The sequence below is a fragment of the Olleya sp. AS48 genome (assembly GCF_038900355.1).
Classification (GTDB): Bacteria; Bacteroidota; Bacteroidia; order Flavobacteriales; family Flavobacteriaceae; genus Olleya.
Map to the genome: position 1 here is coordinate 1 of NZ_JBBMRD010000011.1, position 57,671 is coordinate 57,671.

A 57,671-nucleotide genomic window follows, 5' to 3' on the forward strand; every position below is an offset into this window, starting at 1 on the left:
AAAACAATTTAAAGCCCACTTTACTTTAAAAAGGTAATTAAGCAAGATTAAATAACACCAATAAAAAAGCCTGAACAAATGTTCAGGCTTTTTTTATAATACTATATTTAAAAAAGATGTTAGTTAACCTCAAATGTAATTTTAAGATTAACTCTAAAGTCTACAACTTCGCCATCTTTAACGCTAGCACTTTGATCTTGTACATAAACAGATCTAATGTTTTTAACGCTTTTAGACGCATGCTTTACTGCTTTTTTAGTTGCATCTTCCCAACTTTTATCAGAGTTTGATAATACTTCGATTACTTTTAATACTGCCATAATATTTAAATTTTAATTATTGTTTGTTTCTTAAAATTACAACTTTTAATACAATAATTGATGATTTAAATCTTCTAACAATATAGTAGTCGGGTTAAACAGTGTGTTTTATAGGTTGAAATTAACCATTTAGTGCTACAACAGATTCTACTTTTCCTGCTAACATCTCTTTAAGCATATTTTCAATTCCGTTTTTTAATGTAAATGTTGAAGATGGACAACCACTACATGCACCTTGTAAAATTACTTTTACGGTTTTAGTAGTTTCATCATAGGATTCAAATTGGATGTTCCCTCCATCACTTGCAACAGCAGGCTTAATATATTCTTCTAGAATGTTTACAATTTGCTTAGAGGTGTCATCTAATGTTTCAAAGTGTGCTTCTACTTTTTCTACAGATTTTTCAACAACTTCTGGTGCATTAGGTGATACTATTTCTTTAGCATCCTGTATGTAATTTTTTATAAACTCTCTTAATTCAAAAGAAATGTCATTCCATTCTGCGATATCATATTTTGTGATTGACACATAGTTTTCGTCAAAAAAGACGCTTTTAACAAATGGAAAATGAAATAATGCTGTAGCCATAGGTGATGGCTTAGCTGTTTCGATTGAGGTAAACTCGTAAGAAGAGGTAACTAATTTTTTGTTTGAAACAAATTTTAGTACTGATGGGTTTGGCGTGCTTTCCGTGTAAACGGTTACAGCAACCTTTTTTGTTACAGCAGTTTCTGACACAGCTATTCCACCATCGTTTAGGTAGGATTCAATCTGTTCTGCTACTTCAGTCTTAACATCGTTCCATTCTACAATATTATATCTTTCAATAGCAATAAAATTGCTAGATATGTAAACTTTTTTTACAAAAGGAAGATAAAATAATTGTTGTGCTAAAGGTGAGTCTTTAGCCTCGTCAATGTTGTTAAATTCAAAGCTTTGGTGCTTGGTTATAAATTGGTTTAATTCGAATTTAATTATGGTAGGGTTAGAGGTTTCTTGTATTGAAACTTTAAAATCACTCATTGTTACTTTTTTTTTGCAAAAATACTAAAGAAAAGTATAGATATCTATTATATTTGATTTTTATAAAATTTAACGATTTTTGAGGTTTATTTGATAAAACATTTTTATCTTGAACCTTTAACTTTTACGATTGAAATTATACGTTGTAAATTTATATATTTGAGACTCACTTTTAATTTTAAGTTAAAAGTTAGTTATAAACCCAATAGCGTAGCTATTTTATAGACCTGTCTACCTCGAAATAAGAGATTATGAGATTAAAAAACATATTTTTAATAGCAATTGTTGCTTTATTTGGCACTCAATTTTCAAAAGCCCAAGAGGGATTACCAATCTACTCAGATTATTTAACGGATAACTACTACTTGATTCACCCATCTATGGCTGGTGCAGCAAATTGTGCTAAGCTTAGGGTTACAGGAAGACAGCAGTGGTTTGGAGATGATGATGCTCCAAAGTTAATTACTGCTAGTGTAAATGGTAGAATTGGAGACTCGCAATCTGGTATTGGAGCTATTGTGTATAGTGATAAAAATGGATACCACTCTCAAACTGGTGCTTATTTTACTTACGCACACCATTTAATGTTTTCAAGAAGTACTACTGACCTAAACCAATTATCTTTTGGTTTAAGTGTTGGAGCGATACAATATAAGTTAGATGAAACTAGCTTTTTAGCTGATGGATTTGATCCTATTATTGCTGGAATAGAGCAGTCTGCTACTAATTTTAATGTAGACTTTGGTTTTTCTTACTTCTTATATGATTTTTATGCACACGCAACAGTAAAAAACTTACTGAAAAATGATGGTATTAATTTTAATGAGCAAGGTATAAGCTATGACAATTTAAGAACTTACTTAGTATCTGTAGGAAATACCTTTGGAAGCTATGGTAGCGAATGGAGTTTTGAGCCTTCTGCTATGTTTATGTATAGAGATGCTACAGAGGAAGCATCTTTTGACCTTAACATTAAAGCATACAAATCCGTAGACTTTGGTAAGGTTTGGGGAGGATTATCTTACAGACGATCTTTAGATGGTGCAGAATTTAGAGATGGATCTGGAGTAAGCAGCCAAAAACTACAATATATTACACCAATATTAGGTGTGGAAGTAAACAACTTTGTGTTTGCTTACAACTATAGCTACCAAGCAAACTCTGTAGTATTTAATAATGGTGGATTCCACCAATTAACATTAGGGTTTAACTTTAACTGTGGTAAAGAAAGATACAGTTGTAATTGTCCTGCAATTAACTAATTGTCAATATATAATTTATAAAAAAAGCCTCATTATAATGAGGCTTTTTTTTTATGGCTTTAATTAATGGTTAGTATTTAACTCTTTAACGTCAATGGTTCCGTCAGGTGATATAACAAAGTATTTATGTTTGATTTCTGTTTTAACAATAGGGTCTTGTTTTTGCTCAGCTGGTTTTGGTGTAAAATGTAGTTTTATTTCCATACCAATTTGTACAACAGGCTCTAATATTGAAGGATTAATTACAATATCATAGTTCTCGTAAGACAAAGGTTGGTAGTAATATGAGGTTTGTTTTTTTACTTCAGTAACACCTTTATCCTGTTTTAAAGCTTGGAAAGATATGCTGTTAAATGCCTGATAATTTTGATAAAAATCTTTTGGGAAGTAACAATATTTTTGATCAGCCATGACAGCATTATAGTTTTCTAATTTAAAACCTAGTAGATTGTAATATTCTTTTTTTTCGGTAATTAAATTTAAAAGTTTAGTTTGTAGATTCTTATACACATCAGCAATGTTTTCAATATAATAATCCACTTTTACCAAGTTATAAATTTCATTTTTAGCACAAGCAGTAAGAATTTTTTCAAATTGTTGTGTCTTAGTAAATTGGATGTGTATGTTTTGTTGCAGCTCAAATCCTTTAGGGACTTCAGTATACGTTTTGCTAAATAGCTTTTTAGTGACCTCTACCTCATAAACAGGAACAAACGAAATCACGTCAATAGCAATATCCTTTTCTAAAATTCCAATTGACGTTAACTCTGTTTTGATATTTGCAATACGATCATTTAAAAGGGTATTAGTGATTTCAGCAGTTTCGCCAATTTGAGTAACATTAAAAATAGCAGTGTAGGTAGTTGCTTTTACATTTTGCAACGCTCTAACGTCAATTATAATAGTACTGTTAGGATTTAAATTAGGTGTAACTTGTCTAAGTGAGTTACCATAAGCAATAGCATTTCCGCTAGTTATATTTTGTCTGGAAATGCCTTGATTAAGATTTCCCATGTGTTGTGCTTGGATGTTAATAGATAGTAAAGTGAATAGGGCAAATAATTTTGAATATTTCATAATTGCTTTAAGTTTTAATTTTGGTAAACCTATAAGCAACATATTTAAAACAAAAGCTAGATTGAGTAAACTAACAACATAAATGAGTCAGTTTGGTATATAAATGAGTTAAGACTATAATTTTGGTTATTTTACTTATCAAATTGAAAAAAGTACATTTTATTTAATGGGCTAAAGTGCGTAAGTTTATATTCTATAATTTAATAAATGAAAAACCTACGCATACTACTAACTATTTTGTTGTGTCTAACAGCACAGCAAATCATGCAAGCGCAACATCAGTTAAATAAATCTGAAGAGGCTACTTTTACTGTAAAAGGGTTAGTTAGAGAGGTGGATACTTATAATCCAATAGTTGATGTTAACATCCAAGTTAATGGAGGATCTTACACTAGTACCAGTTTAAGTGGCGAATTTAGAATTAATGTAAAAATAGGAGATGAGATTATGATTAGTCACAAGGATTTTGAGACTATTTATTACACGGTAAAATCCGATGACGATATAACCGTAGAAGTCCATGCCTTAATCGAGGATGCCTATGTTAAAAAGATAAAAACCAAATCTAATACTTTTAAAAGTACCATTGATTCAGCTGTTTTTTACAAGAAAATTTCAGCAGAAAAAAGTATACAGTTTATAACTGAAAGTATTCCAAAAAGTACATCTGTTAAGCAAAATGCCGAAGCTTTTGAGGTCTTAGCAGACATCTATATGTATTGGAAACAATACGATTTAGCGGTAACAAACTATCGTATAAGTTTAAATAATGTAAACTCAACAGACGTTAATTTAAAATTAGCTAAAGCCTATTTTAAAAACAAAAATCACCAGGAGAGTTTAGCCATTTATAATAATTTAAAAAATAGCGATTTGTCTAATTGGCAAAACGTAATACGTTACGAAGGATTAGGTGATGTGTATGCTCAAATCAATCAAAACAGTAAAGCAACGCAAGCTTATACAGAAGGATTAAAAGTAGCAACTACTAATCAAATTTTGCCTAAAGTTACAGACTTAAATTCTAAACTAGGAGAGGTTTACAATTCAGAAGGTAAAAAGGCTAAAGCCGAAGTTTTACTAGAAAACTCTGTAGCGCTTGCTGCTCAAGAAAATAAAACAAGAGAGGTTGAACAAAAAATTAAGTTTGCAGATTTTCAAAATGTCAATCAATCTTACGATCAAGAAATTAAAACCAGAAAAGAGATCATTAAAGATATAGCTGTTATTGAAAAAGACTCCATAATAGCTAACGAGAGTAACATAACTAAGCAAAAACAAAACTATAAAATTGGTAATGCGTATTTCCTTCAAAAGGAATATAAAGAAGCCATTCCATACCTAGAAAAAAGTATTGAAGAAGCAGATAAAAAAGAAGATTTAATAGTAAAAAAAGATGCGACTAAAAAACTAACAGATGTGTATGTCGAGTCTGGTAATTTTAGCGAAGCTAAATTAATGTTTGACGAGTATGTGAAAACCGTTGATCAACTATACATTAAAAAAGAGCAAGAAATATCGCAAGCAGCACGATTTAATAAAAGTATAGCCGAAAAGCAAAACCGAATCACAACTCTAGAAACAGACCGAAAGTTAACGCTAAGTCAAGTTGAATTATCTGAAGAAAAAAATAAAAGTCAACAGCTAATAATATACTCATTAATAGGTGGTTTATTCCTGTTGGCAGTAGCAGCTTATTTAATGTTTAAATATATAAAACAACAAAAATTGGCAAACAATTTATTGGCATTAAAGTCTTTACGTAGTCAAATGAATCCACATTTTATTTTCAATGCACTAAACTCGGTAAACAGTTTTATTGCGACTAATGACGAGAGGACTGCAAACAAATACCTATCCGATTTTTCTAAATTAATGCGTGCAGTTTTAGAGAATTCTGAAGAAGATTTTATTCCGCTTCAAAAAGAAATTGAACTTATAGAATTATACACAAAGTTGGAGCATTTCAGGTTTAAGGATAAGTTTGAATACACCATTAATATAGACAAAACTATAGATATCGAAGCCTATCAGATTCCGCCTATGTTACTACAACCCTACATAGAAAATGCAGTATGGCATGGACTACGTTATAAAAATGATATGGGATTGTTAGAAATTTCAATAACCAAAAAACAAAAAGGAGTGATAGCAATAACAATTGCAGATAATGGTATTGGACGTACTAAATCTAAAAGTTTAAAGACCCAAAATCAACAAAAACATAACTCTAAAGGATTAGGAAATATTAAAAAGCGAGTCTCTATTTTAAACCAAATGTATAAAGACAAAGTTGATGTGTTTATAGACGATAATGGAACAGAAGGAGATGTAGGGACAAAAGTAGTAGTGACAATCAAAAAAGATTAAAAATGAAATCCATTTTAGCTAGCTTAGTATTTTTAGTATTGATTTTAAGTTGTAAATCTTCTAAAATTGAAGAGCCATGTAAAAATATAATTAATAAATCACCTCTAAATATTAATTCTTTCACAGAGTTAGTTACTGCTGAAAACGATAAACGCGAAATAAGTATAATTGTGTTAGATGGGAAAGTAGCAAGTCAGGACCTTGTGGAAAAATTAATATTTAATAATAGTAAAAATAAAATAGTAAGTGCACAATCTGTAACAGATCCAAACGCTCCAGAGATAAATGGAAAGCGTAAAAGAGTATTAATTATTTATTCTACCATTTGTGGTCAATGGAAATTAAAAAAAGGTCGATTAACTTTAAAGGAAGACTAAAAATATAATAGTATATGAAACTAAACGCAATATTAGTAGAAGACGAAGCACAAAGTAGAGCCATATTAAAAAACTACTTAACTAAATACTGTCCAAAAGTTAATATAATTGGCGAGGCAGAAAACATAAACGAAGCCTTAGAGTTAATACGCACCTTAGATTTAGACCTAGTGTTTTTAGATGTAGAGATGCCATATGGTAACGCATTTGATTTATTAGACAAAGTTGGTGATCGTGATTTCGAAACCATTTTTGTAACCGCATATAACAATTACGCAATGGATGCCCTAAATGCACACGCATCTTATTATTTAATGAAACCAATAGATATTGACGAGCTCATTAAAGCAGTTGACTATGTATCCGAAATTAAGTTAAAAGAAGACGCATTACAAGACCAAGTATTAATACCTAAAACCAATAATGTAGCAGGTAAAATAACCATACCACAGCAAGACGGTTTTGAGGTGTTAAATACTAAAGATATTTTGTATTGTAAAGCAGATGATAATTATACTGAGATCTATTTAAACAACAATAAAAAGAAAGTAGTCAGTAAGACACTAAAATATTTTGAAGACGCGTTAACACCATCAGGATTTGCTCGTGTACACAAAAGCTACCTAATTAATGTAAGCGAAGTCGTTAAATACGTTAAAGGAAAAGGAGGAAGTGTTATACTTAGTAACGGACAAGAAATTATGGTGTCTGCTTCAAAAAAATCAGATTTATTATCTTACTTTAAATAACCCAATACCTCTATTCGGAAGTTTTAGAGAAACTAGCAAAAAATTTAAAAATAAACAACACATGCCAATAATAAAACCAGTAAATGGTAAAGCACCACAAATTACAGCAGACTGTTACATAGCAGAAAACGCTACCATAGTAGGAGATGTTCAAATAGGCAAACAATGCAGCATTTGGTTTAATGCAGTGCTACGTGGTGACGTAAATTATATAAAATTAGGAGACAAAGTCAATGTCCAAGATGGAGCAGTCGTACATTGTACCTATCAAAAATACCCAACCATAATAGGTAATAATGTATCCATTGGTCACAATGCTATAGTCCATGGATGCACAATCCACGACAACGTGTTAATTGGTATGGGAAGCATCGTAATGGATAATTGCGTAGTAGAAAGTAACAGCATTGTAGCAGCAGGAGCTGTCGTAACCCAAAATACAATAGTCCAATCAGGAAGCATTTACGCAGGTGTGCCAGCAAAAAAAGTGAAAGACATTAGCGAAGAGTTAATACATGGCGAAATAAATCGTATTGCCGATAATTACGTCAAATACTCAGGCTGGTTTAAAGAGTAATTTTTGGGCGTTACCACAAGGGTCGCGTCATCCATTATATCTTTTTTTGCCATATATGGCAGCAAAAAAAGGATGTCATTACTACCGCTAACGCAACCTATCGCAAGACTTAGACTCAATAGTAAGAATTAGTTCTTCCACAGATGTTAAGGACGCAATAGCTTTGCTTGACAAAAAGGGTTGTAACGTGTTATTGGTTTTGGATAATATAATTGGATAACTAAAATTTTTAGCTTTAAATTTTGCTTCAAACGCATCACTATGTAAAAATTCAATATCTAAAGGAGTTCTGTTTCTAAAATCTTTCCAAATTGTGTTTTCTGTAAAGGTATTAAACGTTAAAGCGCATAAATTACAAGCGTAAGTTTTAGGGCTAAATAATTTATGCGCAATATCTAGTGCTAGGTTTTTAAAACCTGATTTGGCATTATAAACAAATACTAGTGTAGTCATATACACTAAGTCGTAAAACAATTAAAATAATTACTTTCTGTAATTAAAAGGTTTGTCTTCGTAAAAATGTTCAAATGTTTTATCCGTAAAGTAATGGTCTTTTAATACCTTATAAACCATAATAGCAACAAATACTTGACCAATAACAGTTAGGTAAAAGACCCAACTAAAAGACATATTCATTGCTACCATAATGGTAACAGTAATTAATAACAAGGTGGTAATAGCCACCCAAAACATTGCAGGCGTTTTCATAGTTTTTTATTTACAATTTACTAAAAACTAGAGAGATATGTTTTATGCGACTCGTTAATTTATTTATAAAATTAAGTAATACTAATGTTTACAACCAAACCTTCATTACTTCTAATATTACAAACGGTATTATCTTCAAAAATTAAATATTGTCCTTTGATACCTTTTAAAACACCTGTGTAATGTGGTGTCTTTGTAAAATTTAAAGACTTTGGTTTTGTTGGATATTGTAATACCGGAAATTCAATATTAGTTTCCTGATTGTCTTCAATAAAATATTGTTTTGCTTCATCAGGAATATACTGTTTTAGCTTATCACGCCATTCAATTAAATTTTCATCCTTAATATCATTTTTAAGCATGGTACGCCAATTAGTTTTATCACCAACATAATCCTTCAAAGCAACCTCTGTAATTCCAGCTAGATACCTGTTAGGGACTTCAACAATCTCAATAGCTTCATGTGCACCTTGATCAATCCAACGCGTTGGGACTTGACCTTTTCTAGTAACACCAACTTTTACATTGCTAGAATTGGCCAAATAGACAATGTGTGGTTGTAGTTGTACTTGCTTTTCATAGGCTAAATCGCGCTCTTCAATATCCAAATGGGCTTGACTTAACTCGGGTTTCATGATCCAATCTGCTGCTTGCGGAATCTCAAAAAAGCAACTTTTGCAAAAACCTTGACGGTAAATAGGCTTATCTAAATGGCAATTTAGACACTCGTATTTTACAAAACTAAACGTTAAGGTTTTGTCTAATAATTGGTTAATATTAATAAAGTCATTTTTAAAAACCATATAGTAATTTATAGGTTTAGAAAACTCGGTTTGCATTTTTGTCAACACACCTTGGTAGGTCATAAAAAAAAGTATTATTTTTAAAACTTAAAGATACAAATAACTATGCCAATTCCTCTTGTTAATTCTATTGCTTCATGGTTTTTGAAGAAGCGTTTTCATCAAATAGAGTTGTTTTTAAAGTATCCAAATGAGGTGCAGCAAGAGCTATTATTTAGTTTACTAGATATTGCTAAAGACACTGAGGTTGGTAAAACACACGAATTTGCTTCAATAAAAAACTATGCAACCTTTGCGGATCGCGTACCAATATCTACTTACGAGGATTTACAGGATAGTATTGAACGCTCAAGACAAGGTGTAAATAATATTTTTTGGCCAAAACCAATCAAGTGGTTTGCAAAATCTAGCGGAACAACTAGTGCTAAAAGTAAGTTTATTCCTGTTAGTTTTGACAGTCTAGAGGATTGTCATTATGCAGCAAGTAAAGACCTATTATGCATGTACCTTAATAATAATGAAGATTCGCAATTATTTACGGGTAAAAGCTTAAGGTTGGGAGGTAGTAAAGAACTGTACAAAGAAAACGGAACAGCATTTGGAGATTTAAGCGCTATTTTAATAGATAATATGCCTTTCTGGGCAGAGTTTAGTAGTACACCAAGTAGTAAGGTTAGTTTAATGAGTGATTGGGAAACTAAAATGGCTGCTATAGTTAATGAGACTATAAACGAGAATGTTACCAGTCTTGCAGGTGTACCAAGTTGGATGTTAGTTTTACTTAATAACGTATTAGATAAAACCGATAAAACAAGTTTATTTGACGTTTGGCCTAATCTAGAAGTGTATTTTCATGGAGGTGTAAGCTTTAATCCGTATATCGAGCAATACCGAAATATACTACCAAAAAAAGATTTTAAATATTACGAAATTTATAATGCATCGGAAGGGTTTTTTGCAATCCAAGATAAAAATTACTCTGGCGATTTATTGTTAATGTTAGACTATGGTATTTTTTACGAGTTTATCCCAATGGATACATTTGGGACTAAAGACCAAAAAGTAATACCATTAAGTGAGGTACAACTTAATAAAAACTATGCAGTTGTAATTACAACTAATGCTGGACTTTGGCGTTATATGATAGGTGATACCGTAAGGTTTGTCTCTATCAGTCCCTATCGTATAAAAGTGTCAGGACGCACAAAACACCATATTAATGTTTTTGGTGAAGAGTTGATTATTGAAAACGCTGAAGATGCTTTAAAAAAAGTATGTAAAAAGACGAAGTCAGAAATTGTAGATTACACAGCAGCTCCAATATTTATGGATGGTAAAGAAAAAGGTGCGCATGAGTGGTTAATCGAGTTTAAAACGCCTCCCAAGGATATTAATTATTTTAATGAGCTGTTTGATAATGCACTTAAAAGTCTAAACTCAGACTATGAAGCTAAACGTTATAATAATATGACATTAAATAAACCAAAAATACACATAGCTAGAGAGCAGTTGTTTTATGATTGGTTAAAGCAAAATAATAAGCTTGGAGGCCAACACAAAGTCCCAAGACTATCTAATACGCGTCAATATATGGACGAGCTAATACTTTTAAATACATAGGTAACAGTTGGCGTTATGTATTGTTCTTTTTAGCTAATGTCTATTTTGTAATTATCATAGTTTAAATAAATCAGTCTATTTGTTTGGTTATCAAACAAATAAAACATATATTAGTCTTGCTATTAATCTGGCTTTAAGGGAAGTCATATTGAATTTAATCAAGAAAAACCACTTTAAACGATTTGTCTAAAGTGGTTTTTATTTATTACAAAGTTGGATTATTAAAATAAATGTATAAAAAATTTGTATAATTTTAATTTAGAGTAATTAATTAAAAATCAAAACATTATGACTCTGCTAAAAAAGTTACTTATCTATTATTAGCAATGTTGTTTATTGCTTGTTCCTCAGAACACGAAACAAAGACAGCACCAACCGATATCATTGATAGTAATGAAATACAAACTAAATTTTTATTTAGAGAAGCTCTTAAAGATTTAGATATTAAAATTAAAAATTTTAAGAACGAAAAAAAATTAGAATTAAGTAATGACTTAATAATAGGTCAAGACAATAATGGTTTTGTTTTTAAAGAGGAAAACATTAAAGAACTAATTTCTCTTCAAACTAAACGTGTAGGACTACTCACAGGTTATGATATTGTGATTTCTGAATTTGATTTACTAAAAGCTAACGATAATGATGGTTATCCAATGTTAATAGTTAAAGGCTATTGTAATCAATCAAAAGAGGTCTTAAGCGTTGGACTTGATCTTTTAAAACTTGAAAAGGGTTATAGTTATAGAGTAGAAGATCCTATATCTAGTGTAGTATGTGCAGGATGTCGACGAGGTTGTAATCCAAAACGCGATATTAGTGGAGACGGTTATTGTACAGAGTGTAAAATATCAAATAGTAATTGCACTAAAACAGAGACGCTATAATTAAATATTAATTTTATAAGAAAAAACCACTTTAAACAGCTGTCTAAAGTGGATTTTTTTAATTGCGTAAACTATAATTTATGAGACTGCTTTTAATTTTTTAATAGTAGTCTTGCTTAATTTTTGTTCAGCGTAAGCTTTTGTTACATTTAGTTTTTTAGTATCGCTACCAGGAAGTTCAAACATGGCGTCCGTAAGGATTTCTTCGCATAAGCTTCTTAATCCACGAGCACCAAGTTTATACTCTATAGCTTTGTCAACAATAAAGTCTAAAGCACCATCAGTCATACTCAGCTCTATTTCGTCCATTTCAAACAGCTTTTTATATTGTTTGATAATGGCGTTTTTAGGCTCTGTTAAAATAGCTCTTAACGTTTTACCGTCAAGAGGATCCATGTAAGTTAAAACAGGTAGACGTCCAATAATTTCTGGTATTAAACCAAAGTCTTTTAAGTCTTTTGGGATAATGTATTGTAATAAATTATTATGGTCTACAACATCTTCTTTTATAGAAGCGCTATATCCTACAGCTTGCATATTTAATCGTTTAGATATGACACGCTCAATACCATCAAAAGCACCACCAGCAATAAATAAAATATTTTCGGTATCGACTTCAATAAACTTTTGGTCAGGATGTTTACGACCACCTTTTGGCGGAACGTTAACTACAGTACCTTCTAAAAGTTTTAGTAAAGCTTGTTGTACACCTTCTCCTGAGACATCTCTTGTAATTGATGGATTATCGCTTTTACGTGCTATTTTATCAATTTCGTCTATAAACACAATTCCTTTTTGTGCTTTATCTAAATTGTAATCTGCAGCTTGTAATAATCGTGTTAAAATACTTTCTACATCTTCACCAACGTAACCAGCTTCTGTTAATACAGTTGCATCTACGATAGCTAAAGGTACGTTTAACATTTTTGCAATGGTTTTAGCCATTAATGTTTTACCTGTACCTGTTTGCCCAACCATTATAATGTTTGATTTTTGAATTTCAATATCATCATTAGTTGGCGGTTGTAATAAACGTTTGTAGTGGTTGTAAACTGCTACAGACATTACTTTTTTTGTATATTCTTGACCTATAATATACTGATCTAAAAAGCTGTTTATTTTTTGCGGTTTCTTCAGCATTAATTCTGCTGAAAGATCTTTAGTGTCTTCTTCTTTAGATTCTTCAACAACAATACCATGTGCTTGCTCAATACATCTATCACAGATGTGTGCATCTAAACCAGCAATTAATAAATTGGTTTCTGGCTTTTTCCTACCACAAAACGAACATTCTAATTCTTCCTTTGCCATTTTTTTTGTTTAAAAGCCAAAGGTTAATTATAAGTTATAAATTGATTTAAAACTTATAATTAACATGACCCTTTAATTTAAATATTTAGTTACGAGCTAAAATCTCGTCAATCATTCCGTATTCCTTAGCTTTATCAGCTTTCATCCAGTAATCTCTATCACTGTCTTCGTACACTTTATCATAATCTTGTCCAGAATGCTTACTAATAATCTTATAAAGCTCTTCTTTTAGGATTAAAATTTCACGCGCAGTAATTTCTATATCACTAGCTTGACCTTGTGCACCACCTAAAGGTTGGTGGATCATTACGCGAGAGTGCGTTAAACCACTACGTTTACCTTTTTCTCCTGCACATAATAATACTGCTCCCATTGAGGCTGCCATACCTGTACAAATTGTAGCAACATCTGGTTTAATAAATTGCATGGTGTCGTAGATACCTAATCCTGCATAAACACTTCCTCCTGGAGAGTTAATGTATATTTGGATGTCTTTATTAGCATCTGTACTTTCTAAAAATAATAATTGCGCTTGAATAATATTAGCAACTTGATCATTGATACCTGTTCCTAAAAATATAATTCTATCCATCATTAAACGCGAAAACACATCAAATATAGCAATGTTCATTTGACGCTCTTCAATAATATTAGGCGTTAAGTTAGTAGGATACATACTACTTATAATTTTGTTGTAATACGTACTACTTATACCTTGATCTTTTATAGCGAATTTTTCGAATTCTTTTCCGTAATCCATAGTCTGCTTAAATGTTATTTTAATTGAAAAAATTAGGCGCTGTTTAGTCTTGCTAAACAACGCCTAAAGATAATGATTATTTTGTTAAACCGTTCCTAATACATTCTTATCAAATTGATAAAAATATTTGGGAAGATTTATTATTTATCACCATACACTTCTTTAACAAAAGCATCATAAGACATTTCTTTAGTCTTGATGTTTGCTTTTTCTTTGTAAAGGTCCAGTAATTTTTGACTTACTACTTGCTCAGAAATACGTCTCACTTCATCTTGGTTTCCTAATACACGTGCTGCGATGTCATCTAATTCTTTTTCAGAAGGATTTAATTGTCCAAACTGTGCCATTTGCATTTTAATCATGTTTTTGGCATTTGTTTTAACGTCTTCAAAGTCTACTTTAAGGTCGTTGTCCGACATTAATTTACCTTCGATAAGTTGGTAACGTAAGCTTTTTTCTGACTTTTCGTATTCTTCTTTAGCTGTTGCTTCATCCATTTCTTTTTCACCTGCAGATTGCATCCATTTTGTTAGGAATGCTGCTGGTAAATCAAATTTAGTGTTGTCAACTAAGTATTCTGTTACGTCGTTTAATAACTTTTGATCAGATTGTTGTACAAATTGCTTTTCTGCATCTTCTTTGATTTTAGCTTTAAGTTCTGATGCTGATTTAACTGCGTCTTTTCCAAAAAGTTTATCAAATAAATCTTGATCTAAATCTGCTAATTCACGTCTGTTTATTTCTGTTATAGTAAAAGTAACTTCTATATCTAATCCGTGAGCATCATCGTGTTGGATTTTTAAAGCGTTCATTAATTCATGATCGTCTTCGTATAATCCTTTAGTTTTTAATGTAATTACATCACCAACTTTAGCACCAATAAATTTCTTTTCTGTTGCTTTTCCTTTAAACTTATCTAAAGTAATAGTAACTGTGTTATCTATTTCTTTTTCTTCGTTTTTAAAAGTACCAGTGATTTCGCTATCCTTTGTAACTTCCGTTTCAGGTGTGATTTTACCGTATTGTTTTTGGATACGTTCCACTTGCTCATCAATCATTTTGTCATCTGCAACGATGTTGTAATGTGTAATGGCTGTTTTGCTTTTTAAATCAACATTAAATTCTGGAGCTAGACCTAATTCAAATTCAAATGAAAAAGAATCAGATTCCCAGTTTATTTCTTCTTGCTGCTTAGGTAATGGTTGCCCTAATACATCTAATTTTTCTTCAGTTAAATATTTGTTTAATGCATCTTGAAGTAATTTGTTTACTTCATCAACTAATACTGCTTTACCGTATTGTTTTTTTACCATTCCCATTGGTACTTGACCTTTTCTAAATCCTGGGATGTTAGCTGTTTTTCTGTAGTCTACTAAGATTTTTTCAACCTTATCGTTATAATCTTCTTTAACGATTTCTACTTTTACTACAGCATTTAATGCATCAATGTTTTCTCTTGTAATATTCATTTATAAATGATATAAAGCCCTAAAAGGGCATTTAACACTAGTTTTTTTTAATTAAAAAGGTGTGCAAAAGTACTACTTTTTTATAGTATTGCAAAGTTTTTAACATGTTGTGTTACAGACTATTTTTAAGTTTTACTTAGTTTTAGTATCTGATTTTAAAAAGGATTGTAATAGGGATTGTAAAATTGATAGTAGAATACTAAATAATATGGCTGTCCAAATACTTGATACAGCAAAGCCATCAATAAATTTGTCTGCTAATAGTATTATTAAACCATTAATAACAAATAAAAATAACCCTAAGGTTAAGATGGTTATAGGAAAGGTTAGTATTACAAGTATAGGTTTGATTAATAGGTTTAAAATAGATAATACTATGGCAACAATTACTGCAGTTAGATAGCTGTCTACCACAACTCCGTTTAATATATGTGCTAAAACAAATACTGCTATAGCGTTAAGTAGTAATCTTATAATTAAATTCATAATTTATGTTTTAGTTATTAGACCTTAATTTACAAAATTTGTTACAGCATTATAAAAATCTTCTGGGTTTTCTGCATGTAACCAATGTCCAGCATTACTGATGGTAATAATATTGGCTTCTGGAAAGTGATTTTTAATAATTGCTTGGTCTTGATTGCCTATATATTCGCTTTTATCACCTCTTAAAAACAGTGTGTCTCCTTCAAATTTAGCGTGTATTGGTAATGCCTCTCCAACTTCGGATACGTTTTCGGTTAAAACATCTAAATTCATCCTTAGTGCTAATTTTCCTTTTTCAATCCAATATAGATTTTTTAATAAAAACTGTCTTGTCCCAGAATCTGACACATAGTTTGCTAGTTGTTTGTCGGCTTGACCTCTGCTTTTTATGACATTTAAGTCTAGGCTATTCAAACCTTCTAGTATAGCGTCATGATGTATTGGGTAAAAACGTGGTGATATGTCTGCTATTATAAGTTTGCTTACAAGTTTTGGATATTGCGTTGCAAAAAGCATAGCTGTTTTTCCACCCATGGAATGTCCTAATAATATGGCATCCTTTATATTATTAGTGTCAAAATAATGTTTTAAATCTTCAGCTAAAGCTTCATAATAAAAATTGTCGTCATGAAAACTTCTACCATGATTACGTTGGTCTACAAGATGGACTTGAAAATGCTCAGCAAATTGATTACCTAAAGTTTTCCAATTATCACTCATGCCTAAAAAGCCATGTAGTATTACAAATGGTTTTCCTTCTCCAATAATATTTGAGTGTAAGAGCATATGGATTTATTTTAGTTTATTTTTATACATGTTAACCACGTTTTCTATTCCTAAATATAAACTTTCAGAAACTAAAGCATGACCTATGGATACTTCTAGTAATCCAGGCATATTTTGTTTAAAGTATTGTATGTTATCTAAGGATAAATCATGTCCTGCATTAACACCAAGTCCTAATTTATTGGCTAGTTCGGCACATTTTGTATAAGGTAATATGGCTTCTTTGTTACCTAAACTATATTGATGTGCAAAAGCTTCGGTATATAACTCAATTCTATCTGTTCCTGTTGCTTTGGCACCTTCTATTTGTGCTAAATCAGGATCGACAAAAATAGATGTTCTGATGCCCTTTTTCTTAAATTCAGTTATTACTTCAACTAAAAAAGCTTTGTTTTTAATGGTGTCCCAACCTGCATTACTTGTTAATGTGTCAATACTATCAGGTACTAAGGTTACTTGTGTTGGTTGTAACTCTAAAACCATATCCATAAATTTTGGGATTGGATTACCTTCAATATTATACTCGGTATAAACTACAGATTTTAAATCGTAAGCATCTTGGTATCTTATATGACGTTCGTCTGGTCTTGGATGTATAGTGACGCCTTCGGCACCAAAACGTTGTACATCTTTAGCAAATTGAACCACATTTGGTGTGTCGCCACCACGAGAATTTCTTAAAGTAGCAATCTTGTTGATATTTACGCTTAATTTTGTCATACTATTCTATAATTTAAAACACAAAAATACAAAGTATAAGAGGCTTTTTGTGCTAATTTTTAATTAATTTGCAAAACTAAAGTTTTAATAAAATGAACCTTTCAGATTACATAATAAACGATATAAAACCATTACTTAATTCTGGGTTAGTAAGCGATTTGCAATTGCTTTTTAATCAGTTGACTTATTCTCATATTCCTATAAAAAATGACGAAGGTGTGTATATGGGATGTATATCAGAGAATGATGCACATTGTTTTCAAAAAGTTGAGGTTATTTCGGATTTTGCTTATGCTACCGAAGGTTTTTTTGTTAGAGAGGATACTAATTGGTTGGATGTTTTGGAGGCGTTTGCACAAAACTCTTCCAATATAATGCCTGTTTTAAATAACAGTAATAAATATTTAGGGTATTATGAGCTTAATGATATTATTGGATTATTTAATGAAACCCCTTTTTTCTCAGAAAATGGAGCGGTTTTAATCATAGAAAAAGGATTGCCAGATTATTCCTTTAGCGAAATTAGTCAGATTGTAGAAAGTAATGATGGTAAATTATATGGTGCGTTTATTTCTAAAATAGAAAATGATATTGCACAAATAACTCTAAAAATTGGTAATGTAGGATTAAGTGAGATCATGCAAACTTTTAGACGTTACAGTTATAATATTGTATCTGGTCACGAGGAAGATAGTTACTTGGATGGCTTAAAAGAGCGCTCTGATTATCTTAATAAATACCTAAACATGTAATAATGAAAGTTGCCATATTTAGCCAATTTCAGAAAAAAAAGCCACTAGCATCTCTAGAGGTATTGTTAGATGTTTTAAATAATAAAAATATTGAAGTTAATATTGAGGATGCCTTTTATAAAGGTGTATCGTCAAAATTAAATACCGCTTATCAAACTTTTACTGCACTAGACTCTAGTTATGACTTTTTAGTAAGCATTGGTGGAGATGGTACCATATTAAGAGCCATAACATTAGTGCGAGATTTAAATATACCAATAGTGGGTGTTAATACAGGAAGATTAGGATTTTTAGCAACTATCCAATATGACCAGATTGAAGACGCTATACACGCTATTTTGAATAAAAAATATGCTATTTCAGAGCGTAGTTTGTTAACTATTGAAAGTTCTGAGGATAACGCCGAAATTAATTCTTGCAATTTTGCTTTAAATGAAATTGCTGTAAGCAGAAAAAATACCACCTCTATGATTACGGTTGAAACCGAATTAAATGGAGAATATCTTACGTCATATTGGAGTGATGGCTTAATAATTTCTACACCAACAGGATCTACAGGCTACTCATTAAGTTGTGGTGGTCCAGTAATTACACCTAATGCTGCAAGTTTAGTGTTAACACCAATTGCACCTCATAATTTAAGTGCAAGACCATTAGTTATAGACGACACTACAGTTATAACTTTAAAAGTTAATGGACGCGAAAAAAAACATTTAGTATCCTTAGATTCTAGAATAGCAACATTGTCCAATAAAACAACTATCACAATCAAAAAAGCACCATTTACTATTAAAATGATAGTTTTAAATAACGAAACTTTTCTAGATACACTCCGTAAAAAGCTACTTTGGGGTGAGGATAATAGAAACTAAACAATAATTTGTTGTTAAATCTGTTTAAAAGTGTAACTATTTCGATCAAATTGTTATAGGCTAATCTTATTTATTATATTTGCAAACTTTGAAGATTTATGAAGCAGTTAACAGTAGTAGTTTTAACATTTTTATGCATACAATTAAGTAGTGCACAAATCAACGAGTTTGGGTTGTATTTGGGTGGTTCTAATTTTATTGGAGATGTTGGTGCTACAGACTATATTGCACCTAGCCAATTAGCAATTGGTGCTATTTATAAATGGAATAGAAGTCCTAGACACTCTTATAGGATATCTTTGACCTTTACAGAATTAGAGGGAATAGATAACGACTCTGACGATCCAAGCAGACAAATTAGAGGATTTGAATTTAATAATCAGATTATAGAATTATCTGCTGGTTTAGAATTTACTTTTTTCGATTTTGATTTACATCAAGGTAACTTTGTAGCAACACCATACTTATATACAGGGTTTAGTGTGGCACAACACGATAACTTTTATTACAATAATTTAGGAGAAACGCAGTCTGAGGACACACAAAGCTATGCTTGGGGAATACCAATGGTAATTGGTTTTAAAGCAGCTGTGACACCAGAGTTTGTCTTAGCTTTTGAAGTTGGAGCACGTTACACCTTCTCAGACGAGTTAGATGGAAGCGTTCCAGACGCAGGAGAACTGTCAAGCAGAAGTTTTGGGAATTTAAATAATAATGATTGGTATACTTTTACAGGCGTAACGTTAACTTACACCTTTGGAAAAAACCCATGTTACTGCGGATTTTAAAGTGAATATGCAAGACCAAATAAATAAAAAACAGTTACCAAAGCACATTGCCATAATTATGGATGGTAATGGTCGTTGGGCAAAACAAAAAGGTATGTTGCGTGCTTTTGGTCATGAAAATGGAACAAAATCTGTACGTCAAACTGTAGAGTCTTGTGCAGAATTAGGTATAAAACATTTAACATTGTACGCTTTCTCTACAGAGAATTGGAATCGTCCAAAGTTAGAAGTTGATACATTAATGAAGCTCTTAGTATCTTCATTAAAAAAAGAAATTAAAACACTTTTAGATAATAATATTAAACTAAAAGCTATTGGTAATTTAAAATCTTTACCAAAAAAAGTATATAAGGAGTTGCACGAAGTTATGGATTTAACTAAGGACAATACACACATGGATTTAACTTTAGCATTAAGCTATGGCTCTAGAGAAGAGCTGCTAAATGCTGTTAAAGAAATAAGTACTAAAGTTAAAAATAATATAATTTCTACAGAAAATATTGACGAATCGGTATTTAATGCACATCTTTACACGCAGACGTTACCAGATGTAGATTTACTTATTAGAACAAGTGGAGAGCAACGCATTAGTAACTTTTTGTTATGGCAAATAGCTTATGCAGAATTGTACTTTACACCAGTACTTTGGCCAGACTTTACAAAGCAACACTTATGTGAAGCTATTATAGAATATCAAAAAAGAGAACGACGATTTGGGAAAACCAGTGAACAAATTAGCTAAACAATTACCATTGAAAACAATTTTAAATTACACCTTGTTAGCACTGACGCTTATTAGTGCTTTATCTGTTAAAGCACAAGATTTAAGCTACGAAGACGGTAAAAAATTAATTCTAGCCGAAATTACCGTAAAAGGGAACACTAGTTTTAGTGAACAAACCATTATAACCTATTCCGGATTAAGAAAAGGTAGTGAGGTAATGATTCCTGGAGAAGAAATTAGTGACGCGATCAAAAAACTATGGAAATCTAACCTATTTAATGATATCGAAGTTTACTTGCTTAAAGTAGAAGGCGATAGTGCTTTTGTCGAAATTAGATTAACAGACCTTCCAGAACTTAATGAAGTTAAAATTACTGGTGTTAAAAAAGGTAAACACGAAACAATTCTTAAAGAAAATAAGCTTCAAAAAGGTACTAAAGTCACTGAAAACTTAGTAACTACTACAAAAAATTATTTAGAGAATAAATATAAAAAAGACGGTTTTTTAAATGCCAATGTGCAAGTAAAAACTACCGAAATTAAAAACGACTCAATAGCCAAGTCTCTTGTAAACATGGTGGTTGCTATTGATAGAGGTCAAAAAGTTAAAGTGAAAAGTATTGATTTTGAAGGTAATAGTGTTTTAAGCGATAAGAAGCTTAGAAAAGCTATGAAAAACACTAAAAAAATTAATCCTATTAGAATTTTAAAACGTTCTAAATTTATTGAAGCAGACTATAAAGAAGACTTATCTAGCTTAATCGATAGATATAAAGAGGTTGGATACAGAGATGCTAGGATAATTTCTGACTCGTTAATTATTAATGATAATAAAACAGTATCATTAAATATTAAATTAGAAGAAGGAGAAAAGTACACTTTTGGAGAGGTAACATTTATTGGTAATACAGTATACTCTGATGAGGTTTTAAAAAGAAAGCTACGTATTGAAAAAGGAGATACATATAATGGTGTACAACTTCAAAAACGAATTGCAGATAATACAAAGCCTGATGGTGATGATTTAACAAATTTATATCAAAACAATGGGTATTTGTTTTCAACAATTAATCCAGTTGAGGTTAATGCAGATGGTAATGTAATTGATATGGAAATTAGAATATCAGAGGGTAAACCTGTATATTTTGATAAGGTATCTGTAGTTGGTAACAAAAAGACTAACGATCACGTTATTTATAGAGAGATTAGAACAAGACCAGGCGAATTATATAGTAAAGAAAACGTAGTACGTACTATTAGAGAGCTAAGTCAATTAGGATTTTTTGATGCAGAACAGTTAACGCCTAACTTTAAAAATCCAAACCCAGAAGAAGGATCGATTGATATGGAATATTCTTTAGTAGAATCAGGTTCTAGTCAAATCGAACTTCAAGGAGGTTACGGTGGAGGAGGTTTTATAGGGACTTTAGGATTATCTTTTAATAACTTTTCTATTAAAGACCTTTTCAAAAAAGATGCTTATAAACCAATCCCAATGGGAGACGGTCAAAAATTAGCATTAAGACTACAAGCTAGTAGATTTTTCCAAACCTATAGTTTTTCATTCTCTGAGCCTTGGTTAGGAGGTAAAAAACCTGTACAGTTTTCAACATCATTATCGCACACAAAGCAATTTTTATATGATGCAACTACTGGAAATGCAGATAAAGACAAACGTTTTAATATTACAGGTATAACTTTTGGATTAGCAAAACGTTTATCAACACCAGATGATTTTTTCACATTATCACAAGCTGTAAGTTTTCAACATTACAATTTAAAAAACTATAATACTGGATTATTTACGTTTGGAGACGGTTACTCTAATAACTTATCTTATACATTAGGACTAAGCAGAAATAATACATTTAATGATCCTATTTTCCCAATGGGAGGATCAAGTTTTACTGCAACAGCAAAACTATCTATACCTTACTCTATGTTTAGTAGTGTAGATTATACTGCTTTAAGTGTAGAAAGAGCAGAGAATCAAGCAATTGTTAATGATGGAAATGCAAACGTTATTCTTAGAAATGAAGCTGCAGCTAGAATTAGCGAAATTGACCAAGAACGTTTTAAATGGTTAGAGTTTTATAAAATTAAATTTAAAGGAGATTGGTATACTAGATTAGTTGATAAACTAGTACTTAGACCAAGTGTTGAATTTGGATTTTTAGGAGCTTATAATCAAGACAGAGGTGTGATTCCTTTTGAGCGTTTCTTTGTTGGAGGAGATGGACTAGGTAGTTATAGTTTAGATGGTAGGGAAGCAGTTGCATTACGTGGATATCCTAACCAAGCATTATCTTCTCAAGATGGTGGTACAATTTATAACAAATTCTCATTAGAATTAAGATACCCAATTACATTAAAGCAATCTGCTAAAATATATGCCTTAGGGTTTTTAGAAGCAGGTTCATCTTATGATAATTTTAAAGACTACAATCCGTTTACACTTAAAAGATCTGCAGGATTTGGAGTCCGAATCTTTATGCCAGCGTTTGGATTATTAGGTATAGACTTAGGTCATGGATTTGATCCTTTACCTGGTGGATCCGTTAAACATGGATGGGAAACTCACTTTATAATTGGTCAACAATTTTAATTAATAGCTTATAATCCTAATTAAATCAGTAAATAACAATCATAGTTTTTTTGTTTTTTATATTTTTGGCACGATATTTTCTAATAACCTAACAAGGATTTGATAAAAGAATTAAAATTTTTAAAATTAAAATTCGTTATTTTGAAAATACTTACTCAAAAAAACTATTCACTTAACAATGAATCAAGTTATTTTGAGTTTATAATCAAGAAATAATAAAACAAATTCCAAAATGAAAATAAAAGTTCTTATTGTATTGGTAATGCTAGCTGCAGGTTTTTCTGCTAGTGCACAGCGTGGCGTCAGGATTGGTTACATAGATACAGAATATATTTTAGAAAACATTCCAGAATATACAGATGCTACAAGTCAATTAGAAAGCAAAGTCCAAAAATGGAAAACAGAAATAGAAGGTAAGCTTAATGATGTTAAACAAAAGCGTGAAGCGCTTAATAACGAAAAAGCCTTACTAACTAAAGAACTGATTGACGAGCGTGAAGAAGATCTATTGTTTGAAGAAAAAGAGATTTTAGATTATCAACAAAAACGTTTTGGTCCAAATGGAGATTTAATTATCCAGAAAAGACAATTAATGCAGCCTGTTCAAGATCAAATTTTTCAAGCAGTGCAAGATATTGCTAAAGCTAAAAAGTATGATTTTGTTTTTGATAAATCAGCAGACGTAGTCATGTTATATTCGGCTGAGCGATTTGATATGAGTGAGCAAATTATCAGAACTATTTCTAGAGCATCAAAGCGTACACAAGCAAAAAATAAGGCAGAAAGAAAAGAAGCTAAAGACGAAGATGTTATAGTAGAAATAAATGATGCCCAAGAAGAACGTCAAAAGATATTAGATGATAAAAAAGCAGCAAGAGAAGCTGCGACAGAAGCAAGAAAAAAAGAAATATTAGAAGCTAGAGAAGCTAAAAAGCAAGAAGCAGCAGACAGAAGAGCTAAAATATTAGAAGATCGTGCAAAAGCAAGAGAGGATAAGCTTAATGAAAGAAATGGTAATACTGAAAGTGATACCAATGACGCTCCTGAAAATGTAAATGAAGACGAAAGCGCTAAGCAAGATCAAACTCCTAAAACAAGAGAAGAGATTTTAGAAGAAAGAAGACAACAAAAACTTGCAGATAGAGCAGCAAGAAAATTAGAGCTAGAAGCTAAAAAGAAGAAAATCTTAGAAGACCGTAATAAAGCTAAAGACGAAAAGCAGAGCGAAGACAACGAGGATAACTAAGACAACTATTAATAATTATAACACACAAATACTTTTTAAAAAATGAAACAAATTAAAACACTTTTATTTGCAGCAGCATTATTTATTGGTGCAACAAGTTTTACAAATGCTCAAACCAAAGTAGCTCATATTGATACAGGAGTCCTTGTAGAGTCTATGCCAGAAATGACTTCAGCTAGAGCTGAAATGGAAAAAATGGGTAAAACATATGAAGCAGATATCCAAGAAATGGTACAAGAATACCAAACTAAAGCTAAGCAATATGAAGCTGAAGCACCTACAAAAACTAACGAAGTAAACCAACAACGTGGTGAAGAGTTAGCACAAATGCAACAAAGTATCCGTCAGTTTCAAGCAGACTCTCAACGACAAATAGAAAAAAAGGAATTAGATTTATTAAAGCCAATTACAGAAAAAGCTAAAGCAGCTATCTTAAAAGTTGGTAAAGCACAAGGTTTTAATTACGTATTAGATTCTTCTCAAGGATCTGGAGTAATTATGGCTGCAGGTAAAGACCTTTTAAAAGACGTTCAAAAAGAATTAGGATTTTAATTAAAATCCCTTTCAAATTAAAAAAAGCTGTCTAACTTTAGACAGCTTTTTTTATTTATAATTATGAGTAAACAACCCATTGGTATTTTTGATTCTGGAGTAGGTGGAACATCCATCTGGAAAGCCATTCATGGATTACTTCCTAACGAGAATACAATTTATCTTGCAGATAGTATTAATGCACCATATGGTCCAAAAGGAAAAGAGGCCATTATAGCGCTTTCTGAGAAAAATACAGAGTATCTGCTTAATCAAAACAGTAAGTTAATTGTAGTGGCTTGTAATACAGCCACGACTAATGCTATTAAACACCTTAGACAAAAATATAAGACGCCTATTATTGGTATAGAACCTGCTATAAAACCAGCAGCTTTAAATACAAAAACTAAAACCATAGGTATTTTGGCTACTAGAGGTACCTTAAGTAGTGAGTTGTTTCACAACACCTCTTTGTTGTATAGTGATGGTATTACAATTATTGAGCAAGAAGGCGAAGGTATTGTACAATTAATAGAAAGCGGTAATATCGTATCTAGTCAAATGACAGATTTGCTTAAAACGTATCTTAAACCTATGATACAAGCAAATATTGATTATCTAGTTTTAGGGTGTACACATTACCCATATTTAGTTCCTCAGCTTTTAAAACTTTTACCAAGTCATGTTAAGATTATAGATTCTGGTGCTGCAGTTGCTAGACAAACTAAAACGGTGTTGGAACAACACGGTTTACTAAATCAAGTAGTTAGTAAACCTGCTTTAAAATTTTATTCTAACGGTAATCCTATTATTATGAAAGGTTTGTTAGATGGTGAATTTGAAGTTGAATTTTTAAGCTTTTGACCCAAAAAGACCCAAGTGTGGTTTTAACCACAGCAATATTTTTAAAAAAATGGCTTTTTCGATTAAATGCATTGTTTTTTGAAAAATAAATTAGTTTAGAAGTTTTTTTTTTTTTTTGATTTGAGCAACCTAATATAAATCAATATGAAAAAATCAAAAAACCAGTTGTCAATTTTACTTTTTTTAAGTCTCTTTTGTGTCTTTACTAATTGCGAAAAGGAAGATGATTTTTTAAGTAAAGAATTAAATGAACTTAAAAATTCAAATAAGAAGCTAAACGCAGAGTTAGATTCTCTTAAAAAATTATATATAAATCCATTTAAGCAATACGAAAACATCGTTCTTGATGAAAGCAAAAATAATCCTGATTCCATAATTAATGAATATGAAAAATTAATTAAAAATCATCCTAATTCATTTTGGAAACATGAATCAGAACGAAGAATTAAAAATATTGAAAAAAGAAAAAAATATTGGACTAAAAAAAATGGTTGGAAATTAAATGACATTCCCAAAAAGCCTCTAAATGATGAACAAAGTATAAGTTGTCCTGGATGTTAAAATATCTAATCTGTCGAGACCTAACCTTAATAGGAATAATCAAGGTCGTTTTACTTGTTTATGTGGATTTGTAATCCGCGACTACAAATAATTATAACAAATAGCTTAGACGCTTACAGGTATGAGTCCGATCTCAGATTAACGATAGTAAGGGTTTTAAGTGTTTTTAAGGTTGTATTTTAAGTTTATATAACAACTGTTAGGTTGATATAAACACGTTAAAATAAGCACTACACTTCTCTAATAATATAAGATTATTACCAAATAAAAGTCAACAAAAAAACCACGACATTTAAAAATGCGTGGTTTTTTTATATAAATAAAGTAGTTAATTATATATTCTCTGCGTCTCTAAGACCTTGAATATAACTAGCTTTTTGTATCTGTCTTCTGTTTTTTACAGATGGCTTAGTAAAGTATTGCTTCTCTCTTAAGTTTTGCATAACTTTTACGTTTCTGTGCTTACGTTTGTAACGTTTTAGAGCACGTTCTATATTTTCGCCTTCTTTTATTTCAATTCTTAACATATCTAAATTTTAAATCTGGTGCAAATATCTATTAAATTAAAATATAATTCAAATTAATATTGCATTTTTTTACTATTTAATATCTAAAAAAGTCTATTTAGTTTATCCTAAATAGGTTTTTAATATCTTACTCTTAGAAGTTTGACGTAAACGTCTGATTCCTTTTTCTCTAATTTGTCTTACACGCTCACGTGTTAAATCAAATGTACGACCTATTTCGTCTAGTGTCATTGCTGGTTGATCACTTAAACCAAAGTTAAGTCTAATAACATCACTTTCTCTAGGTGTTAAAGTTTCTAAAGCTCTGTCAATCTCAGTATTTAATGACTCACGCATTAACTGCGTATCTGGATTTGGAGAGTCGTTAGAGCTAACTAAGTCATATAAGCTATAATCTTCACCTTCTTTTAAAGGTGCATCCATAGAGACATGTCTACTAGAAATCTTCATGGATTGCTTTACATCACTTATAGTCAAATCAAGCTCTTTTGCGATTTCTGAAGCGCTAGGAGGTCTTTGATTAACTTGCTCTAGGTGAGAGGTTACTTTTCTAATTTTATTTATAGATCCAATTTTATTTAATGGTAATCTTACAATTCTAGATTGTTCTGCTAAAGCAGAAAGAATTGCTTGTCTGATCCACCAAACAGCATAAGATATAAATTTAAATCCTCTAGTTTCATCAAAACGCTTGGCAGCTTTTACAAGTCCAGCATTACCTTCATTAATTAAATCTGGTAATGTTAATCCTTGGTTTTGATATTGTTTTGCAACAGAAACTACAAAACGTAAGTTAGCAGTGGTAAGTAAATCTAAAGATTTTTGACAGCCTTCTCTAATTTTTTGAGCTAACTCGACCTCTTCCTCTGCTGTAATCATGGGAAGTTTGCTAATGTCTTGTAAGTATTTGTCTAGTGATTTAGATTCGCGGTTGGTAACTTGCTTGGTAATTTTTAATTGCCTCATTCAGTCCAAATTGTTTTAAAGTTATACCTACAATCTAACATTATTTTTGACATTTCCTAATTATTAACAATTTCTTTTTAGGAAAAAGCCCAAACGACTAAAATTCATTAAAAAAACATATAAAAACGACTATTAAATGTTAAAGTTTTAAAATACTACTACTTATCCTTTTTGCCAAACAAGCCTTTTATTGCATCTTTTACTTGGTCTTTAGGCTTGTCATTTGTAGTTTTGGTTGTGTCTTTTGGCGTGTTATTTCCATTTAGTATGTTTCCTAAAACATCCTTAACACCACCATTACTTTGTGTTGATGTACTGTCTTTTGGTTTGTTTCCGCCTAATATGTTACCAACAACATCGGTAAGTTTGTCTTTACCTTTATTAATAAGTTTTTGTTTTTCTATTTCAATTAATTGCGAGGTTAGGTTTTTTACACCACTTGTTAAGTCTGTAGTTACTTGTGGTTTTAAAGTGTTTCCAGAAATTGTTGCGGTCACAGGTATTTTAATATCATTTACAGCTGCATCATTTATTTTGTTTATTAAGTTGTTGACTTCTGTACCTAGATATTTTGCTGGTACATCTAATACAACTTGATAATTCATCGTGTTACTAAACGTGTGTGATCCACCAACAGTCATTTTAATATCTTTATATTTTATATCAAAAGGATTAACGCTAACCTGACCATCATTAAAGGAGAGTTTTGTTTTTAAATCTTTTAAATCTAATTTACTGAAATCTAAAAAGTTTAATTTACTTTCTAATAACGAAAACAATTGTTTGTTTTTAGGTTCTATTTTGGTTGTTAACAACTCTGCTAACGCGTTTCCTGATATCGAGTTTAAAAGTGGTGTGAAGTCTTCGCCTAATGTACCAGACAGGTTAATTGAGCTATTTAGTTTTCCTTGTAAAGCTTTAGTTATTGGAGCTAGTGCTTGTAATAAATTTAAGTCATTAAATGATTGTGCGATGTCAAAGTTTTTTGCACCAACATTCATATTAAAAGTAGGTTTTGCTGTTTTGGTGTCTATTAATCCTTCTAGACTTAAATTACCATTAAATATACTAGAGGTTACATTGTTTAATTGTGCAGTCTCATCTGCGATTTTAAGACTTCCTTTAACATCTTTTAATATTAAGTTATCATAATACACAGTTTTTGCATCTGCTATAATGGTACAATTTAAAAATGCTGGAATTTTTAAAGCAGTAGCAGGTTCTGTACTTTGATTGATAGGTGCTTTGCTGCCTCCTTCAACCATAAAATCGCTAATTTTAAAGACATTAGACTTAACATTAAAGTTTCCTTCTAGTTTTTTATCACTTAATAAAAAGCCAAGTAAATTATTAATACTTCCAGTTGCATTTAGGTCTGATTGACCTGTTGTAGCTATAAAATTATCTAAAGTGATAGTGCCTGGATTAAAATTTATGGAAGCTTTAGAGATGTTAATTGGATTTACAATATCTGCAGATGAAAACACAAAATCCGATAGACTAACGCTTCCGTTATTTTTAATGCGTTCATAGGCATTAGTTTCAATAGCATTCATGTCAAAACTAGTATTTAGTTTTGCTTTTAAAATTCCTTTTAATTCATTTTCTAACTCAATTGGGTAGGCTTTTGTTAAGTTTGCTAAGTTTAAAACACCATCTAAATTAGCATTAACTAACATGTTTTTGGTTAAATTTTTAATAGTGGCCGAACTCTTAAATTGATCTTGGTCTATTTTAAAATTTAATGTGTTAATGTTAACATAAGTATCATCTACGATTCCGTTATCATTTTTAATTTCTACGTTTATATTAATGTTTTCTACACGTTTAGGTAGTTCGGCAAATTTAAAAGAGGCATTGTCTGATAGTATATTAATATCTAATGTCGGAATGGTAGTCTCAGTAGACTGACCTTTAATTATTCCATTTATTTTAAAGTTACCACTAGTATCAACATTGTCTAAGTTTTTAGCATAAGTTTTTGGTATAACAGCTAAAAAATCTTTAAACGTAGATCCTGGATTTTCAAATGAAATATCAATATCCTGACCAGCTTCTATTAATTGTACATAGCCTTTAAACTCTAATGGTAAATCATTAATTAAAGCTTTGTTTTCTTTAAAAGTATATTTACTGTTTGTTAAATCTAAATCTATTAAGGCGTCTAGTTTTAAACTGTTGTTGCTTAAAAATTCCGTGCCATCCATACTAAAGGTTACGTTGGCTTCTGTTTTAGTGTCTAATTCAGATACATCACCAGAGAAGGTTCCGTTTCCGGAATGATTTAAATTGGTAATTTTAAATATAGTATTGTTAGTTTCATCTAAATAATTAAACGCACTGTTGGATATGCTGTAGTTTTCTATATCAAAAACAAACCCATCACTACTTGAATTGTTATCTGTTGTTGGTGTGTCAGATGCTTTTGCAATATCCCAATTTACAGCACCATCTTTATTAGTCTTTAAATTTACAAATGCATTATCAATTGCTATTGAGTTGATAATTATAGGCTCTTCGCTAGCATTTTTAAAAAGCTCTTTAATAGACATGTCTAACGATAAGATTTGGACTTTAGCTAAAGTATCGTTTTCAAAAGGAGCCACATTGGATATTGTTAAATTGTCTAGAGTAACGTTAGCCTGCGGAAAGCTTCGTATAAAACTTAAGTCTACATCATCAAAAGTGACTTTGGCATTTACGCTTTCATTAATATAATTTCTAACCATATCCTTTATTTGACTTTGGAAAATAAAAGGACTTGCAATTAATAAGGCTACAAGAATTAGTAATGATATACCTGCGATTTTTAGCTTCTTTTTCATTAAATGGTGTTGTTTAATCTTTTTTCTATCTACGTATAGATTAAGTAAATAGTTGTTTAAACAAAAGTATTTAATAAAAGTTTAGCATTTGTTAAAGTAGTTGTAATTCTTCGTTTTGCTTAAGTTTAAAGCGTTTTTTAAATAAGTAAACACCCAAGTATAAAAAAGGCGTATCAAACACTGCAATTATAACTTTAAATATAAAACCGCTAATTAGTAAACCTGCAAATCGGTCCCAACTAATCTCACCAAAAGCACATAATAAAAACAGTACAGAAAAGGTGTCAACAAACTGCGATAAAAAAGTCGAAAAGTTATTACGTAGCCATAAATGCTTGCCTTTAGTAATGCGTTTCCAAAAATGATAAATCTGGATGTCTACTAATTGTGCTAATAAATAAGCCATCATGCTAGCAAAAACAGCAATCATGGTATTACCAAATACAGTAGTAAATAGGCTATCATTAACAGGCGACCAGCTTGTTGCAGAAACAGCATTAGCGGTAAAGACTATTAATAATGAAAAAAACGAAGCAAATATTCCGCCAATAACTACTTGATTAGCACGTTTTTTACCGTAAATCTCACTTATTAAATCCGTGATTAAAAAGGTGACTGGATAAGGTAAAATGCCTACGGAAACTTCAAATAATTTTGAACCAAAAATTTCAATATCAAAAGGATACCAATAAAAAAATTTTTGAAAAATAAGATTAGATACCACTAAGGAGGTTATAAAAAGCGCACCTAGAAGTAGATAGATTTTTTGAGCAAGCAATTTGTCTTTTAAGGTCATAAAAACTTATTAACAGATTTGATAAAGATAAGCACTAAGTGAATTTCTTTTAGTTATTTTGCTGAAGAAATTATGCAGGAGATTAAAACAGTATACATAGCATTAGGAAGTAATAAAGGCGATAAGTTTAAAAACTTACAAAACGCTGTAGACGCTGTGTTTGCAGAAGTTGGGACTATTATAAGTATAGCAAAAGTGTATCAAAGTAAAGCCTTTGGGTTTGAAGGTGATGATTTTTTAAATACATGTATTGCTGTAAAAACAACGCTTAAACCTAAAAAGGTTTTAAGTGTGTTGATGCAAATTGAAAAAAAATTAGGACGTACTCCAAAGCAAACAGAAGGGTATGAGTCCAGAATAATAGATTTAGATATTATATTTTTTGAAGATGAAATTATTGAAGATAAAAATTTAATAATTCCGCATCCCGAAGCTCATAAACGTCGTTTTGTATTGGAGCCTTTACAGCTAATTGCAGGCAGTTTTATCCATCCAAAACTAAAACAATCTGTTGATGATTTGTTAGCTATTTGTGAGGATACTAATGAATTAGAACAAATTAAAATTTGGTTGAAAAACCCAAATAAACAATTTGACTTTTCTAAACATAATTATATTGCTATTGAAGGTAATATTGGAGCAGGTAAAACCAGTTTGTCCACACAAATAGCTTCCGATTTTAATGCTAAGTTAGTGTTAGAGCGTTTTGCAGATAACCCTTTTTTACCAAAATTTTATAAAGAACCGCAACGTTACGCCTTTACTTTAGAAATGTCTTTTCTTGCAGATCGTTACCAGCAAATAACAGACGACTTAGGACAATTAGATTTGTTTAAAGATTTTATTGTAAGCGATTATGATGTTTTTAAATCTTTAATTTTTTCTAAAATCACACTGCAACCAGACGAGTTTAAGCTGTATCGTAAACTATTTTACTTGATGTACAAAGATATTGCAAAACCAGATTTGTATGTCTATTTATACCAAAATACAGAGCGTCTTCAGGCTAATATAAAAAAACGTGGTCGTAAGTATGAAAGCGAAATTGAAGATGATTACCTGGAAAAAATTAATGCAGGTTATTTGGAGTTTTTGAAAAGTCAAACCGAATTTAATGTCAAAATTATTGACATCTCAGATAAAGATTTTGTTAAACATAGGTCAGATTATTTATGGTTATTAAAACAAATATGTAATGATGACGCCTAAAATTATAACATCCAATGCAATTTTGGTAATTGGTTTAAAAGATAGCTTGACCTTTATAACCAATGCGCAAGGAACTGGTGATTTAGCACGTCAGTTTATGCCAAGACTTAATCAAATCAAAAATCGTGTTAGTACTCAAAAATTATCTATTCAGATTTATCACGATTTTGATTATGCTAAAATGACTCCAAATACAACTTTTGAAAAATGGGTTGGAGTAGAGGTGTCTAATTTTGATACTGTGCCTCAAAATATGGCAACGTTAATAATAAAAAAAGGACTGTATGCTGTGTTTAATTATAAGGGTAAACCAGATGGTTTTTTTAAAGCGTGGCAATATATACATACGACTTGGTTGCCTGAGTCTGGTTACAGCTTAGACGATAGACCGCATTTTGAAAAACTTCCAGAAGATTATCATCCTTCAAATCCTGAAGTTGAAGAGCAAATCTGGGTTCCTATTATTTAATCCTTACTTGGTTAAAGTAACGCTTCTTCTGTTTAGTTGCATTTTTATTTTCTAAGCTTTAGTATTTATTTCGCTGATTTTGTGTAATTTGATTGGCAATCAATCAATCAATCAATCAATCAATTAAAATGAAATATAATCTAAGGTTTGTTTTTATTTTTATTACGCAACTTGCATTCGCGCAAAGTAATACTTTCGATTCTGTTATTAACGCCTTACAAAAAGACCAATTACTTTTTGAAAAAGTGTATGTGCATACTAATAAAACAAGCTATTCTGCTGAAGATGTTATTTGGTTTAAAGCCTATGTTTCCGACGCTTATAATAAGCCTTCTGTACAAACATCTGTATTATATGTAAGTTTATTTACGGATAATGGTATTCTTATAGACACTAAAAATATCTTAATCACAAATGGTGTTGGTGTTGGACAATTTCAGTTTTATCAAGATTTACCAGAAGGGTTTTACTTCATCCAAGCTAATACTAATTACATGAAAAACTTTGGAGAGACTTATACCTTTGTTTCTAAGGTTTTTATAAAAGGAAATATCCCAAAACCTAAAACAAACACATTAAAGCATACAGTGTATGACGCTCAGGTGTTTCCGGAAGGCGGTTATCTTTTAGAGGATGTTAACAATACATTAGGGTTAAAGGTATTGGTCAATGGTAAAAGCAGTGCATTTAGTGGACGCGTTTTAGATTCAAATCAAAAAGAAATTACCACAATTAATGAGGATCATTTAGGGATGGGTCTTGTAAGGTTTAATTATAAACCTTCAGAATCTTATGTAGCCGAGTTTTTTATAAAAGACACTATTATAAAAGTTATGATTCCTGAGGCAAATAAAAAAGGAGTTTCAATAAAGGTTAATTCTTCAAATAAAGATATTGTTAGTGTAAAACTTGAGTCTAATCGTGCAACATTAAAAACTATTAATCCTAAGTACACGTTATTGTTTCATCAAAAAAATAAAATATTTGATTTTGTTCAGTTAACAATTCAAGATAGTCTGCCTGTAGTCTTAGAGTTAAATAAAAAGTCCTTATTTAATGGCGTAAATACCGTTACTGTTTTTGAAAATAATAGTCCAATTTTGGAACGACAGTTTTTTGTGTGTAAACCGGAAAAATATTCAGCAATTGAAATTGAAAAATTAAATGTTCTTCAAGATTCTATTATATATCAACTTAAATTAAACGGTTTAAATGTAAAAAGTAACTTAAGCATTTCAGTGCTTAAAGCAGATACAGATTATAAACCATATACAACAATACAAAGTGCTTATTTGTTATCGCCTTATGTTAAAGGCTACGTGGAAAATCCAGAGACATATTTTAATCAAAACACTAAAGATAAAACTAAAAAGATTGATTTGTTACTTTTAACTCAAGGTTGGTCGCAGTATACGACTAAAGCTTTTGTGGATTATAACAATCCTAAATATAGTTATGATTTTGAATCTGGTTTTAGTCTAACAGGTACAGTAAGTCCGTTAAAGTCAAATAATTTAGTGTTACTTTCTGATGATAATCAAATTGTGGCTAAAACGTATTTAAATAATAAACTTAATTTTCAATTTAAAAATTTAATAGCGTACAAAGGGGATTCAATAAAAATAAGTTTTATTCGTAATGGACAACAATTAGTCAAGCCTCTTAACATGTATTTTGATAGTGTTCCAAAGCTAACAAATAGTTTAAATAGTTTTTATTACAATAAAAATAATGGAGCGCCTTTAGTGGTAGATGATTTTTATAAAACAAAGCACGAAAATAATGTTTTGGATTATGTATATACTAACTCAACTTACTTGGATACAGTGAAGCTTAAATCTAGTAAAGCGCATAAGATGAGGTTAGATAGTAGAGCTTTTATGAAAAAATATAGAGAAAACGAAGACAGTATAATGTTTTATGACCCAATGGAGATTCCAGAACAATATTATAATAAAAATCTAACTTTATTTGAATATTTAAAAGCAGCGGAAGGTGCTAGTTTGGTTAGTTGGAGAGGTGTGGAAACTTATCTTGTAGCCAGAGGTATGGAGGCGTTTTTAAAAGTGGATGGTAAAGGGATGGATACTTATAGCTTGCCTAGTGCCTTGCAAATGAGGATGGAAGATATTAGTGATATAGCTTTTAGAAGAGAATCAAAAATCACCATTTTTCATGTGTTTACTACAGAAAATTATAAAAATAATATAACGGAATTATTCAGAAAACATTTTTTTGAATCAGGATTTGACAAAGCAAAAACTTATTATACTCCCAAATATATTAATACTTCAGATAATTTAGAGCAAGAGGTGGATTGGAAGCCAATAGTTGTTACCGATAGCAAAGGGCAATCGGTTTTTAAAATAATCAAAGGTACAAAAACAAATTATTTGCTTTCCATACAAGGGTTTTCCGATAATGGTGATTTAATTAGCGAAATAAAGTTTTTAAACGATATGCTAGTTGAATAATTTTTATTTAAACTTATAAGGCTTTTAGTTTGGAGAATATATCCCAAGTCACAACACCACAACTTACACTAATATTAAGCGAGTGTTTGGTCCCAAACTGAGGGATTTCAATAACAACATCGCTTGCGTTGACTACATCTTGAGCAACACCTTTGACTTCGTTACCAAAAACCAAAGCATATTTTTTATTAGTTTCGACTTTAAAGTCGTCTAACATAGTGGCATTTTCAGCTTGCTCAATAGCACAAATAGTGATATTTTCTGATTTAAGTTTTTCAACTAAATCTAAAGTGTTTTCAATATGTTCCCAAGCTACAGTATCTGTGCTGCCTAAAGCTGTTTTGTGGATGTCCTTATGTGGTGGTGTTGCAGTGATTCCGCATAAGTATATTTTTTCAACTAAAAAGGCATCACTAGTTCTAAACACACTACCTATATTATTTAAACTTCTAATGTTGTCTAAAACAATAATTATTGGTGTTTTTTCTGCAGATTTAAAGTCGTTTACACTCAATCGGTCTAATTCGCTGTTTTTTAGTTTTCTCATCAAAATAATTGTGAATAATTATCAATAACTAAACTTAAATAGACTTCTTAAAAAATCAATATTTAGTTACATTGCAAACTTAATAAAAACGTATATCCTTTGGCAACAAAAAGCAAAAAAGTCACTCCGTTAATGAAGCAATACAATGCAATCAAGGCTAAGTATCCTGATGCAATGTTATTATTTAGAGTTGGGGATTTTTACGAAACCTTTGGCGAAGATGCTATAAAGGCAGCAGGTATTTTAGGTATTACTTTAACTAAACGAGGCGCAGGAAGTGATAGCGAGACAGAGCTGGCAGGTTTTCCGCATCACTCTATAAATACCTATTTGCCTAAATTAGTAAAATCAGGAGAGCGTGTTGCTATTTGTGACCAATTAGAGGACCCTAAGCAAACCAAAAATATCGTTAAGCGTGGTGTTACAGAATTAGTAACGCCAGGAGTTGCACTAAATGATGAGGTGTTGCAATCCAAAACAAATAACTTTTTATGTTCGGTTTACTTTGGTAAGGTTAATATTGGGATTTCGTTTTTGGATATATCTACAGGAGAGTTTTTAACCTCACAAGGAAATCAAGAATATATAGATAAGCTACTTCAAAATTTTAGTCCAAGTGAAGTTTTAGTTGCAAAACCAAAGCGTAATACATTTACAGATCATTTCGGAGCAGATTTTCACACGTTTAATCTTGAAGATTGGGTCTATCAATCAGATTATGCAAATGAGACATTGTTAAAACATTTTGATACTAAGTCCTTAAAAGGATTTGGAGTTGAAAATTTAAATGAAGGTATTATAGCTTCAGGTTCTATACTTCATTATTTAGCCGAAACACAGCATAACAAACTAGAGCATATCTCTTCAATTTCGCGTATAGCAGAGGATGACTATGTATGGATGGACCGTTTTACCATCCGAAACCTCGAGCTTTACAACTCTACAAACAATAATGCAGTTACCTTACTAAATATTATTGATAAAACCATTTCTCCAATGGGAGGACGATTGCTTAAACGTTGGCTAGCATTGCCTTTAAAGCAAATAGATCAAATCAAGCAACGTCACGAAGTGGTGTATTATTTAAAAACAGATGGTGTTGTATTGGACAAGATTCAGCATCATATAAAGTTAATAGGCGATTTAGAGCGATTAATATCTAAAATAGCAACACAAAAGGTTAGTCCTAGAGAGGTTATTCAACTTAAAAATTCTTTAGAAGCTATAATCCCTATTAAGGAGTTGTCATCTAATTGCGACAATGAGTCCCTTAAAGTTATAGGAGATAATTTGCAAAGTTGTAATGTGCTTCGCGAAAAAATTAAAGAAACTTTAAACGAGGAAGCACCAGTTAATATCTTAAAAGGAAGCACGATTGCTGCTGGATTTTCATCCGAATTAGATGAGCTTAGAGCATTGTCTACTTCAGGAAAAGATTATTTAGATAAAATGTTACAACGCGAAAGCGAGCGTACAGGGATTACATCTCTTAAAATAGCATCTAATAATGTTTTTGGATATTATATAGAAGTAAGAAACACACATAAAGATAAAGTTCCGGAAGAGTGGATCCGTAAACAAACGTTGGTAAACGCAGAGCGTTATATTACTGAAGAACTTAAAGAATACGAATCTAAAATTCTAGGAGCAGAAGAACGCATCATGGCAATCGAGCAAAAATTATTTGCAGATTTGGTACAATGGATGAATCAATATATAAAACCAGTACAGCAAAATGCGTATTTAATAGCCAAAATAGATTGTTTATGTGGTTTTGCACAATTAGCATCAGATAATAACTATGTATATCCAGCATTAGATGACTCGCATGATTTAGATATTATTGATGGTCGTCACCCAGTTATTGAAAAACAACTACCAATTGATCAGCCTTATATTGCTAATAATGTGTTTTTAGATAGAGATGCACAACAAATAATAATGATTACAGGACCAAACATGTCAGGTAAATCAGCAATCTTACGTCAAACAGCATTAATAGTGTTATTAGCTCAAATAGGTAGTTTTGTGCCTGCAAAGGAGGCTAGAATAGGTGTTGTTGATAAAATATTTACACGTGTAGGTGCAAGTGATAACATATCAATGGGAGAATCTACGTTTATGGTAGAGATGAATGAAACAGCATCTATCTTAAATAATATCTCAGATCGTAGTTTAGTCTTGTTAGATGAAATTGGAAGAGGAACAAGTACCTATGACGGAATCTCTATTGCTTGGGCTATTAGTGAGTATTTACACGAGCATCCAGCAAAACCTAAAACGTTATTTGCAACCCACTATCATGAGTTAAATGAAATGACAGAGACCTTTGAGCGTATTAAAAACTTTAATGTCTCTGTAAAGGAGTTAAAAGACAATGTGCTATTTCTGCGTAAGCTTGTTCAAGGTGGTAGCGAACATAGTTTTGGTATACATGTAGCAAAAATGGCTGGAATGCCACAACAAGTGCTAAGACGCGCTAATCAGATCTTGAAAAAACTGGAAAAAAGTCATTCAAGCGAAGAATTGACAGATAAAGTAAAATCGATGCAAGATGAAATGCAATTAAGCTTCTTTAATTTGGACGATCCATTGCTTGAAAATATAAAAGAAGAGATTTTACATATCGATATTGACACCTTAACACCTGTTGAAGCTTTAATGAAGCTAAATGAGATCAAACGTATGTTGGTGAAAAAGAAGCAAGTATAAATTTTTTTAATTTTTTTTCAAAAAAAGCTTTGTACTTTGTATAAAAGTACTAAATTTGCAACCGCAATACGATATTGCACGTTCATTTAAAGACTGCGAAAGTAGCTCAGGGGTAGAGCATCACCTTGCCAAGGTGGGGGTCGCGGGTTCAAATCCCGTCTTTCGCTCTGAGAATTTTCCTTAAAATATTCCTTCGCTCGGGTGGTGGAATTGGTAGACACGTTGGACTTAAAATCCAATGTCCATTAGGACGTACGGGTTCAAGTCCCGTCCCGAGTACTAGACCTCTTGTTAATCTTATGATTTTCAAGAGGTTTTTTCATTTATAAAAGTTGAAACCAAGTCCGTTTAAAACAAAAAAACCTTATCAATTGATAAGGTTTTTTAAATTTAGTAAGTATAACAAAAAAGAATTAATCTTTTTTCAAGTCATCAGATACCTCATTGACTGCATCTTTAACAGATTCTCCTGCTTCCTTAGTTTCATTTACAGCATTATCTATTGCTTTTCCTGTAGCTTCAAATCCATCTTCAACAGCTTCACCAGTCTCTTCAGCAGCATTCTCAATAGCGTCTCCTGCTTGTTCTGCGTTATTTTTATCCTCTTCTCTACAAGATGTAAAAGTAATTGCTGATACAAGAGCAGCACTTAATAGTAATTTTTTCATTAGTTATTGTTTTTAGTGTTTAATATGTTATCAAACATAATACTTAAATTAGTAAATAAAGAATTATGCGTTTGGTACATAGTGCTTTATTTACGCAAGTACTGCATGATTTGGATTACAGCTCCTTTGTTTTTTTTAATAAAATCTTCGTTTTGTTTACCGGTAGTTAATCTTAAATCTGTATCGCTTATTAAACTATTTAATACAATGCTTAATTTTTCAAAATTAGAAATTGATTTGACACCTTTATTTTTAATCATATCAAACGCTTCTGGAAATTTTTGATAGTTTTTTCCAATAATTATAGGGATTCCAAATACAGCAGGTTCTAGTATATTATGTAATCCAGTGTTGCCCATTGCACCACCTATATAAGCTATATCAGCATAACTATATGTTTTGCTTAGTAAACCAATGGTGTCTAAAACAAAAACGTCATATTGTTTTAAATCCTGTTTTTCTTTTTTGGAAAATAAAATAGTAGGCTTAATTAAGCCTGACTGGATATTCTCTATTTGTTTAGGCTTAATATTATGCGGAGCAATTATAAATTTAACAGGTGTACCACTATAATTATTAATAAATTTAATTATTAACGACTCGTCTTCTGGCCATGAGCTTCCAATAACGATACATAGTTTATTGTTTTTAAATGCTTTAATAAACTCTAAATTATTATCTATGTTTAATTGGTTTGATACACGATCAAATCGTGTGTCACCAGAGATGGTTACATTTTTATAATTTATAGATTCTAAAAGTTTCTTAGAGGTTTCATTTTGAGTAAATATGTGTTCAAAAGCAAATAAAGCCTCTCTCGTTTGACTGCCATACCATTTAAAAAAAGATTGATCTTTTCTAAATACAGCGGAAATTAATATGGCTTTAAGATTTTTATTTTTTAATTCATTTAAATAATTAGGCCATATTTCATACTTAACAAATACGGTTAATTCAGGATTAACAAGACTAATAAAACGCTTGGCATTCTGTTTTGTGTCTAACGGTAAGTAAACAACAAGGTCCGCAAAGGGAGCGCTTTTTCTTATTTCGTAACCTGATGGTGAAAAAAAAGAGAGTATAATTATATGATTTGGATAATCCTTTCTTAATTCTGTAAAGATGGGTAAGCCTTGCTCATATTCGCCTAAAGACGCACAATGAAACCATAATGTTTTTGACTTCTTATGTAATAATTGATTTAGTTTAGTAAAAGTTGTCGCACGACCATTAACCCCTAATTTAAGTTTAGTATTAAACAAACTTAAAAGTTTTAAAACAACAGAAGTAAGTTGTATTGCTATATTATAAAGTAAATTCACGTATCTATTTTTGCTAAAATAAACAATTCATTGCTTAGCGTTTGGTATTTTTGTAAATTCGATAATTATAAATTAAAAGTAAAGCTAAGCTTCTTAAGCTAGTTTACCATATATACAGACATGAAAAAAATACAAATGGTTGATCTTAAAGGTCAATACGCAGCTATAAAGGATGTTGTAGATTCTTCAATTCAAGAAATAATTGACAATACAACTTTTGTTAATGGACCTAAAGTACACGAGTTTCAAAAAAACTTAGAAAACTACTTAGGTGTAAAACATGTCATTCCGTGTGCAAACGGGACAGATGCCTTACAAATAGCAATGATGGGATTAGGTTTAGAGCAAGGTGATGAAGTCATAACAGCAGACTTTACCTTTGCAGCAACCGTTGAGGTAATTGCTTTATTAAAGCTAACTCCAGTTTTAGTAGATGTAGATCCAGAAACTTTTAATATAGATATAGACGCTGTTAAAAAAGCCATTACGCCAAAAACCAAAGCGATTGTACCTGTCCACTTATTTGGTCAGTGTGCCAATATGGAAGCATTAATGGATTTAGCAAAACAGCATAATTTATATATAATAGAGGATAATGCACAAGGTATTGGTGCAGACTATACCTATTCTGATGGTACTAAAGCAAAATCAGGAACCATTGGTCATGTTGCATCAACCTCGTTTTTTCCATCTAAAAATTTAGGGTGTTATGGAGATGGAGGAGCAATATTTACTAACGATGATGATTTAGCACACACCATAAGAGGGATTGTAAATCACGGAATGTATGAGCGTTATCACCACGACGTAGTAGGTGTAAACTCGCGTTTAGACTCAATACAAGCAGCAGTCTTAGATGCAAAATTACCTAAATTAGATAGCTACAATAATGCAAGACGTAATGCAGCTAGAAAATATAACGCAGCATTTAAAGACATAAAAAACATAATTACACCAAAAACCGTAAATGGATGCGAAGGTATTTGTGATACCTGTAACTGTCACGTGTTTCATCAATACACATTAAAAGTTAAAAATGTGGACAGAGACGCTTTGGTAAAGCATCTAAACGATAACGGAATCCCATGTGGTGTATATTACCCAATACCGTTGCACGCGCAAAAAGCTTATCGCGATACAAGGTATAACGAGGCCGATTTTACAGTTACCAATCAATTAATAAAAGAAGTGATTTCATTACCAATGCATACCGAGTTGGAAGATGATCAAATAGATTTTATAACAAAAACTATTAAAGATTTTATAGCAAACAATTAGGACGTTACCACAAGGGTCGGGCTATCCACTAAAATCTTTTTTTGCCATATATGGCAGCAAAAAAAGGATACCGTTTCTATCCCTAACGCACGCATAAGCAAATGAAGATACTAGTTACAGGAGGTTTAGGCTTTATAGGGTCGCATACAGTTGTTCAGCTTCAAAATAGTGGATATCAAGTCGTAATTATAGATAATCTCTCTAATGCCTCACTAGAGGTGTTAGAAGGTATAGTATCTATTACAGGGCAACCACCAATTTTTGAAAAACTTGATTTAAAAAGTAAGGTAGCAGTACAAACCTTTTTTAAAACGCATCAAGACATACAAGGCGTTATTCATTTTGCTGCAAGTAAAGCAGTAGGAGAGAGTGTGGTTAATCCATTAATGTATTATGAGAACAACGTAAACACTTTAGTTTATGTATTACAAGAGTTAACAAAATTAAAAGTGTCTAACTTTATTTTTAGTTCGTCATGTACCGTTTATGGTCAGGCAGATAGTATGCCAATATCCGAAACAGCACCAATTAAAGAAGCTCAATCACCTTACGGTAATACTAAACAAATTGGAGAAGAAATTATAAAGGATACTTGTCAAGTATATCCTAATTTACAAAGTATAGCATTACGATATTTTAATCCCATTGGAGCGCATAAGTCTGCAAAAATAGGAGAGTTACCCATTGGTGTTCCTCAAAATTTAATACCATACATTACACAAACAGCAATAGGTAAACGTGATCAGTTATCCGTGTTTGGTAATGACTATCCAACAAAAGACGGAACCTGTGTTAGAGATTATATACATGTTGTTGATACAGCTAAAGCACACGTTGTTGCTTTACAAAGATTATTAAATAATGAAAATCAATCCAATTTTGAAGTGTTTAATATTGGTACAGGACAAGGGAGTACCGTTTTAGAAGTGATTAAAACTTTTGAAAAAGTATCTAATATAAAGCTAAATTATAATATAGTAGACAGACGACCAGGAGATGTAGTAACTGCATACGCAGACACATCTAAAGCAAATAAAATTTTAGGTTGGCAGGCAGAATATGATTTAGAGGATGCTATTTTATCCGCTTGGAATTGGCAAAAGACTTTAAAAAAGGATTAACAAATCCTAAATTAGATAGTATATTGACTGATAATCTCTTAATTTTCGCGTCTAATTTTTAGAGATTTCATATTAATATTCTGATTAACAATATTTTAGTTGTTTAAATTCGTTGTTGGTAATTATTCTGTTTTACTTTGTACGCTAATGCAAATGACAAAATAATGAAATTGATTACAGTAAAACGTCAGACAAGACAAGAAAACAGATTTGCTCCTAAAATGGGACGACTAAATGCTAAAGTAACTTATATTAAAAAACAAGTGCTAGGTATACCAGTAAAAACGTTACATAAATATCGTGAAACGTATTACGGAGAAGTAAAAGATTGCAGAGATTGTAATTTAGCAAGATAAATAAAAAAGCCTCGATTTAAATCGAGGCTTTTTTTATGCTTTTTTATTTTTAAAACTGCCTACAATTAAGCAACCCATACCAACCATAACAGAGACATCTGCCAGATTAAATATACCAGTTCTAAATACGCCTCCTAAATCGATATGTAAAAAATCGGTAACAGACCCATAAACAACTCGGTCATAAACATTAGCTATTCCACCACCAATAATACAGCAAAATCCGACTAAGGTCATTGTATTAATTGTTTTATCTTTAATAATATGTCTTAACACCAATGCTAAAACAATAATTGGTAAGATTAACAATAAAGCAATTCTAAGGGTAGGACTAAAGTCACTTCCCATACCTAAAAAGGCACCTTTATTTTCTACATTATGAAGTGTAAAATATTGTCCAAAAATTTCAGTTTCAGATCCAGCAATAACATCAGCTCTAACAATAAATTTAGAGACTTGATCTAAAATAATATTAAAAACAATTAAACCAAGTATTAGTATGTTTCTACTACTCATCCGTTTTAGTTTCTAAAGTTGCAGATTCGGTTTGAGCTTCTCTATCTATTTTTTTAACTAATCCTTGAAGTACTTTTCCTGGACCTACTTCAGTAAATAGAGTAGCACCATCTTTAATCATTTGTTGTACTGATTGTGTCCAACGTACTGGAGCAGTTAATTGGGATATTAAATTTGCTTTTATTTCGTTTTCATCTGTAATTGCTGTTGCAGTTACATTTTGGTAAATAGGACAATTTGGTTTGCTAAACGTTGTATTTTCAATAGCAGCAGCTAATTCTTCTCTTGCAGGTTCCATCATTGGAGAGTGGAATGCGCCACCAACAGGTAGCATTAAAGCACGTCTTGCACCAGCTTCTTTTAACGCTTCGCAAGCACGTTCTACAGCACTAACTTCTCCAGAGATTACTAATTGCCCAGGACAATTATAGTTTGCTGCAACAACAACACCATCTATTTGCGCGCAAATATCTTCTACAACTTTATCCTCAAGACCTAAAACAGCAGCCATAGTACTTGGTTGTAACTCGCATGCTTTTTGCATAGCTTGAGCACGTTGCGATACTAATTTTAAACCATCCTCAAAGCTTAAAGCTCCAGCAGCTACTAATGCCGAGAATTCTCCTAGACTATGTCCTGCAACCATTTCTGGTTTAAAACTATCACCTAAAGTTTTAGCTAAGATTACTGAGTGTAAAAATATAGCAGGTTGCGTAACCTTCGTTTCTTTTAGTTGGTCTGCAGTACCTTCAAACATAACATCTGTAATGTTAAAACCTAATATGGCATTAGCATCTTCAAATAAATGTTGTGCTTCTGGTGAGTTTTCGTATAAATCAAGACCCATTCCTGTAAATTGGGCACCTTGACCTGGAAATATATATGCTTTCATTGCTTTCTTATTTAAGTAGCGAAAATAAGAATAATATCTGTATATGTAGCATGTCAGATATTAAGATTTACTTAAGGTTTAAGCTTAGTAATTAAGGTTGTATCGCTATTAATGACTATAATTAAAGTCTAATTAAATTAAAGGTTTCCTGTTGCAGCTTCTGCACAACGCTCACCATCCATAGCAGCACTAATAATTCCGCCAGCATATCCACCACCTTCACCACATGGAAATAAATTTGTGATTTCTGGATGTGCTAAATTTTCAGTTCTTGGTATACTAACAGGAGATGAGGTACGTGATTCTACACCAATTATATTAGCTTCTTCAGTATAATAACCTTTCATTTTATCACCAAAAGCTTTAAAGCCTTTTCTTAAAGACGCTCCAATTAATTTAGGAAATAAACTATGTAGAGGTGCACTATTTAAACCTGGTTGATAAGAAGTTTCATTTAAAGTATTAGATAGTTTTCCTTCTACAAAATCGGTCATGCGTTGTGCTGGTGCAACTTGGCTACGTCCTCCTGCAGTAAAGGCTAGTTTTTCTAAATCCTTTTGAAATTCTAAAGCTTTTAAAGCTCCAAATTGTTCGTATTTTTTAAGATCACGTTCTGCATTAATTTCTACAACTATTCCAGAATTTGCAAATTTATTATTTCGTCTAGAAGGTGACATTCCGTTAACAACAACTTCTCCGTTGGCTGTTGCTGCAGGTACTATAAATCCGCCTGGACACATGCAAAAACTGTAAACACCACGACCATTAACTTGTTGCACCAAACTATAGGATGCTGCAGGTAATAATTCTGGTCTTGGTCCTTCACAGTGGTATTGTATGCTGTCTATAATATGTTGTGGATGTTCTGCTCTGACACCCATTGCAAAAGATTTTGCTTCGATTGCAATATTTTTATCGTGTAATAATTGAAAAATATCACGCGCAGAATGTCCTGTAGCTAAAATTACTTTGTCTGTAATTAACTCCTCGCCATTTTGAAGTTGAATGGCTTCAATTTTGTTATTCTTAATTGAAAAATCAGTAACACGAGTGTTAAAATGAATTTCACCACCAAATTTTATTATGTTTTCTCTTATGTTTTGAACCACTTTAGGAAGTTTATTAGTCCCAATATGTGGATGGGCATCAACCAAAATTTGATCTGTTGCACCATGATATACAAGGTTTTCAAAAATACGACGTACATCACCTCGCTTTAAGCTTCGTGTATATAATTTACCATCACTATAGGTTCCTGCTCCACCTTCTCCAAAACAATAATTAGAATCTTCATTTACAAAATGGTCCTGATTAATGGCTTTTAAGTCACGACGTCTGTCTTTTACATTGGCACCACGCTCTAAAACAATTGGTTTAAACCCTAATTCTATACAGCGCAAAGCTGCCCACATACCAGCTGGACCAAATCCAATGATATGAATTGGTTTTGCTTTGGATACATCTTTATAGTTAAACGTATAATCTGAAGTTTCTGGAACAGGTTCTTTTATGTAAACAGATACTTTATAGTTTAATATTATTTTAGGCTTTCTGGCATCAATGGATTTACGTAATATTTTAATACCAGTGATGTCGTCTCTAGACATGGATAGCCATTCCGCAGATTTTTTAATTAAAATATCTGGAATCTCTTCTTCCTTTAAAGAAATACGAAGTTGAATGTCTTTTACCATGCTGCAAAATTAACAAAAATTAAAAGATAAGATTCAAGTATTTTAATTTATGATTTATACTTTCAAAAAATATTCTAAGCCTATATTAAAGCGCCATTTGCTCCAATGACTTGTCCTGATATCCATTTAGAATCGTCACTAGCTAAAAACAAAACGACTTTTGCAATATCTATTGGTTTTGCTAATCGATTAAAAGCATTCATGCTACTTAATTTACCTATAAAATCTTGAGATTTTCCATTTAAAAACAATTCAGTTTCTGTTGCTCCAGGCGCAATTGCATTGACAGAGATACCTCTACCAATTTCTTTGGAAAACACTCTTGTCATTTGCTCTACAGCAGCTTTAGAAGCAGAGTAAAGTGCATAAGTTGGAAACATAAGCTTTACAGTGCTAGACGACACGTTGATAATTATACCATTATCTGCTAATTTGCTATCGGCTTCTTGTAAAGTATTAAATACACCTCTAACATTAATATCAAATTGTTTTGTAAAATCCTCTTGATTATTATCTTTTATTTTTTTTGAAATCATCACACCTGCATTATTAATTAGCACGTCTAATTTGCCATAATGTGATAAGGTTTGGTCAAAAAGATTACTAACATCTTCTCTGTTACTTACGTCTGCTTTAATAGCTATAGCGTCACCACCATTGTCTATAATGCTTTGTACAGTTAGGTCTGCATCCTTTTTGCTATTGGAATGATTTACTACTACTTTGGCACCATGTTTTGCTAATAATTCAGCTATTTCTTTGCCTATTCCTCTAGATGATCCAGTGACTATAATGACTTTGTTCTCTAATTTCATATGTTGCTTTTAGTTGTTATTATATTTTAAAGCTATTAATTGTTCTGTAATTAAAGCTAAATCTTTTGCAATTATTTCTGGTTTATCAGCTAAAGGATACAATTGTGCTCCTGGTCTGCTTATAAATGCGCCACGCCAATTTGCCCAAAGTGCTCCAGCAATATCCCAACCATGTGCAGCAACTAAAAGACACTCTTCAGGTTTTATTTTCATTTGTCTTGCAGCCCAACGATAAGAATCAGCATGAGGTTTAAATTTACCAATATCCTCTACGCTTAATCTTTTGTCAAAATAGTCAAGTAATCCAGAGTTTTTAAACTGAGTTTCGACACCTTTGTTAGAAGAATTTGTAAATGATACCAATGTATATCCTGCATCTTTTATCTTTTTTAAGCTAGCTTTAACTTCGGGATGTGCTGGTAAAGATCTTATTGGCCCCAAAATAGCTTCTTTTGCTTCCGTTTCGGATAGTGTGATTCCGTGGTTTGAAGCTACCATTTGTAAAGCAGCTGCACCAATTACACCAAAATCGTTATATTGATTACCAACTGTACTAACTAATGAATATTGTAACATTGTTGTAAACCATAAGGGTAATAAATCTTTTCTGTTATCTAATATTTTACCTACACTATCTTTCATAGCTGTTAAGTCTAATAAAGTTTCATTGACATCAAAAAATATGACTTTAGGTGGAGTTACATCTAAATTAGGTGTTTTATTGTCTTTAACAGAAGTGGAAAATGCTAAATGTGGAGCAACCAAACTTGCTAATGCTGCTTTTTTGATAAAATCTCTTCTTTTGTTTTGTTCAGTTTTCATATAAATATATATTATTGTAAATAAAACATACTAATAGGTATGTTTTGCTATAAAAAAAATTAAGTTTTTATTTGATTTATGTATAATGATAAGCCTGTAATGTACTCTTCAAGGATGTCATCGTTATTGTACAATTTTCTTATACCTCGAATCCCTTCAAAAGCACTGATTAAATAAACTGCAATTGCATTGCTTGATATGTTTTTTTTAATAGTGTTTTCATATTGACCTCTTTCAATTAGCTGTATTAATGCTTTTTTCCAATCATCAATAATTCGTCTTAATACTAGTTGATAGGCTATTTCTAAATCTCCAACTTCATTTATAAAATTATTCATTGGACAGCCATGTTGCTTTTCATAAACAGGAAAAGATTTTAAACGCTCTAAAAATGTTGTTTCTAAAATCTGTATTGCATTTCCAGATTGGAACAAAGGATCAATCATACCCTTATAAACTCTTTTTTGCACTTTTAAACTTATCACTGCAAGTCCAAGTTCTTTTTTGTTTTTATAGTGATGGTAAAAAGCACCTTTAGTTAAGTTGGTTGCCTTCATTATTTTGTCAACACTCGTGGTTTTAAAACCGTTTTCATAAAACAGCTTAAACGATTCGTCTAAAATAATTTGTTTGGTAAGTTCTGATTTTTCGTTTTGCAGCATGTAACAAAAATAAACTTAAAAGATACTAATAGGTATGTTTTTGGTGTTAAACTTAAATTAAAATTAATTTAAGTTGTTTTATGTGGTTGTTATAAAGTTGATTACACTCTTTGGAAAGTTAAAAAGGAAAATTCAAATTCATGATTTTCATCTTTTTTATGAAAGGTGTTTGCGGTTTCTTTCCATTGTGTCCTATCAATTTCAGGAAAAAAGGTGTCTGCATCAAAATTAGAATGTACACGAGTTAATTCAATTTTGGATGCATAAGGCATGGCTAGTTTATAAATTTCTCCTCCACCAATTATAAAGGGTTGCGAATCATTTTTAGCTAAGTTAATAGCTTCTTCTATACTACCAACAACTATAATACCTTCAGGTGCTTTATAATTAGATTGCCTAGATATTACTATATGAGTACGATTTGGTAGTGGCTTTGGAAAGCTCTCAAACGTTTTGCGACCCATAATAATGTAGTGACCAGAAGTTAAGGCTTTAAAACGTTTTAAATCGTCGCGTAAATGCCATATAAGGTCGTTGTTTTTACCAATTTCATTATTTTCGCCAGCAGCAACAATCATGGTTAGATTGTTTATAGATTTAGTTTGTTGTTTATTAAAAACTTCACTTTTAGCAATGGTTAGATCTTCTTTTTCAACTTGTAGTTTAAGTTTTTCTATTCTAACGTTTTGTTTATTTACAAGTTTGGCTAACTGTTGATCTTCCCATTCTTTACCCATAAATTTAGAGGTTACAAACACATTAAATACATGGTATAAAAAGATAAATAACCAAGCCATTATGGCAAATACAAACCAATTAATGCCAAAAAACTTAGTGTCTTTGCCAATGCCTAAAACTGTATTTGCAACTATTAAAAAAACTGCCCCAATTAAGAAAATTACAAAATGAGCGTATAATCGCTTTTTTTGCTTAATCCTGCGTTGTGCATTTTTTATTAATTCTAACTGTTCTTTATCTATTTGCGGTTTTTCTTTTTTCTTTAATCCAAACATAGCTAACTATTATAATGTAAAGTTAATGATTTTATGATATTTGATTTTGTAAATTTTAAACGAAATCGATTTAGTTTGATTGTCAGTTGTTTACAGTTGTTTTTGAGCTGTTATTATTAACAATTTAGTACACTTAATTTAATGAAAATGCTGATTTTAAGCGTTAATTTTAATAATCTCATAAAAGTTTAAAATTAATTAATTTTTATGTTGATGACTGAAAAAATCTTATCTAATTTTAAAGCTTTAAAACATTAATATTATGGCTATTAAGAAACAATTTTTGAAAAGTAAACCAATTTGTAAAGTCACTTTTACTGTTCCTGCAGCAGGAGCAAAGGAAGTTACTGTTGCAGGTAATTGGAATGAATGGAATACTGCAGCCGAACCATTAAAAAAGTTAAAAAACGGAACGTTTAAAGGGACTGTAAATCTAGAAGCTGGTCAGGCTTACGAGTTTAAATATGTTGTTGATGGACAATGGGAAAACGAAGTCGAGGCAGACGCTTATGTATGGAGTGATTATGCAGCCACAGATAATAGTGTTATAAAGTTATAAGGCTTTAAAATGCTAAAATCGGTCAACAGTTATTCCTTTCTTTTTTTTCGTTTAAGTCTTTTACGTTCTTTTCTTTGAGCAGCTGTTTCTGCAATATTAAAGGTTATTGGTAAACCGTAAGGAACGTTTACTGCCTTACCTTTTTGCATTCCTGGTGATTCTAGTTGAGGTAAAAGTTTTATTACTCTTTTGGCTTCTTTTTCTAAAGCAGGATGTGGCGCTCTAGTTAGGATGTTTACAACTTTGGCGTCTTTGTCTATCTTAAAACCAACATATATTCTGATAACTCCAGAAGGCAAATTAAGTGTAGATGCTAAGTTAGTATTAAAATTTTGTAGCACATGTCTGCCAATAGCATTACTCATACATTTTCTTGCTGCTTCTTGGGGTAAATTTGGAGCGCAACCTGGATATACAGGTACTTGTTCTACTAGAGAAAACGGAACATCTTTAGGTATGTAGTTTTTTATTGGTATAATAGTACTATCTGCTCTATTAATTTTAAAACCTAAGAGTAGGTTTTTATAATCGGCAACTCCATTATTATATTTGTCTAATACAGGTAATACTTTGGGAAAACTATCCTCAAGATAATTTAATTCATTTTTTAAACTGTCCATATAAATATGAAATCCAGACATTTTTTTTATTAAATCTCCTTCTTCGTTAAAAAATAAATTGGCAGATAGGTCTAGTGTATCTTTTTTTGAATAACGGATTATTTTAGTTTTTATACTTTTTGTTAATGAAGAATCTATGAATTGTAAAACCTTATCTTCAAAACATAACTCTAAATCCTCTGCACTCTGGCAACCAGGAAATATTGCTTTTTCGCGATTATATTCAGGTTTAGATTGGCTAAATGCAAAACTTGAAAATAAAAATAAAAATAAATAAATATACTTCATTTGATAAATTTATACAGCTACTGCACCTTTTATGTGTGGATGTGGATTATAATTTTCTAAGGTAAAATCTTCAAATTTAAATTCAAAAATATCTTTAACATCAGGGTTTATTTTCATTGTTGGCAATGGTCTAATGTCTCTAGAAAGTTGTAATTCTAATTGTTCAAAATGATTGCTATAAATATGTGCATCTCCAAAGGTGTGTATAAAATCACCTGCTTCATAACCACAAACTTGAGCCATCATCATAGTAAATAATGCATATGAAGCAATATTAAAAGGAACACCTAAAAACGTATCAGCACTACGTTGGTATAATTGACACGAAAGCTTACCATCTGCTACATAAAACTGAAAAAAAGCATGACAAGGTGGTAATGCAGCTTTACCATTGGCAACGTTTTCTGAAAAACTTTTTGAGTTGTCTGGCAATACTGAAGGATTCCAAGCCGATACTAACATACGTCTACTATCTGGATTGTTTTTTAAGCTATGTATAACATCTTTAATTTGGTCTATTTCATCACTATTCCAATTTCTCCATTGGTGTCCATAAACAGGTCCTAAATCTCCATTCTCATCTGCCCAATCATTCCAGATTTTGACTCCGTTTTCAGTTAAATACTTAATGTTTGTATCGCCTTTTAAAAACCATAATAATTCATATATAATGGATTTTAAATGTAATTTCTTAGTGGTTACCATTGGAAAACCTTCACTTAAATCAAAACGCATTTGATAACCAAAAACACTTTTTGTTCCTGTTCCTGTACGATCTCCTTTTTCGTTTCCGTGTTCTAATATATGTTGTACTAGGTCGTGGTATTGTTTCATTTTTATTAAATTTTCAAGAATTTAAAAGTATAAAAAAGGGTTAACATTAAAATGTCAACCCTAAAATATATATAAAAAGTTATTAACTGTCTATCCAATAATCATACCAGCAATTGTAGCAGAAATTAGTGAGGCTATAGTACCTCCCAATAATGCTTTCATTCCAAATTTAGATAACGTTTTACGTTGTCCTGGAGCTAATGATCCAATGCCACCAATTTGAATTCCTATAGATGCAAAGTTGGCGAAACCACAAAGCATATACGTTGCCATAATTATAGATTTTTCGTAAGTTAAGTGTGTTGCTTGGGCAACGTCTTTAAGTTCTGCTAATTGGATGTATCCAACAAACTCACTTGCTGCTAATTTAATACCTAATAACTGTCCCATAAGTGCCATATCTGTTTGTGCAACACCAATTAACCACATTAAAGGTGCAAATATGTAACCCAAAATAAGCTCTAACGATAAGGCAGTGTAGCTTGTATTATGTTCAATCCATTCGTTTAAAGAAGTAACATCTCCAACCCATCCAAGGATTCCGTTAACCATTGCAATAAATGCAACAAAAACTAATAGCATGGCACCAACATTAACAGCTAATTTTAATCCTTCAGTCGTTCCGTTTGCTATAGCATCTAAAATGTTTGATCCTATTTTATCTTGTGACACTTCAACGTCAGTGTTTACCTCTTCTGTTTGTGGAAATAGTATTTTTGAGATTACTATCGCTCCTGGAGCTGCCATTACAGATGCTGCTAATAGATGCTTAGCATAAAATAATCTTAAAGCTTCATCATCTCCTCCTAAAAAGCCTATGTAGGCAGCAAGTACTGCTCCTGCAACTGTTGCCATACCACCAATCATAACTAATAGCATTTCTGATTTGGTCATTTTTTCTAGGTATGCCTTAATAAGTAAAGGTGCTTCTGTTTGGCCTAAAAAGATATTTCCTGCTACACTTAAACTTTCTGCTCCAGATATTTTAAGTGCTTTAGATAATAGCCAAGCCATAGCTTTTACTACACGTTGGATAATACCTAAATAAAATAATAAAGACGTTAATGCAGAGAAGAATATAATAGTTGGTAAAACTTGAAAAGCAAAAATAAATCCAAAGGTATCCATATCTACCACTAAACCTTCAAATAGAAATTTACTTCCTGCTCTGGTAAAATCTAATACACTTATAAATAAACCACCAACAAACTCGAAAGCAGTTTTAATAAATTCAACTTTTAAAACACCAATAGCAATTAATAGCTGGAAGGCTAAACCTATTCCAACAATCTTCCAATCGATTGCTTTACGATTACTACTAAATAAAAACGAGATAAAAATTAGGGCTACCATACCTAAGGCACCACGCCATAAACTATTAAACGAAAATCCTTCGCTTGGTATAATTTTATTAGCTTCTGATACTGCTAGCTGAGCAGCTGTTTTTTCTTTTATTTTAAAAGAATAGACATTTTGTTTTTCTTTAAATACTAATGTAGAGTCTGTTAGTGTTTGTACTTTAAGTCGTTTAGTTACATCTGCTGGTGTATCGTAATAAAAAACTAATACATTATTTTGAAATAGATAATCTCCCGTTTGATTATTGTGCGTAAATGCACCTTCTTTTAAAGTAAGTACGTCATTAACCAAAAGGTTAGTACTTGTAGAGTCTAGTTTTGTTTTGCTTGCCTCGAGTTGCCAATCTTTTTCAATGTCTTGGGCAAAAATAGACGTAATACTTATTAGGGTCGCTACAATAGCAAGTGCAAAATGTTTCATTGTAAAGGGATTATCGTTTAGAGATTTCGTCTCTTATTTTAGCTGCTTTTTCGTAATCTTCGTTAGTTACAGCTTCGTCTAGAAGGTTGTGTAATTCTTCTACTGTTTTGGAAATATAATCGTCTTGAGAAGGTTCCATCTCTAATTCCTCGTTAATAATATCTTCAATTAAGATATTATCTGGATCCTCTTCTTTTGTGGGATCTACTTTTAAATAGATTCCTGCTTTATCTAATATGTTTTTATAAGTAAAAATAGGAGCATTAAAACGTAAAGCTAAGGCTATAGCGTCACTAGTTCTAGCATCTATAATTTCTTCAATATTATCGCGTTCGCAAATTAAAGAAGAATAGAAAACACCATCTACCAATTTATGTATAATGACTTGTTTGACTACAATATCAAAGCGGTCAGCAAAGTTTTTAAATAAATCGTGAGTTAATGGTCTTGGAGGTCTTATTTCTTTTTCTAAAGCTATAGCAATGGATTGCGCCTCAAAAGCGCCAATGACAATTGGTAGTTTTCGGTCGCCATCTAATTCGTTTAAAATTAGTGCGTAAGCGCCATTTTGTGTTTGGCTATACGATATGCCTTTTATATTTAATCGGACTAAACTCATAGTATTTAAAAAGCAAAGAACTGCTTAAATTAGGACTTTACCAAACTGCACTAGGCAGTTTTTGTACATAATTTAAACAGTCCTTTGTTAATAGAACTTAAATTTATAAAAAATTATGCGTTTGCTGCTTTAAACGCTTTTAATTTTTCAATAAGTTGTGGGACAACTTCAAAAGCATCTCCAACAACACCATAATCTGCTGCTTTAAAGAAAGGTGCTTCTGGATCTGTGTTAACAACTACTTTTACTTTAGAGGCATTAATACCTGCTAAATGCTGTATAGCTCCAGATATTCCGATAGCAATGTATAAGTTAGAAGCTACAGGTTTTCCTGTTTGTCCAACGTGCTCACTATGAGGTCTCCAGCCTAAGTCAGATACTGGTTTAGAGCATGCTGTTGCTGCACCTAGAACATCTGCTAACTCTTCAATCATTCCCCAGTTTTCTGGTCCTTTCATTCCACGACCTGCAGATACTACTATTTCTGCATCAGCAATTGTAACTTTATCTGTTGCTTTGTCTACAGACTCTACATTTACACCTGAAGTTGGTAAGCTAGGCGAAAAATCTTCAGCTGCAGCTGCACCATTATTTTCTACTAATCCGTAAGAATTGTTAGAGACTCCAACAATTTTAACATCTGTATCTATTGTTGTTAAGTTAAATGCTTTATTTGTAAAAGCAGTACGTTTAACTGTAAAAGGAGCTGTTGAAGTTGGTACTTCCATTACATTGGATGCGTAACCTGCTTCTAAACCTACAGATAATATTGGTGCTAAATATTTGCTATCTGCACTTTGACTTAATATTACGACCTTAGTCCCTTCGTTTTTTGCTGCTTGTGCAATTGCCGAAGCGTATGATTTTGCATTAAAGTTTTTTAAAGCATCATCAGATACTTTTAATACTTTATCTACTCCGTATTTTCCTAATTCTGAAACATCATTGGCGTTAACCGCAACTGCTGTAACTGTTGTACCTAATTGGTCAGCGACTGCTTTGGCGTAAGAAGCAACTTCAAAAGCTGTTTTTTTAAAGGTTCCGTTTTCTGATTCTGTATATACTAAAACTGACATGTTTTTTTTGTTTTAAGATTAATTACTAATTAAATGACTTTAGCTTCGTTATGAAGTAAGTTAATTAATTCATCTAAATTATCTGGCGACACTAACGTTACAGCACCTTTTGGAGCTGGTTTTTCAAACTTAACAGACGCTGTTTCTACTGATGCACCTATTGGTTCTAAAACATTTAATGGTTTTTGACGTGCTTGCATAATACCTCTCATATTTGGTATACGTAAATCACTCTCTTCAACTAATCCTTTTTGGCCACCAATTACTAAAGGTAGTGCAGTAGATACGCTTTCTTTACCACCATCAATTTCTCTAACAGCTTTAGCGTTAGTACCATCTAATTCCAAACTAATACAATTAGTTACAAAATTAGCGTCAACCATTTCTGCAATCATACCAGGTACCATACCTCCATTATAATCAATAGACTCACGACCAGCAATTACTAAATCATAACCACCATCTTTTACAACTTTAGCAATTTCTTTAGCGACTTGGTAACCATCTTTAGCTTCAGTATTCACTCTAATTGCAGAGTCTGCACCAATAGCTAATGCTTTACGTAATGTAGGTTCTGTTTCAGGACCTCCAACATTAATAACATCTACAGATGCACCTTGTTTTTCTTTAAACCACATGGCACGTGTTAAACCAAATTCGTCATTAGGATTAATTACAAATTGTACTCCAGTTGTGTCAAATTTTGAATCTCCATCTGTAAAATTAATTTTTGATGTCGTATCTGGTACATGACTAATACACACTAAAATTTTCATATTTTTTTGTTTTTTATGAGTTCTGTTACGTTAGATGTAATCAACTATAACGATATAGTACGTCTAACCTTAATTTTATTTTTGAACAAATTTAGGCATAAAAAATGCGCTTAAATCTTACGGTTACGAAGATAATTATTTTATTTTGAAAAAATACTATGCATGCATAGTAAATTTTAAATAATTCTTTAGTCTAAAGTTTTTCATTTATTGTTATTTTTGCTTTTCAAATTATTAATTAGATGAAGACAATTCAATTTAGAGAAGCTATTTGCGAAGCCATGAGCGAAGAAATGCGTAGAGATGAGAGCATTTTTTTAATGGGAGAAGAAGTAGCAGAATATAATGGTGCTTATAAAGCGTCAAAAGGGATGTTAGATGAGTTTGGTGCAAAACGTGTTATTGATACACCAATTGCCGAACTTGGTTTTGCAGGTATCGCTATTGGGTCTACCATGACAGGTAACAGACCAATCGTAGAATACATGACGTTTAACTTTTCGTTAGTTGGTATTGACCAAATAATTAATAATGCAGCTAAAATTAGACAAATGTCTGGAGGTCAATTTAATTGTCCAATAGTATTTAGAGGTCCAACAGCAAGTGCAGGACAATTAGCAGCAACACACTCTCAAGCTTTTGAAAACTGGTTTGCAAACACACCAGGTTTAAAAGTTGTAGTACCATCAAATCCATATGATGCTAAAGGGTTATTGAAATCTGCAATTCGTGATAACGATCCTGTGATCTTTATGGAAAGCGAGCAAATGTATGGTGATAAAGGTGAAGTGCCTGAAGGAGAATACACAATACCATTAGGTGTTGCCGAAATAAAAAGAGAAGGTACAGATGTAACTATCGTATCTTTTGGTAAGATTATTAAAGAAGCTTATATCGCAGCAGATAAATTAGCTGAAGAAGGTATATCTTGTGAGATTATCGATTTACGTACAGTGCGTCCAATGGATAGAGCTGCTATTTTAAAGTCTGTTAAAAAGACTAATCGTTTAATTGTTTTAGAAGAAGCTTGGCCTTTTGGTAACGTAGCGACAGAAATTACATATTTAGTACAAAGCGAAGCATTTGACTATTTAGATGCACCAGTTATAAAAATTAATACAGCAGATACACCTGCACCTTACTCTCCAGTATTGTTAGCAGAGTGGTTACCAGACCATAAAGATGTTATC

General features: G+C 31.5%; 57 protein-coding genes and 2 tRNA genes (1 of these 59 running past the window's edge). 27 read left to right on the plus strand and 32 right to left on the minus strand.

The genetic code is table 11. From position 1 onward, the window contains the following. Positions 1-119: 119 nt before the first annotated feature. Together WNY60_RS12895 and WNY60_RS12900 are read right to left on the minus strand one after the other, a co-directional pair. On the minus strand, positions 120-320 hold the full coding sequence (locus WNY60_RS12895; RefSeq protein WP_099568818.1) for a dodecin family protein: 201 nt from the start codon (positions 318-320) through the stop codon (positions 120-122). 121 nt (positions 321-441) lie between these two features. Beyond that, positions 442-1,344 (minus strand): NifU family protein, encoded by a 903-nt coding sequence (locus WNY60_RS12900; protein WP_342862600.1) that lies wholly within the window; start codon positions 1,342-1,344, stop codon positions 442-444. Between the two features lie 251 nt (positions 1,345-1,595). On the opposite strand from WNY60_RS12900, the gene WNY60_RS12905 reads away from it, so the two are divergent. Then, complete coding sequence (locus tag WNY60_RS12905; protein ID WP_145003556.1) at positions 1,596-2,606, plus strand: type IX secretion system membrane protein PorP/SprF; 1,011 nt, start codon at positions 1,596-1,598, stop codon at positions 2,604-2,606. Positions 2,607-2,669: 63 nt separating this feature from the next. On the opposite strand, the gene WNY60_RS12910 is transcribed toward WNY60_RS12905, so the two are convergent. Next, positions 2,670-3,683, minus strand: coding sequence for an SIMPL domain-containing protein (locus tag WNY60_RS12910; protein ID WP_342862601.1), 1,014 nt, complete (start codon positions 3,681-3,683; stop codon positions 2,670-2,672). 207 nt (positions 3,684-3,890) lie between these two features. Between WNY60_RS12910 and WNY60_RS12915 the strand changes: the two genes are divergently transcribed. The 4 genes from WNY60_RS12915 to WNY60_RS12930 all read left to right on the plus strand — a co-directional run bounded on the left by WNY60_RS12915 (position 3,891) and on the right by WNY60_RS12930 (position 7,756). Further along, entirely contained in the window at positions 3,891-6,053 is a 2,163-nt protein-coding gene (locus WNY60_RS12915) for a histidine kinase (RefSeq protein ID WP_342862603.1), read from the plus strand. Positions 6,054-6,055: 2 nt separating this feature from the next. Continuing rightward, entirely contained in the window at positions 6,056-6,430 is a 375-nt protein-coding gene (locus tag WNY60_RS12920) for a hypothetical protein (RefSeq protein ID WP_342862604.1), read from the plus strand. 14 nt (positions 6,431-6,444) lie between these two features. Further along, positions 6,445-7,179 (plus strand): LytTR family DNA-binding domain-containing protein, encoded by a 735-nt coding sequence (locus tag WNY60_RS12925; RefSeq protein WP_145003543.1) that lies wholly within the window; start codon positions 6,445-6,447, stop codon positions 7,177-7,179. 61 nt (positions 7,180-7,240) lie between these two features. Beyond that, the gene (locus WNY60_RS12930) at positions 7,241-7,756 is read left to right on the plus strand and encodes a gamma carbonic anhydrase family protein (protein ID WP_145003540.1); all 516 of its coding nucleotides are present in this window, start codon (positions 7,241-7,243) and stop codon (positions 7,754-7,756) included. Between the two features lie 87 nt (positions 7,757-7,843). On the opposite strand, the gene WNY60_RS12935 is transcribed toward WNY60_RS12930, so the two are convergent. The 3 genes from WNY60_RS12935 to WNY60_RS12945 form a co-directional block, all read right to left on the minus strand. Continuing rightward, positions 7,844-8,209 (minus strand): GTPase, encoded by a 366-nt coding sequence (locus WNY60_RS12935; RefSeq protein WP_145003537.1) that lies wholly within the window; start codon positions 8,207-8,209, stop codon positions 7,844-7,846. Positions 8,210-8,239: 30 nt separating this feature from the next. After that, positions 8,240-8,464 (minus strand): hypothetical protein, encoded by a 225-nt coding sequence (locus WNY60_RS12940; RefSeq protein WP_145003533.1) that lies wholly within the window; start codon positions 8,462-8,464, stop codon positions 8,240-8,242. Positions 8,465-8,535: 71 nt separating this feature from the next. Continuing rightward, positions 8,536-9,330, minus strand: coding sequence for a DUF2797 domain-containing protein (locus WNY60_RS12945; protein ID WP_292942590.1), 795 nt, complete (start codon positions 9,328-9,330; stop codon positions 8,536-8,538). 42 nt (positions 9,331-9,372) lie between these two features. Here WNY60_RS12945 and WNY60_RS12950 point away from each other — a divergent pair, with 42 nt between their 5' ends. Next, complete coding sequence (locus tag WNY60_RS12950) at positions 9,373-10,887, plus strand: GH3 auxin-responsive promoter family protein (protein ID WP_342862605.1); 1,515 nt, start codon at positions 9,373-9,375, stop codon at positions 10,885-10,887. Positions 10,888-11,213: 326 nt separating this feature from the next. Next, entirely contained in the window at positions 11,214-11,771 is a 558-nt protein-coding gene (locus WNY60_RS12955) for a hypothetical protein (RefSeq protein WP_342862606.1), read from the plus strand. Between the two features lie 78 nt (positions 11,772-11,849). Here the strand turns inward: WNY60_RS12955 and clpX are convergent, their stop codons facing one another. The 6 genes from clpX to WNY60_RS12985 form a co-directional block, all read right to left on the minus strand. Then, entirely contained in the window at positions 11,850-13,082 is a 1,233-nt protein-coding gene (clpX, locus tag WNY60_RS12960) for an ATP-dependent Clp protease ATP-binding subunit ClpX (RefSeq protein WP_099568831.1), read from the minus strand. 85 nt (positions 13,083-13,167) lie between these two features. Continuing rightward, positions 13,168-13,842 (minus strand): ATP-dependent Clp endopeptidase proteolytic subunit ClpP, encoded by a 675-nt coding sequence (gene clpP, locus WNY60_RS12965; protein ID WP_145003521.1) that lies wholly within the window; start codon positions 13,840-13,842, stop codon positions 13,168-13,170. A gap of 140 nt (positions 13,843-13,982) precedes the next feature. Beyond that, entirely contained in the window at positions 13,983-15,311 is a 1,329-nt protein-coding gene (gene tig / locus WNY60_RS12970; RefSeq protein WP_145003518.1) for a trigger factor, read from the minus strand. Positions 15,312-15,443: 132 nt separating this feature from the next. Next, positions 15,444-15,797, minus strand: a complete 354-nt coding sequence (locus WNY60_RS12975) for a phage holin family protein (RefSeq protein WP_339809624.1) — start codon at positions 15,795-15,797, stop codon at positions 15,444-15,446. A gap of 24 nt (positions 15,798-15,821) precedes the next feature. After that, positions 15,822-16,583, minus strand: a complete 762-nt coding sequence (locus WNY60_RS12980) for an alpha/beta fold hydrolase (protein ID WP_339809622.1) — start codon at positions 16,581-16,583, stop codon at positions 15,822-15,824. 6 nt (positions 16,584-16,589) lie between these two features. Further along, positions 16,590-17,303 (minus strand): pyridoxine 5'-phosphate synthase, encoded by a 714-nt coding sequence (locus WNY60_RS12985; protein WP_145003509.1) that lies wholly within the window; start codon positions 17,301-17,303, stop codon positions 16,590-16,592. Positions 17,304-17,395: 92 nt separating this feature from the next. Here WNY60_RS12985 and WNY60_RS12990 point away from each other — a divergent pair, with 92 nt between their 5' ends. From WNY60_RS12990 to WNY60_RS13030, 9 genes are all read left to right on the plus strand, one after another. Continuing rightward, positions 17,396-18,055 (plus strand): CBS domain-containing protein, encoded by a 660-nt coding sequence (locus WNY60_RS12990; protein ID WP_342862607.1) that lies wholly within the window; start codon positions 17,396-17,398, stop codon positions 18,053-18,055. A gap of 2 nt (positions 18,056-18,057) precedes the next feature. Continuing rightward, complete coding sequence (locus WNY60_RS12995) at positions 18,058-18,927, plus strand: NAD kinase (RefSeq protein ID WP_145003502.1); 870 nt, start codon at positions 18,058-18,060, stop codon at positions 18,925-18,927. A gap of 98 nt (positions 18,928-19,025) precedes the next feature. Then, positions 19,026-19,715 (plus strand): DUF6089 family protein, encoded by a 690-nt coding sequence (locus tag WNY60_RS13000; RefSeq protein ID WP_292942625.1) that lies wholly within the window; start codon positions 19,026-19,028, stop codon positions 19,713-19,715. Between the two features lies 1 nt (position 19,716). After that, positions 19,717-20,457: an isoprenyl transferase gene (locus WNY60_RS13005; protein ID WP_186439243.1), complete on the plus strand. Its 741-nt coding sequence runs from the start codon at positions 19,717-19,719 to the stop codon at positions 20,455-20,457. A 10-nt stretch (positions 20,458-20,467) separates the two neighbouring features. Further along, positions 20,468-23,044 (plus strand): POTRA domain-containing protein, encoded by a 2,577-nt coding sequence (locus tag WNY60_RS13010; RefSeq protein ID WP_261375356.1) that lies wholly within the window; start codon positions 20,468-20,470, stop codon positions 23,042-23,044. A 232-nt stretch (positions 23,045-23,276) separates the two neighbouring features. Then, positions 23,277-24,290: an OmpH family outer membrane protein gene (locus WNY60_RS13015; protein WP_342862608.1), complete on the plus strand. Its 1,014-nt coding sequence runs from the start codon at positions 23,277-23,279 to the stop codon at positions 24,288-24,290. Positions 24,291-24,332: 42 nt separating this feature from the next. Further along, positions 24,333-24,842: an OmpH family outer membrane protein gene (locus tag WNY60_RS13020; protein ID WP_145003490.1), complete on the plus strand. Its 510-nt coding sequence runs from the start codon at positions 24,333-24,335 to the stop codon at positions 24,840-24,842. A 63-nt stretch (positions 24,843-24,905) separates the two neighbouring features. Next, on the plus strand, positions 24,906-25,685 hold the full coding sequence (murI, locus tag WNY60_RS13025) for a glutamate racemase (protein WP_342862609.1): 780 nt from the start codon (positions 24,906-24,908) through the stop codon (positions 25,683-25,685). A 144-nt stretch (positions 25,686-25,829) separates the two neighbouring features. Then, on the plus strand, positions 25,830-26,246 hold the full coding sequence (locus WNY60_RS13030) for a hypothetical protein (protein WP_145003484.1): 417 nt from the start codon (positions 25,830-25,832) through the stop codon (positions 26,244-26,246). Between the two features lie 332 nt (positions 26,247-26,578). On the opposite strand, the gene rpsU is transcribed toward WNY60_RS13030, so the two are convergent. From rpsU to WNY60_RS13050, 4 genes are all read right to left on the minus strand, one after another. After that, positions 26,579-26,773, minus strand: a complete 195-nt coding sequence (rpsU, locus tag WNY60_RS13035) for a 30S ribosomal protein S21 (protein ID WP_028283445.1) — start codon at positions 26,771-26,773, stop codon at positions 26,579-26,581. 102 nt (positions 26,774-26,875) lie between these two features. After that, a complete protein-coding gene (locus WNY60_RS13040; protein ID WP_145003481.1) occupies positions 26,876-27,739 on the minus strand; it encodes an RNA polymerase sigma factor RpoD/SigA in 864 nt (287 codons plus the stop codon). A 158-nt stretch (positions 27,740-27,897) separates the two neighbouring features. Continuing rightward, positions 27,898-30,564 (minus strand): AsmA-like C-terminal region-containing protein, encoded by a 2,667-nt coding sequence (locus WNY60_RS13045; protein WP_342862611.1) that lies wholly within the window; start codon positions 30,562-30,564, stop codon positions 27,898-27,900. 91 nt (positions 30,565-30,655) lie between these two features. Further along, entirely contained in the window at positions 30,656-31,360 is a 705-nt protein-coding gene (locus WNY60_RS13050; protein WP_145003474.1) for a queuosine precursor transporter, read from the minus strand. A 72-nt stretch (positions 31,361-31,432) separates the two neighbouring features. Between WNY60_RS13050 and folK the strand changes: the two genes are divergently transcribed. The 3 genes from folK to WNY60_RS13065 all read left to right on the plus strand — a co-directional run bounded on the left by folK (position 31,433) and on the right by WNY60_RS13065 (position 35,512). Beyond that, complete coding sequence (folK, locus tag WNY60_RS13055) at positions 31,433-32,569, plus strand: 2-amino-4-hydroxy-6-hydroxymethyldihydropteridine diphosphokinase (protein WP_339809210.1); 1,137 nt, start codon at positions 31,433-31,435, stop codon at positions 32,567-32,569. Beyond that, positions 32,556-33,038: a GyrI-like domain-containing protein gene (locus WNY60_RS13060; protein WP_342862612.1), complete on the plus strand. Its 483-nt coding sequence runs from the start codon at positions 32,556-32,558 to the stop codon at positions 33,036-33,038. The genes folK and WNY60_RS13060 overlap by 14 nt, the downstream gene beginning before the upstream one ends. Before the next feature lie 128 nt (positions 33,039-33,166). Then, positions 33,167-35,512: a hypothetical protein gene (locus tag WNY60_RS13065; RefSeq protein WP_342862613.1), complete on the plus strand. Its 2,346-nt coding sequence runs from the start codon at positions 33,167-33,169 to the stop codon at positions 35,510-35,512. 13 nt (positions 35,513-35,525) lie between these two features. Here the strand turns inward: WNY60_RS13065 and WNY60_RS13070 are convergent, their stop codons facing one another. Beyond that, the gene (locus tag WNY60_RS13070; RefSeq protein WP_342862614.1) at positions 35,526-36,059 is read right to left on the minus strand and encodes an RNA methyltransferase; all 534 of its coding nucleotides are present in this window, start codon (positions 36,057-36,059) and stop codon (positions 35,526-35,528) included. Positions 36,060-36,158: 99 nt separating this feature from the next. Between WNY60_RS13070 and mutS the strand changes: the two genes are divergently transcribed. The 3 genes from mutS (at position 36,159) to WNY60_RS13085 (ending at position 39,050) form a co-directional block, all read left to right on the plus strand. Beyond that, entirely contained in the window at positions 36,159-38,771 is a 2,613-nt protein-coding gene (gene mutS / locus WNY60_RS13075) for a DNA mismatch repair protein MutS (protein WP_145003459.1), read from the plus strand. A 95-nt stretch (positions 38,772-38,866) separates the two neighbouring features. Beyond that, positions 38,867-38,938 (plus strand) — tRNA-Gly (locus tag WNY60_RS13080). Positions 38,939-38,966: 28 nt separating this feature from the next. Beyond that, a tRNA-Leu gene (locus WNY60_RS13085) sits at positions 38,967-39,050 on the plus strand. 134 nt (positions 39,051-39,184) lie between these two features. Here the strand turns inward: WNY60_RS13085 and WNY60_RS13090 are convergent. Both WNY60_RS13090 and WNY60_RS13095 read right to left on the minus strand, forming a co-directional pair. Then, positions 39,185-39,439 carry a hypothetical protein gene (locus tag WNY60_RS13090; RefSeq protein ID WP_145003456.1) on the minus strand — a complete coding sequence of 85 codons (255 nt, stop codon included), beginning with the start codon at positions 39,437-39,439 and terminating at the stop codon, positions 39,185-39,187. 86 nt (positions 39,440-39,525) lie between these two features. Further along, entirely contained in the window at positions 39,526-40,761 is a 1,236-nt protein-coding gene (locus WNY60_RS13095) for a glycosyltransferase N-terminal domain-containing protein (RefSeq protein WP_342862615.1), read from the minus strand. Between the two features lie 120 nt (positions 40,762-40,881). Here WNY60_RS13095 and WNY60_RS13100 point away from each other — a divergent pair, with 120 nt between their 5' ends. The 3 genes from WNY60_RS13100 to WNY60_RS13110 all read left to right on the plus strand — a co-directional run bounded on the left by WNY60_RS13100 (position 40,882) and on the right by WNY60_RS13110 (position 43,516). After that, positions 40,882-42,039 carry a DegT/DnrJ/EryC1/StrS family aminotransferase gene (locus WNY60_RS13100; protein WP_339809203.1) on the plus strand — a complete coding sequence of 386 codons (1,158 nt, stop codon included), beginning with the start codon at positions 40,882-40,884 and terminating at the stop codon, positions 42,037-42,039. A gap of 101 nt (positions 42,040-42,140) precedes the next feature. Beyond that, the gene (gene galE, locus WNY60_RS13105; RefSeq protein ID WP_339809202.1) at positions 42,141-43,160 is read left to right on the plus strand and encodes a UDP-glucose 4-epimerase GalE; all 1,020 of its coding nucleotides are present in this window, start codon (positions 42,141-42,143) and stop codon (positions 43,158-43,160) included. Between the two features lie 164 nt (positions 43,161-43,324). Beyond that, the gene (locus WNY60_RS13110; protein ID WP_028283458.1) at positions 43,325-43,516 is read left to right on the plus strand and encodes a hypothetical protein; all 192 of its coding nucleotides are present in this window, start codon (positions 43,325-43,327) and stop codon (positions 43,514-43,516) included. Positions 43,517-43,549: 33 nt separating this feature from the next. Here WNY60_RS13110 and lspA read toward each other — a convergent pair whose 3' ends face one another. From lspA to WNY60_RS13145, 7 genes are all read right to left on the minus strand, one after another. Further along, on the minus strand, positions 43,550-44,032 hold the full coding sequence (lspA, locus tag WNY60_RS13115; protein ID WP_145003443.1) for a signal peptidase II: 483 nt from the start codon (positions 44,030-44,032) through the stop codon (positions 43,550-43,552). Further along, a complete protein-coding gene (gene fabD / locus WNY60_RS13120) occupies positions 44,025-44,924 on the minus strand; it encodes an ACP S-malonyltransferase (RefSeq protein WP_145003440.1) in 900 nt (299 codons plus the stop codon). Before fabD ends, lspA begins: the two co-directional genes overlap by 8 nt. A gap of 137 nt (positions 44,925-45,061) precedes the next feature. After that, positions 45,062-46,618 carry an FAD-dependent oxidoreductase gene (locus WNY60_RS13125; RefSeq protein ID WP_342862618.1) on the minus strand — a complete coding sequence of 519 codons (1,557 nt, stop codon included), beginning with the start codon at positions 46,616-46,618 and terminating at the stop codon, positions 45,062-45,064. An 80-nt stretch (positions 46,619-46,698) separates the two neighbouring features. Then, positions 46,699-47,433, minus strand: coding sequence for an SDR family oxidoreductase (locus tag WNY60_RS13130; protein ID WP_342862620.1), 735 nt, complete (start codon positions 47,431-47,433; stop codon positions 46,699-46,701). A gap of 9 nt (positions 47,434-47,442) precedes the next feature. Then, positions 47,443-48,255 (minus strand): haloacid dehalogenase type II, encoded by an 813-nt coding sequence (locus WNY60_RS13135; RefSeq protein WP_342862622.1) that lies wholly within the window; start codon positions 48,253-48,255, stop codon positions 47,443-47,445. Positions 48,256-48,314: 59 nt separating this feature from the next. Beyond that, positions 48,315-48,917, minus strand: a complete 603-nt coding sequence (locus WNY60_RS13140) for a TetR/AcrR family transcriptional regulator (RefSeq protein ID WP_145003428.1) — start codon at positions 48,915-48,917, stop codon at positions 48,315-48,317. A 101-nt stretch (positions 48,918-49,018) separates the two neighbouring features. Beyond that, complete coding sequence (locus tag WNY60_RS13145) at positions 49,019-49,930, minus strand: dihydrofolate reductase (RefSeq protein WP_339809197.1); 912 nt, start codon at positions 49,928-49,930, stop codon at positions 49,019-49,021. A 262-nt stretch (positions 49,931-50,192) separates the two neighbouring features. Between WNY60_RS13145 and WNY60_RS13150 the strand changes: the two genes are divergently transcribed. Next, the gene (locus WNY60_RS13150; protein WP_292942713.1) at positions 50,193-50,489 is read left to right on the plus strand and encodes an isoamylase early set domain-containing protein; all 297 of its coding nucleotides are present in this window, start codon (positions 50,193-50,195) and stop codon (positions 50,487-50,489) included. 29 nt (positions 50,490-50,518) lie between these two features. Here the strand turns inward: WNY60_RS13150 and WNY60_RS13155 are convergent, their stop codons facing one another. The 6 genes from WNY60_RS13155 to WNY60_RS13180 form a co-directional block, all read right to left on the minus strand. Further along, entirely contained in the window at positions 50,519-51,397 is an 879-nt protein-coding gene (locus WNY60_RS13155; protein ID WP_342862623.1) for a hypothetical protein, read from the minus strand. Positions 51,398-51,406: 9 nt separating this feature from the next. Next, on the minus strand, positions 51,407-52,231 hold the full coding sequence (locus WNY60_RS13160; protein WP_145003390.1) for a thymidylate synthase: 825 nt from the start codon (positions 52,229-52,231) through the stop codon (positions 51,407-51,409). A 90-nt stretch (positions 52,232-52,321) separates the two neighbouring features. Then, on the minus strand, positions 52,322-54,010 hold the full coding sequence (locus tag WNY60_RS13165; RefSeq protein WP_145003371.1) for a nucleoside transporter C-terminal domain-containing protein: 1,689 nt from the start codon (positions 54,008-54,010) through the stop codon (positions 52,322-52,324). 10 nt (positions 54,011-54,020) lie between these two features. After that, positions 54,021-54,629 carry a bifunctional nuclease family protein gene (locus tag WNY60_RS13170; protein WP_342862625.1) on the minus strand — a complete coding sequence of 203 codons (609 nt, stop codon included), beginning with the start codon at positions 54,627-54,629 and terminating at the stop codon, positions 54,021-54,023. A gap of 113 nt (positions 54,630-54,742) precedes the next feature. Next, positions 54,743-55,705 (minus strand): electron transfer flavoprotein subunit alpha/FixB family protein, encoded by a 963-nt coding sequence (locus WNY60_RS13175; protein WP_145003366.1) that lies wholly within the window; start codon positions 55,703-55,705, stop codon positions 54,743-54,745. Between the two features lie 29 nt (positions 55,706-55,734). Continuing rightward, entirely contained in the window at positions 55,735-56,481 is a 747-nt protein-coding gene (locus WNY60_RS13180) for an electron transfer flavoprotein subunit beta/FixA family protein (RefSeq protein ID WP_145003363.1), read from the minus strand. 242 nt (positions 56,482-56,723) lie between these two features. Between WNY60_RS13180 and WNY60_RS13185 the strand changes: the two genes are divergently transcribed. Next, a protein-coding gene (locus WNY60_RS13185; protein WP_145003360.1) for a pyruvate dehydrogenase complex E1 component subunit beta crosses the window boundary here: on the plus strand, positions 56,724-57,671 show its 5' portion. It continues 30 nt past the right edge of the window; the window shows 948 of its 978 coding nt (coding positions 1-948); its start codon is at positions 56,724-56,726; the stop codon falls past the right edge of the window.

Excerpts from the sequence above, each read along its gene's own strand:
- fabD (WP_145003440.1), bottom strand. The coding sequence starts at position 44,924 with ATGAAAGCATATATATTTCCAGGTCAAGGTGCCCAATTTACAGGAATG.
- WNY60_RS12905 (WP_145003556.1), top strand. The coding sequence starts at position 1,596 with ATGAGATTAAAAAACATATTTTTAATAGCAATTGTTGCTTTATTTGGC.
- WNY60_RS12900 (WP_342862600.1), bottom strand. The coding sequence starts at position 1,344 with ATGAGTGATTTTAAAGTTTCAATACAAGAAACCTCTAACCCTACCATA.
- WNY60_RS13180 (WP_145003363.1), bottom strand. The coding sequence starts at position 56,481 with ATGAAAATTTTAGTGTGTATTAGTCATGTACCAGATACGACATCAAAA.
- WNY60_RS12940 (WP_145003533.1), bottom strand. The coding sequence starts at position 8,464 with ATGAAAACGCCTGCAATGTTTTGGGTGGCTATTACCACCTTGTTATTA.
- WNY60_RS13050 (WP_145003474.1), bottom strand. The coding sequence starts at position 31,360 with ATGACCTTAAAAGACAAATTGCTTGCTCAAAAAATCTATCTACTTCTA.
- WNY60_RS13170 (WP_342862625.1), bottom strand. The coding sequence starts at position 54,629 with ATGAGTTTAGTCCGATTAAATATAAAAGGCATATCGTATAGCCAAACA.
- folK (WP_339809210.1), top strand. The coding sequence starts at position 31,433 with ATGCAGGAGATTAAAACAGTATACATAGCATTAGGAAGTAATAAAGGC.
- WNY60_RS13030 (WP_145003484.1), top strand. The coding sequence starts at position 25,830 with ATGAAAAAATCAAAAAACCAGTTGTCAATTTTACTTTTTTTAAGTCTC.
- WNY60_RS13130 (WP_342862620.1), bottom strand. The coding sequence starts at position 47,433 with ATGAAATTAGAGAACAAAGTCATTATAGTCACTGGATCATCTAGAGGA.
- WNY60_RS12990 (WP_342862607.1), top strand. The coding sequence starts at position 17,396 with ATGAACCTTTCAGATTACATAATAAACGATATAAAACCATTACTTAAT.
- WNY60_RS12925 (WP_145003543.1), top strand. The coding sequence starts at position 6,445 with ATGAAACTAAACGCAATATTAGTAGAAGACGAAGCACAAAGTAGAGCC.
- WNY60_RS12980 (WP_339809622.1), bottom strand. The coding sequence starts at position 16,583 with ATGCTCTTACACTCAAATATTATTGGAGAAGGAAAACCATTTGTAATA.
- lspA (WP_145003443.1), bottom strand. The coding sequence starts at position 44,032 with ATGAGTAGTAGAAACATACTAATACTTGGTTTAATTGTTTTTAATATT.
- murI (WP_342862609.1), top strand. The coding sequence starts at position 24,906 with ATGAGTAAACAACCCATTGGTATTTTTGATTCTGGAGTAGGTGGAACA.
- WNY60_RS12955 (WP_342862606.1), top strand. The coding sequence starts at position 11,214 with ATGTTGTTTATTGCTTGTTCCTCAGAACACGAAACAAAGACAGCACCA.
- clpP (WP_145003521.1), bottom strand. The coding sequence starts at position 13,842 with ATGGATTACGGAAAAGAATTCGAAAAATTCGCTATAAAAGATCAAGGT.
- WNY60_RS12945 (WP_292942590.1), bottom strand. The coding sequence starts at position 9,330 with ATGACCTACCAAGGTGTGTTGACAAAAATGCAAACCGAGTTTTCTAAA.
- WNY60_RS13145 (WP_339809197.1), bottom strand. The coding sequence starts at position 49,930 with ATGTTTGGATTAAAGAAAAAAGAAAAACCGCAAATAGATAAAGAACAG.
- WNY60_RS12910 (WP_342862601.1), bottom strand. The coding sequence starts at position 3,683 with ATGAAATATTCAAAATTATTTGCCCTATTCACTTTACTATCTATTAAC.
- WNY60_RS13100 (WP_339809203.1), top strand. The coding sequence starts at position 40,882 with ATGAAAAAAATACAAATGGTTGATCTTAAAGGTCAATACGCAGCTATA.
- WNY60_RS13110 (WP_028283458.1), top strand. The coding sequence starts at position 43,325 with ATGAAATTGATTACAGTAAAACGTCAGACAAGACAAGAAAACAGATTT.
- WNY60_RS13150 (WP_292942713.1), top strand. The coding sequence starts at position 50,193 with ATGGCTATTAAGAAACAATTTTTGAAAAGTAAACCAATTTGTAAAGTC.
- WNY60_RS13160 (WP_145003390.1), bottom strand. The coding sequence starts at position 52,231 with ATGAAACAATACCACGACCTAGTACAACATATATTAGAACACGGAAAC.
- WNY60_RS12930 (WP_145003540.1), top strand. The coding sequence starts at position 7,241 with ATGCCAATAATAAAACCAGTAAATGGTAAAGCACCACAAATTACAGCA.
- WNY60_RS12950 (WP_342862605.1), top strand. The coding sequence starts at position 9,373 with ATGCCAATTCCTCTTGTTAATTCTATTGCTTCATGGTTTTTGAAGAAG.
- WNY60_RS12935 (WP_145003537.1), bottom strand. The coding sequence starts at position 8,209 with ATGACTACACTAGTATTTGTTTATAATGCCAAATCAGGTTTTAAAAAC.
- WNY60_RS13140 (WP_145003428.1), bottom strand. The coding sequence starts at position 48,917 with ATGCTGCAAAACGAAAAATCAGAACTTACCAAACAAATTATTTTAGAC.
- galE (WP_339809202.1), top strand. The coding sequence starts at position 42,141 with ATGAAGATACTAGTTACAGGAGGTTTAGGCTTTATAGGGTCGCATACA.
- WNY60_RS13070 (WP_342862614.1), bottom strand. The coding sequence starts at position 36,059 with ATGAGAAAACTAAAAAACAGCGAATTAGACCGATTGAGTGTAAACGAC.
- WNY60_RS13135 (WP_342862622.1), bottom strand. The coding sequence starts at position 48,255 with ATGAAAACTGAACAAAACAAAAGAAGAGATTTTATCAAAAAAGCAGCA.
- WNY60_RS13040 (WP_145003481.1), bottom strand. The coding sequence starts at position 27,739 with ATGAGGCAATTAAAAATTACCAAGCAAGTTACCAACCGCGAATCTAAA.
- tig (WP_145003518.1), bottom strand. The coding sequence starts at position 15,311 with ATGAATATTACAAGAGAAAACATTGATGCATTAAATGCTGTAGTAAAA.
- WNY60_RS13155 (WP_342862623.1), bottom strand. The coding sequence starts at position 51,397 with ATGAAGTATATTTATTTATTTTTATTTTTATTTTCAAGTTTTGCATTT.
- WNY60_RS13000 (WP_292942625.1), top strand. The coding sequence starts at position 19,026 with ATGAAGCAGTTAACAGTAGTAGTTTTAACATTTTTATGCATACAATTA.
- WNY60_RS12985 (WP_145003509.1), bottom strand. The coding sequence starts at position 17,303 with ATGACAAAATTAAGCGTAAATATCAACAAGATTGCTACTTTAAGAAAT.
- WNY60_RS13125 (WP_342862618.1), bottom strand. The coding sequence starts at position 46,618 with ATGGTAAAAGACATTCAACTTCGTATTTCTTTAAAGGAAGAAGAGATT.
- WNY60_RS13065 (WP_342862613.1), top strand. The coding sequence starts at position 33,167 with ATGAAATATAATCTAAGGTTTGTTTTTATTTTTATTACGCAACTTGCA.
- WNY60_RS12915 (WP_342862603.1), top strand. The coding sequence starts at position 3,891 with ATGAAAAACCTACGCATACTACTAACTATTTTGTTGTGTCTAACAGCA.
- WNY60_RS13090 (WP_145003456.1), bottom strand. The coding sequence starts at position 39,439 with ATGAAAAAATTACTATTAAGTGCTGCTCTTGTATCAGCAATTACTTTT.
- WNY60_RS12995 (WP_145003502.1), top strand. The coding sequence starts at position 18,058 with ATGAAAGTTGCCATATTTAGCCAATTTCAGAAAAAAAAGCCACTAGCA.
- WNY60_RS12975 (WP_339809624.1), bottom strand. The coding sequence starts at position 15,797 with ATGAATTTAATTATAAGATTACTACTTAACGCTATAGCAGTATTTGTT.
- WNY60_RS13165 (WP_145003371.1), bottom strand. The coding sequence starts at position 54,010 with ATGAAACATTTTGCACTTGCTATTGTAGCGACCCTAATAAGTATTACG.
- WNY60_RS13020 (WP_145003490.1), top strand. The coding sequence starts at position 24,333 with ATGAAACAAATTAAAACACTTTTATTTGCAGCAGCATTATTTATTGGT.
- rpsU (WP_028283445.1), bottom strand. The coding sequence starts at position 26,773 with ATGTTAAGAATTGAAATAAAAGAAGGCGAAAATATAGAACGTGCTCTA.
- WNY60_RS13015 (WP_342862608.1), top strand. The coding sequence starts at position 23,277 with ATGAAAATAAAAGTTCTTATTGTATTGGTAATGCTAGCTGCAGGTTTT.
- WNY60_RS13060 (WP_342862612.1), top strand. The coding sequence starts at position 32,556 with ATGATGACGCCTAAAATTATAACATCCAATGCAATTTTGGTAATTGGT.
- WNY60_RS13175 (WP_145003366.1), bottom strand. The coding sequence starts at position 55,705 with ATGTCAGTTTTAGTATATACAGAATCAGAAAACGGAACCTTTAAAAAA.
- WNY60_RS12895 (WP_099568818.1), bottom strand. The coding sequence starts at position 320 with ATGGCAGTATTAAAAGTAATCGAAGTATTATCAAACTCTGATAAAAGT.
- WNY60_RS12920 (WP_342862604.1), top strand. The coding sequence starts at position 6,056 with ATGAAATCCATTTTAGCTAGCTTAGTATTTTTAGTATTGATTTTAAGT.
- WNY60_RS13045 (WP_342862611.1), bottom strand. The coding sequence starts at position 30,564 with ATGAAAAAGAAGCTAAAAATCGCAGGTATATCATTACTAATTCTTGTA.
- clpX (WP_099568831.1), bottom strand. The coding sequence starts at position 13,082 with ATGGCAAAGGAAGAATTAGAATGTTCGTTTTGTGGTAGGAAAAAGCCA.